59 protein-coding genes and 2 tRNA genes (2 of these 61 cut by a window edge) are annotated in these 56,076 nt (G+C 64.1%); 38 read left to right on the plus strand and 23 right to left on the minus strand.

Translation table 11 applies throughout. The features are described from left to right. A protein-coding gene (locus MLB1_RS14450; RefSeq protein WP_180750533.1) for a TetR family transcriptional regulator crosses the window boundary here: on the minus strand, positions 1-439 show its 5' portion. It extends 155 nt beyond the left edge of the window; only the first 439 of its 594 coding nucleotides appear in the window; its start codon is at positions 437-439; the stop codon falls past the left edge of the window. Between the two features lie 113 nt (positions 440-552). On the opposite strand from MLB1_RS14450, the gene MLB1_RS14455 reads away from it, so the two are divergent. Beyond that, complete coding sequence (locus MLB1_RS14455; RefSeq protein WP_180750534.1) at positions 553-786, plus strand: hypothetical protein; 234 nt, start codon at positions 553-555, stop codon at positions 784-786. 15 nt (positions 787-801) lie between these two features. On the opposite strand, the gene MLB1_RS14460 is transcribed toward MLB1_RS14455, so the two are convergent. Continuing rightward, positions 802-1,188: a hypothetical protein gene (locus MLB1_RS14460; RefSeq protein ID WP_180750535.1), complete on the minus strand. Its 387-nt coding sequence runs from the start codon at positions 1,186-1,188 to the stop codon at positions 802-804. A gap of 149 nt (positions 1,189-1,337) precedes the next feature. On the opposite strand from MLB1_RS14460, the gene MLB1_RS14465 reads away from it, so the two are divergent. From MLB1_RS14465 to MLB1_RS14490, 6 genes are all read left to right on the plus strand, one after another. Next, on the plus strand, positions 1,338-2,939 hold the full coding sequence (locus tag MLB1_RS14465; protein ID WP_180750536.1) for a GMC family oxidoreductase N-terminal domain-containing protein: 1,602 nt from the start codon (positions 1,338-1,340) through the stop codon (positions 2,937-2,939). Between the two features lie 69 nt (positions 2,940-3,008). Beyond that, a complete protein-coding gene (locus MLB1_RS14470) occupies positions 3,009-3,302 on the plus strand; it encodes a hypothetical protein (RefSeq protein ID WP_180750537.1) in 294 nt (97 codons plus the stop codon). Further along, a complete protein-coding gene (locus MLB1_RS14475; RefSeq protein WP_180750538.1) occupies positions 3,302-5,173 on the plus strand; it encodes an alpha/beta hydrolase in 1,872 nt (623 codons plus the stop codon). Before MLB1_RS14470 ends, MLB1_RS14475 begins: the two co-directional genes overlap by 1 nt. Continuing rightward, the gene (locus MLB1_RS14480) at positions 5,170-5,682 is read left to right on the plus strand and encodes a hypothetical protein (RefSeq protein ID WP_180750539.1); all 513 of its coding nucleotides are present in this window, start codon (positions 5,170-5,172) and stop codon (positions 5,680-5,682) included. Before MLB1_RS14475 ends, MLB1_RS14480 begins: the two co-directional genes overlap by 4 nt. Before the next feature lie 83 nt (positions 5,683-5,765). Next, the gene (locus MLB1_RS14485; protein WP_180750540.1) at positions 5,766-6,416 is read left to right on the plus strand and encodes a TetR/AcrR family transcriptional regulator; all 651 of its coding nucleotides are present in this window, start codon (positions 5,766-5,768) and stop codon (positions 6,414-6,416) included. Beyond that, a complete protein-coding gene (locus tag MLB1_RS14490) occupies positions 6,409-7,257 on the plus strand; it encodes a metal-dependent hydrolase (RefSeq protein WP_371750626.1) in 849 nt (282 codons plus the stop codon). The genes MLB1_RS14485 and MLB1_RS14490 overlap by 8 nt, the downstream gene beginning before the upstream one ends. Positions 7,258-7,273: 16 nt before the next feature. Here the strand turns inward: MLB1_RS14490 and MLB1_RS14495 are convergent, their stop codons facing one another. Continuing rightward, positions 7,274-7,945 carry a histidine phosphatase family protein gene (locus MLB1_RS14495; RefSeq protein WP_180750542.1) on the minus strand — a complete coding sequence of 224 codons (672 nt, stop codon included), beginning with the start codon at positions 7,943-7,945 and terminating at the stop codon, positions 7,274-7,276. 17 nt (positions 7,946-7,962) lie between these two features. Next, positions 7,963-8,646 (minus strand): SHOCT domain-containing protein, encoded by a 684-nt coding sequence (locus MLB1_RS14500; protein WP_180750543.1) that lies wholly within the window; start codon positions 8,644-8,646, stop codon positions 7,963-7,965. Between the two features lie 48 nt (positions 8,647-8,694). On the opposite strand from MLB1_RS14500, the gene MLB1_RS14505 reads away from it, so the two are divergent. Further along, on the plus strand, positions 8,695-9,930 hold the full coding sequence (locus MLB1_RS14505; protein ID WP_180750544.1) for an acyl-CoA dehydrogenase family protein: 1,236 nt from the start codon (positions 8,695-8,697) through the stop codon (positions 9,928-9,930). Here MLB1_RS14505 and MLB1_RS14510 read toward each other — a convergent pair. The 4 genes from MLB1_RS14510 to MLB1_RS14525 form a co-directional block, all read right to left on the minus strand. After that, positions 9,920-11,221: a threonine/serine exporter family protein gene (locus tag MLB1_RS14510; protein ID WP_180750545.1), complete on the minus strand. Its 1,302-nt coding sequence runs from the start codon at positions 11,219-11,221 to the stop codon at positions 9,920-9,922. The genes MLB1_RS14505 and MLB1_RS14510 overlap by 11 nt on opposite strands. Positions 11,222-11,241: 20 nt before the next feature. After that, entirely contained in the window at positions 11,242-11,610 is a 369-nt protein-coding gene (locus tag MLB1_RS14515) for a lipopolysaccharide assembly protein LapA domain-containing protein (protein WP_180750546.1), read from the minus strand. A gap of 102 nt (positions 11,611-11,712) precedes the next feature. Further along, positions 11,713-12,795, minus strand: a complete 1,083-nt coding sequence (locus MLB1_RS14520; protein WP_180750547.1) for a dihydrodipicolinate reductase — start codon at positions 12,793-12,795, stop codon at positions 11,713-11,715. Beyond that, positions 12,792-13,574, minus strand: a complete 783-nt coding sequence (locus MLB1_RS14525; protein ID WP_180750548.1) for an SDR family oxidoreductase — start codon at positions 13,572-13,574, stop codon at positions 12,792-12,794. Before MLB1_RS14525 ends, MLB1_RS14520 begins: the two co-directional genes overlap by 4 nt. A gap of 59 nt (positions 13,575-13,633) precedes the next feature. Between MLB1_RS14525 and MLB1_RS14530 the strand changes: the two genes are divergently transcribed. From MLB1_RS14530 to MLB1_RS14550, 5 genes are all read left to right on the plus strand, one after another. After that, complete coding sequence (locus MLB1_RS14530; protein ID WP_371750627.1) at positions 13,634-14,284, plus strand: helix-turn-helix domain-containing protein; 651 nt, start codon at positions 13,634-13,636, stop codon at positions 14,282-14,284. A 63-nt stretch (positions 14,285-14,347) separates the two neighbouring features. Next, positions 14,348-15,280: an ABC transporter substrate-binding protein gene (locus tag MLB1_RS14535; protein WP_180750549.1), complete on the plus strand. Its 933-nt coding sequence runs from the start codon at positions 14,348-14,350 to the stop codon at positions 15,278-15,280. 4 nt (positions 15,281-15,284) lie between these two features. Further along, entirely contained in the window at positions 15,285-16,391 is a 1,107-nt protein-coding gene (locus tag MLB1_RS14540) for an ABC transporter ATP-binding protein (protein WP_180750550.1), read from the plus strand. 1 nt (position 16,392) lies between these two features. Then, positions 16,393-17,046, plus strand: a complete 654-nt coding sequence (locus tag MLB1_RS14545; protein ID WP_180750551.1) for an ABC transporter permease — start codon at positions 16,393-16,395, stop codon at positions 17,044-17,046. Next, on the plus strand, positions 17,043-17,801 hold the full coding sequence (locus tag MLB1_RS14550; RefSeq protein WP_255485953.1) for an ABC transporter permease subunit: 759 nt from the start codon (positions 17,043-17,045) through the stop codon (positions 17,799-17,801). Before MLB1_RS14545 ends, MLB1_RS14550 begins: the two co-directional genes overlap by 4 nt. Here the strand turns inward: MLB1_RS14550 and MLB1_RS14555 are convergent. Then, a complete protein-coding gene (locus MLB1_RS14555; RefSeq protein ID WP_180750552.1) occupies positions 17,733-18,395 on the minus strand; it encodes a helix-turn-helix domain-containing protein in 663 nt (220 codons plus the stop codon). The genes MLB1_RS14550 and MLB1_RS14555 overlap by 69 nt on opposite strands. Positions 18,396-18,489: 94 nt before the next feature. Here MLB1_RS14555 and MLB1_RS14560 point away from each other — a divergent pair, with 94 nt between their 5' ends. Together MLB1_RS14560 and MLB1_RS14565 are read left to right on the plus strand one after the other, a co-directional pair. Beyond that, on the plus strand, positions 18,490-19,299 hold the full coding sequence (locus MLB1_RS14560; RefSeq protein ID WP_180750553.1) for a class I SAM-dependent methyltransferase: 810 nt from the start codon (positions 18,490-18,492) through the stop codon (positions 19,297-19,299). A 46-nt stretch (positions 19,300-19,345) separates the two neighbouring features. Continuing rightward, complete coding sequence (locus tag MLB1_RS14565) at positions 19,346-19,936, plus strand: putative glycolipid-binding domain-containing protein (protein ID WP_180750554.1); 591 nt, start codon at positions 19,346-19,348, stop codon at positions 19,934-19,936. Here the strand turns inward: MLB1_RS14565 and MLB1_RS14570 are convergent. After that, positions 19,933-20,892: a prephenate dehydrogenase gene (locus MLB1_RS14570; RefSeq protein WP_180750555.1), complete on the minus strand. Its 960-nt coding sequence runs from the start codon at positions 20,890-20,892 to the stop codon at positions 19,933-19,935. The two genes, MLB1_RS14565 and MLB1_RS14570, sit on opposite strands and share 4 nt — an antisense overlap. 104 nt (positions 20,893-20,996) lie before the next feature. Between MLB1_RS14570 and MLB1_RS14575 the strand changes: the two genes are divergently transcribed. Together MLB1_RS14575 and MLB1_RS14580 are read left to right on the plus strand one after the other, a co-directional pair. Beyond that, complete coding sequence (locus MLB1_RS14575; protein ID WP_180750556.1) at positions 20,997-21,527, plus strand: tRNA adenosine deaminase-associated protein; 531 nt, start codon at positions 20,997-20,999, stop codon at positions 21,525-21,527. Continuing rightward, positions 21,524-21,982: a nucleoside deaminase gene (locus tag MLB1_RS14580; protein ID WP_180750557.1), complete on the plus strand. Its 459-nt coding sequence runs from the start codon at positions 21,524-21,526 to the stop codon at positions 21,980-21,982. The genes MLB1_RS14575 and MLB1_RS14580 overlap by 4 nt, the downstream gene beginning before the upstream one ends. Before the next feature lie 69 nt (positions 21,983-22,051). On the opposite strand, the gene MLB1_RS14585 is transcribed toward MLB1_RS14580, so the two are convergent. Together MLB1_RS14585 and MLB1_RS14590 are read right to left on the minus strand one after the other, a co-directional pair. Beyond that, positions 22,052-22,420: a hypothetical protein gene (locus MLB1_RS14585; protein ID WP_180750558.1), complete on the minus strand. Its 369-nt coding sequence runs from the start codon at positions 22,418-22,420 to the stop codon at positions 22,052-22,054. 1 nt (position 22,421) lies between these two features. Further along, positions 22,422-22,715 (minus strand): hypothetical protein, encoded by a 294-nt coding sequence (locus MLB1_RS14590; protein ID WP_180750559.1) that lies wholly within the window; start codon positions 22,713-22,715, stop codon positions 22,422-22,424. 202 nt (positions 22,716-22,917) lie between these two features. Between MLB1_RS14590 and MLB1_RS14595 the strand changes: the two genes are divergently transcribed. From MLB1_RS14595 to MLB1_RS24275, 3 genes are all read left to right on the plus strand, one after another. After that, positions 22,918-23,008, plus strand: a tRNA-Ser gene (locus MLB1_RS14595). Positions 23,009-23,165: 157 nt separating this feature from the next. Continuing rightward, the gene (locus MLB1_RS14600) at positions 23,166-23,534 is read left to right on the plus strand and encodes a DUF4345 domain-containing protein (RefSeq protein ID WP_180750560.1); all 369 of its coding nucleotides are present in this window, start codon (positions 23,166-23,168) and stop codon (positions 23,532-23,534) included. Between the two features lie 11 nt (positions 23,535-23,545). Beyond that, positions 23,546-24,310, plus strand: a complete 765-nt coding sequence (locus tag MLB1_RS24275; protein WP_180750561.1) for an AraC family transcriptional regulator — start codon at positions 23,546-23,548, stop codon at positions 24,308-24,310. Between the two features lie 3 nt (positions 24,311-24,313). Here the strand turns inward: MLB1_RS24275 and MLB1_RS14610 are convergent, their stop codons facing one another. After that, complete coding sequence (locus MLB1_RS14610) at positions 24,314-24,739, minus strand: SRPBCC domain-containing protein (protein ID WP_255485954.1); 426 nt, start codon at positions 24,737-24,739, stop codon at positions 24,314-24,316. A 47-nt stretch (positions 24,740-24,786) separates the two neighbouring features. After that, complete coding sequence (locus MLB1_RS14615; RefSeq protein WP_180750562.1) at positions 24,787-25,338, minus strand: DUF4334 domain-containing protein; 552 nt, start codon at positions 25,336-25,338, stop codon at positions 24,787-24,789. A 52-nt stretch (positions 25,339-25,390) separates the two neighbouring features. Here MLB1_RS14615 and tgt point away from each other — a divergent pair, with 52 nt between their 5' ends. Continuing rightward, on the plus strand, positions 25,391-26,611 hold the full coding sequence (gene tgt, locus MLB1_RS14620; RefSeq protein WP_180750563.1) for a tRNA guanosine(34) transglycosylase Tgt: 1,221 nt from the start codon (positions 25,391-25,393) through the stop codon (positions 26,609-26,611). Positions 26,612-26,657: 46 nt separating this feature from the next. Further along, positions 26,658-27,887 (plus strand): cytochrome P450, encoded by a 1,230-nt coding sequence (locus tag MLB1_RS14625; protein ID WP_180750564.1) that lies wholly within the window; start codon positions 26,658-26,660, stop codon positions 27,885-27,887. Here the strand turns inward: MLB1_RS14625 and MLB1_RS14630 are convergent, their stop codons facing one another. The 4 genes from MLB1_RS14630 to MLB1_RS14645 form a co-directional block, all read right to left on the minus strand. Beyond that, positions 27,888-28,643 (minus strand): amino acid ABC transporter ATP-binding protein, encoded by a 756-nt coding sequence (locus MLB1_RS14630; RefSeq protein ID WP_305803601.1) that lies wholly within the window; start codon positions 28,641-28,643, stop codon positions 27,888-27,890. Next, positions 28,640-30,061, minus strand: a complete 1,422-nt coding sequence (locus tag MLB1_RS14635) for an ABC transporter substrate-binding protein/permease (RefSeq protein ID WP_180750832.1) — start codon at positions 30,059-30,061, stop codon at positions 28,640-28,642. The genes MLB1_RS14630 and MLB1_RS14635 overlap by 4 nt, the downstream gene beginning before the upstream one ends. Positions 30,062-30,161: 100 nt before the next feature. Continuing rightward, a complete protein-coding gene (gene gluQRS / locus MLB1_RS14640; protein ID WP_180750565.1) occupies positions 30,162-31,037 on the minus strand; it encodes a tRNA glutamyl-Q(34) synthetase GluQRS in 876 nt (291 codons plus the stop codon). Further along, positions 31,034-32,098, minus strand: a complete 1,065-nt coding sequence (locus MLB1_RS14645; protein ID WP_180750566.1) for an ATP-dependent DNA ligase — start codon at positions 32,096-32,098, stop codon at positions 31,034-31,036. The genes gluQRS and MLB1_RS14645 overlap by 4 nt, the downstream gene beginning before the upstream one ends. A 40-nt stretch (positions 32,099-32,138) precedes the next feature. Here MLB1_RS14645 and MLB1_RS14650 point away from each other — a divergent pair, with 40 nt between their 5' ends. Genes MLB1_RS14650 through MLB1_RS14660 form a run of 3 tightly spaced genes read left to right on the plus strand, consistent with a single transcriptional unit; the run spans position 32,139 to position 34,971 of the window. After that, the gene (locus MLB1_RS14650) at positions 32,139-33,200 is read left to right on the plus strand and encodes a DNA polymerase domain-containing protein (protein WP_180750567.1); all 1,062 of its coding nucleotides are present in this window, start codon (positions 32,139-32,141) and stop codon (positions 33,198-33,200) included. Continuing rightward, entirely contained in the window at positions 33,200-34,471 is a 1,272-nt protein-coding gene (locus MLB1_RS14655; RefSeq protein WP_180750568.1) for a glycosyltransferase 87 family protein, read from the plus strand. Before MLB1_RS14650 ends, MLB1_RS14655 begins: the two co-directional genes overlap by 1 nt. Continuing rightward, the gene (locus MLB1_RS14660) at positions 34,468-34,971 is read left to right on the plus strand and encodes a hypothetical protein (RefSeq protein WP_180750569.1); all 504 of its coding nucleotides are present in this window, start codon (positions 34,468-34,470) and stop codon (positions 34,969-34,971) included. The genes MLB1_RS14655 and MLB1_RS14660 overlap by 4 nt, the downstream gene beginning before the upstream one ends. Here MLB1_RS14660 and MLB1_RS14665 read toward each other — a convergent pair. The 4 genes from MLB1_RS14665 to MLB1_RS14680 all read right to left on the minus strand — a co-directional run bounded on the left by MLB1_RS14665 (position 34,968) and on the right by MLB1_RS14680 (position 37,631). Next, complete coding sequence (locus MLB1_RS14665) at positions 34,968-35,642, minus strand: hypothetical protein (RefSeq protein WP_180750570.1); 675 nt, start codon at positions 35,640-35,642, stop codon at positions 34,968-34,970. The two genes, MLB1_RS14660 and MLB1_RS14665, sit on opposite strands and share 4 nt — an antisense overlap. Before the next feature lie 24 nt (positions 35,643-35,666). After that, positions 35,667-35,755 (minus strand) — tRNA-Ser (locus MLB1_RS14670). Positions 35,756-35,842: 87 nt separating this feature from the next. Further along, complete coding sequence (locus MLB1_RS14675) at positions 35,843-36,421, minus strand: hypothetical protein (protein ID WP_255485955.1); 579 nt, start codon at positions 36,419-36,421, stop codon at positions 35,843-35,845. Between the two features lie 52 nt (positions 36,422-36,473). Then, complete coding sequence (locus MLB1_RS14680; protein WP_180750571.1) at positions 36,474-37,631, minus strand: MFS transporter; 1,158 nt, start codon at positions 37,629-37,631, stop codon at positions 36,474-36,476. Between the two features lie 139 nt (positions 37,632-37,770). Here MLB1_RS14680 and MLB1_RS14685 point away from each other — a divergent pair, with 139 nt between their 5' ends. The 8 genes from MLB1_RS14685 (at position 37,771) to MLB1_RS14720 (ending at position 48,973) form a co-directional block, all read left to right on the plus strand. Next, positions 37,771-39,162, plus strand: coding sequence for an alpha/beta hydrolase (locus MLB1_RS14685; RefSeq protein WP_371750628.1), 1,392 nt, complete (start codon positions 37,771-37,773; stop codon positions 39,160-39,162). Between the two features lie 79 nt (positions 39,163-39,241). After that, on the plus strand, positions 39,242-40,216 hold the full coding sequence (locus tag MLB1_RS14690) for an NADPH:quinone reductase (protein WP_180750836.1): 975 nt from the start codon (positions 39,242-39,244) through the stop codon (positions 40,214-40,216). Between the two features lie 124 nt (positions 40,217-40,340). Then, positions 40,341-40,871, plus strand: coding sequence for an SRPBCC family protein (locus MLB1_RS14695; protein ID WP_180750572.1), 531 nt, complete (start codon positions 40,341-40,343; stop codon positions 40,869-40,871). Next, a complete protein-coding gene (locus MLB1_RS14700) occupies positions 40,868-42,433 on the plus strand; it encodes an AMP-binding protein (RefSeq protein WP_180750573.1) in 1,566 nt (521 codons plus the stop codon). The genes MLB1_RS14695 and MLB1_RS14700 overlap by 4 nt, the downstream gene beginning before the upstream one ends. A 34-nt stretch (positions 42,434-42,467) precedes the next feature. Further along, the gene (locus MLB1_RS14705) at positions 42,468-43,673 is read left to right on the plus strand and encodes an FAD-dependent monooxygenase (protein WP_180750574.1); all 1,206 of its coding nucleotides are present in this window, start codon (positions 42,468-42,470) and stop codon (positions 43,671-43,673) included. After that, positions 43,674-45,614, plus strand: a complete 1,941-nt coding sequence (locus tag MLB1_RS14710; protein ID WP_180750575.1) for an FAD/NAD(P)-binding protein — start codon at positions 43,674-43,676, stop codon at positions 45,612-45,614. Between the two features lie 8 nt (positions 45,615-45,622). Beyond that, entirely contained in the window at positions 45,623-46,993 is a 1,371-nt protein-coding gene (locus MLB1_RS14715; RefSeq protein WP_219603169.1) for a lyase family protein, read from the plus strand. A gap of 252 nt (positions 46,994-47,245) precedes the next feature. Next, a complete protein-coding gene (locus MLB1_RS14720; protein WP_180750837.1) occupies positions 47,246-48,973 on the plus strand; it encodes a helix-turn-helix domain-containing protein in 1,728 nt (575 codons plus the stop codon). Here MLB1_RS14720 and MLB1_RS14725 read toward each other — a convergent pair. Next, entirely contained in the window at positions 48,869-50,143 is a 1,275-nt protein-coding gene (locus tag MLB1_RS14725; RefSeq protein WP_180750577.1) for a transposase, read from the minus strand. The two genes, MLB1_RS14720 and MLB1_RS14725, sit on opposite strands and share 105 nt — an antisense overlap. A 314-nt stretch (positions 50,144-50,457) precedes the next feature. Here MLB1_RS14725 and MLB1_RS14730 point away from each other — a divergent pair, with 314 nt between their 5' ends. The 5 genes in view from MLB1_RS14730 to MLB1_RS14750 are tightly spaced (at most 16 nt apart) and all read left to right on the plus strand, a layout consistent with a single transcriptional unit that may run on beyond the window. Further along, positions 50,458-52,083 carry a carboxylesterase family protein gene (locus MLB1_RS14730; RefSeq protein ID WP_180750578.1) on the plus strand — a complete coding sequence of 542 codons (1,626 nt, stop codon included), beginning with the start codon at positions 50,458-50,460 and terminating at the stop codon, positions 52,081-52,083. A gap of 16 nt (positions 52,084-52,099) precedes the next feature. Next, positions 52,100-53,287: a 3-deoxy-7-phosphoheptulonate synthase gene (locus tag MLB1_RS14735; protein WP_180750579.1), complete on the plus strand. Its 1,188-nt coding sequence runs from the start codon at positions 52,100-52,102 to the stop codon at positions 53,285-53,287. Beyond that, positions 53,281-54,039, plus strand: coding sequence for an SDR family NAD(P)-dependent oxidoreductase (locus MLB1_RS14740; protein ID WP_180750580.1), 759 nt, complete (start codon positions 53,281-53,283; stop codon positions 54,037-54,039). The genes MLB1_RS14735 and MLB1_RS14740 overlap by 7 nt, the downstream gene beginning before the upstream one ends. Positions 54,040-54,042: 3 nt before the next feature. Further along, entirely contained in the window at positions 54,043-54,678 is a 636-nt protein-coding gene (locus tag MLB1_RS14745; protein WP_180750581.1) for an isochorismatase family protein, read from the plus strand. After that, positions 54,675-56,076: the 5' portion of an anthranilate synthase family protein gene (locus tag MLB1_RS14750; protein WP_180750582.1), read on the plus strand. 455 nt of this gene lie beyond the right edge of the window; the window shows 1,402 of its 1,857 coding nt (coding positions 1-1,402); its start codon is at positions 54,675-54,677; its stop codon lies off the right edge, out of view. Before MLB1_RS14745 ends, MLB1_RS14750 begins: the two co-directional genes overlap by 4 nt.

Below are 56,076 nucleotides of genomic sequence, written 5' to 3' on the forward strand. Positions count from 1 at the left end.
GATCTAGGCCGGTGCGCCGACTGACCTCGGCAAGCACCAGAGTGCCCACATCGTCGGATCGGGCTGCGTCGTGTGCGGCCAAGCCCGGATTCTGCGCAGACAGCCGGGTGACCGCGACGGCGGTACTGAAGGCCTCGGAGGTCGCCAGGTCCAGCATCACCGCCTCCAAAGAATCCACCACGTGCTCCTCGGTGGGGCGCTGACGTAGCACCCCGACTGCGTTGTCCTCGATATCCCGCAACGAGAACAAGACGGCGTCTTCCTTGCTGGTGAAGTAGTTACGAAAGGTGCGTGATGTGACGCGCACCGCGTTGGCGATGTCATCGACGGTGACCGCCGCCAGGTCCCCGCGTTCCAGCGCCAGCTCGAGGGCGGCGCGACTCAACGCCAGTTTGGTTTCGGACTTCTTCTGTTCACGCAGGCCGTGGGTCGGTGGCATGTGGTCATGCTAACAAACATTCCAAACTAGGAAACTTTTCCATTTGTGGAAACGTTTAGCCGGTAGATCCGGTCGCCACCCTGAGGCCGGGAGTGTGAAGAAGAGGCACTGACATGCGGAAACTACTGGCAGCCCTGGGCATTGCCGCCGCCTTGGCGGCCGGGAGCATCACGTTGGCCGGCCCCGCCGCCGCGGCCCCGTGCGGCAACGTCGTGGTGTGGGGCAATGGCGGCGGCATTTGTGAGTCCGATTTCGCGCCCGATGGCAGCTTCAACCGATGTGACACCGTGTATGTGCTCGGCATCGGCGGGACGAACTGCTATCGGGTGTACCCACCCGCACCGTGAGTAGCACCACCGGGTTCACCAGATTCCGTGCAGGCGACCCCAATTCGCGATGTACGGTGCCGCAACATATGTGCCGATGGTGAATGGAACGCCGATCCAGACCCATGCGGGCCGCCGTGAGAACGCCGTCACCCAGCCGATCGGTATCAGCGCGGTCACCGACGAGGCGACGAACGCGATGACGGGGAGCGCGATCGCCCAGTGCTGGCCTTCGGCGGAGCAGATGTAGTCCGCGTCGTTCCCGTGACAACCGTCGCTCGCCATGGTCGCCGCGAAGAACCACATGAAGCTGACGGCCGCCGCCGCGGTGAGCAGCAGCCCAACCACGAGGGCGTACAAGCCGAAGTGCACACCCCAGCTGTCAGATGGAAGTTTCGATCCCGCCCCGCCGGCAGCTGCCATGGCGACCAGTGTTGCAGCTCCGGGGAGTTCGCGATCGTTGCTCGTTCCTCCGGGCGAGGTGGGGACATGATCGCGCCCAGACTTCATACCTGGGACGTCCCGTACCAGAACCTTCCCCACATGATGTCAAGTCCGCTAGCGTCGCCACCATGGTTGAGGTTCCTTCTACTGACATCGCGGCTGACTACGTCATCGTGGGCGCGGGATCGTCGGGTGCTCCACTCGCGGCTCGGCTCTCCGAACGGACCAACGACCAGGTACTGGTCCTGGAAGCGGGTCCCAAGGACAAGGACATGGGAATCCACATTCCCGCCGCATTCTCGAAGTTGTTCCGTAGCGATGTCGACTGGGACTACCTGACCGAGCCGCAACCTCAGCTGGACAACCGCCAAATCTATTGGCCGCGAGGGAAAACGCTGGGCGGTTCGTCGTCCATCAACGCCATGATGTGGGTCCGTGGGTTCGCGGCCGACTATGACGACTGGGCCGCTGTTGCCGGCGACCAATGGTCATTTGCGAATATCGCCCCTTATTTCAAGCGTATCGAGGCGGTGGAGGGTGCCACCGAAAGCGACGAGGGCACCGACGGTGCGCTAAAGATCTCTAAACAGCGCAGCCCCCGCTCCAGCACCGCGGCGTGGCTGGAGGCTGTCAAAGAAGCCGGATTTGATGTCGAGCGGGCCAATACTCCTGAACCCAAGGGGTTCTCGGAAACCATGGTGTGTCAGAACGGCGGTCGTCGGTGGAGTACCGCGGACGGTTACCTCAAACCCGGCCTGCGACGTCGGAACCTGAACGTGGTCACCGACGCCCAGGTGCGCCGGGTGTTGTTCGACGGAACGCGGGCGGTGGGTGTCGAGTATGTGCGCGACGGCATCACACATACCGTGCACGCCCGACGTGAGGTGATTCTGAGCGGCGGCGCCATTAACTCTCCTCAGCTGCTGATGCTTTCGGGGATCGGAGACGCCAAGCGGCTTGCTGAACTGGGGATCCCGCTCGTGCACGATGCCCCGCAGGTCGGCCAAAATCTGCTGGATCATCTGTGCTGCCCGGTGGGTTATGAGGTCGAGGCCGACTCGCTGTACAGCGCGGAGAAACCGCTGCAGCTCGCCAACTACTTCCTGCGCCATCGCGGCATGCTCACCTCGAATGTCGGTGAGGCGTACGGGTTTATCCGTAGCCGTGCCGATCTCGCGCTACCCGATCTGGAGTTGATCTTCGCGCCCGCGCCGTTCTTCGATGAGGGCCTGGGGGAGGCCGTCGAGCACGCCATCGTGATGGGACCCATCCTGCTCAAGCCGGAAAGCAGTGGCGAGATCACCCTCACCTCGCCCGACCCGTTGGCCAAGCCGCGCATCGATCCGCGTTACCTGAGCGACCCGGCCGGGCAGGACCGCGCCGCCATGATGTTCGGGCTGCGTACCACCGCGCGCATTGCCGAGACGCCATCGATGCGGGCGGTGCTGGGCAGGATTCTGCGACCGAGGAATCCCAGCGACGATCTGGAGGAGACACTCGTCGCCGCGCTGGAGAACAACTCACACACCCTGTATCACCCCGTCGGGACCTGCCGAATGGGGACAGATGAGGCCAGCGTGGTGACACCGAACCTCACCGTTCGCGGTGTACAGGGACTGCGAGTGGTCGATGCCTCGGTGATACCGAGTCTCATTCGCGGCCATACCCACGCGCCGTCGGTGTTGCTCGGTGAGAAGGCCGCCGATCTGGTGCTGTCTCCACAGGGCTGACACACGTACTCGTCGTGACGCATGGTGCCGGATAGACTCGCTAGTGGTGGGAGTTAGCGGAGGGGACTTATGACTGACGAGTTCGGTGTCCGGACCGAGGAGCTTGCGGCCATCTCCAAGACATGGCTGGGCGAGACGTTGCACATCAACGACGTGTCGTGGTCGTCATTCGAGGACGCCTCAGGCGCCGGAAGTGAAGTGTTAGCCGCGATCAGAGATGTCCAGTCGCCGGGAATCAAGGCGATGTCGTCGATTGCCCGCAGGTTCTCGGATATGTCGGGACTCATCAACACCTTCGCCGCAAACGTGACGGCGCAGGATGAGAAGAGCGCCGTGTCCTTCGATGCGTTGAAGCCGCGCTGATGCGTCCGACGATCAGCCAGCTGCGTGGCTGGAACCTGGATGCGCTCACCAAGGCGGGTGAGACGGCACGTGATAACGCGCGGACGCTGGACAGGTCGCTGGACTCCTGTGACCGTGTGTTCAACGACGCATCGGGCTGGTACGGCAAGACCCACGACGCGGCGAAGGCCAAGGTCGACCAGGAGCTGGATCACGGTCGTGAGGTCCGGAATGTTCTGAACCGGCTGTCCGATGACGCCGAGGATGCGGGACGAACGCTCAAGCACGCCAAGGAGTACACGCTTCAGGACGTGGACGCCGCCGTCGCGGAAGGTTTCACGGTCACCGACACCGGCGAGGTCAGTCATCCGGACGCCGAGAAGGCGCAGGCCGCCGCCGATCACCAGCGCAGGATTCAATCGGGGCTCGACGAGCTCGCTCGTCTGGACGAGATGTACGGCAGGCGACTACGAGAGGCCGTCAACGACCTGGAGAGTATGCGCGACGGACAGCAGGATGTGACGTTGCCGACGGGGGAGAAGGTCGATCCCGACGCGCTCGTTGACCGAGTGTCGCGGATGAATGCCGATGAACGTGCGGCCTTCATGTCGACGCTGAGTCCGGAGACTGTGCACGCCATGGTGATTGCCAACCCAGAGGTGATGGGCAACAGCGACGGAATTCCGTTCGATACCAGTATCGCGGCGAACGAGATCAATATCCGCAACGCGCTCAATGACGAGTTGCAGAAGCAGCCACCTGATCAGGCGCGGGTGGATCAGCTGAACAACATGCTCAAACCGATGGAAGACCCCCTGGTGACGAGGCCCGCCGATGCCGGTCCCAGCGATTACCTCGTGGACCGGAAGTACGTCAAGTTCTCCGCGGAGGGCAACGGCCGCATGATCGAGATGATCGGCGACATCAAGCCGGGGGTCAGAGGTGTCGGCGTGATCGTTCCCGGTACCAATACCAACCTGAACGGGAGCGGCTCGAACCATGAGTCGGCGGTCAAGCTGGCGAAGGAGAGCGGATCGCCGATCTTCCTATACCTGGGTGGCGATTTCCCGCAGGGGCTCGACAAGGCGGCCGATCCCTCGTATGCGGCGGCGATGGCACCCAAGCTGGTCGACTTCGGCCACGAGGTGGACCGCGCTGTGGGCCAGAATGCCCCGGGGACACCGGTCACCTATGTGGGTCATTCATACGGGGGAGCCATTGTGGGGACCGCCGAGCAGATGGGTTTGCGTGCCGACCGCATCCTGCATGCGTCCTCGGCGGGCACTGGAATCCTGCCGGGTGGATACACAGATCCGAACCCGAATGTGCAGCGCTATTCGATGACGGCGCCCGGTGACCCGATCGCCCTCGTGCAGTCACTGCCGCGAGATATGCGGATTTCGGATATCCCCGGCGTGGATGACATTCCGGGTATTCCGCACAATGTCGAGGGCCGAATCGGCAATCCGCTGGGTGGTCTGCCCTCGGCGACGGATCCGGACAGGATTCCCGGCGTGACTCGGCTGGATACCGGCTACTACGGGGAGTTCGGCAAGCACCCGAACCAAGTAATCGTCGGACCCGATGGGCACGGAAGCTATTGGGATGACCCCAATTCAGACGCTTTCCACAACATCGCGGCGGTCATCGGCGGCGGCGAGGCGACGGCCTATGTGGAACGGGGCATCAAAACGAACTACGTCGACGTGAACGTTGGCGACGACGGAAACTTCAGGGCAGAGGCATGGGATCAGGGGCGAGCAGCGGCCGGACCAAAGGTGCCCGAGCTCCCGTGGGACGACCAGGGCACCGTCGACCGGCGCCAGCATCCATGGGATAACCCGAGGGTGACAGATCACCCAGAGCGTGGTCAAAGGGTTCAGGTGAAATGAGGTCTCTGGCAACGGTTGTGGCGCTGCTGACTTTGGCGGTCGGAACCGCGTGTGCGGGCCCGGGCACACGCACGACGGAAATGACAAGTGAGGACACGATGCAACCCATCACGCTGACGGTCACCGAAGCCGCACGCATCACCGCCGGTTATGTTTCCCTCGTTTCCGGACAGGAAGCGGACCCGAGCCCTGACCGTGCTGAGAAGGTCGGTTGCCAGACAAACAAGGAATCACTGATGAGCGAGGGACCGCCGTGGAAGGTGCGCAGGCAGTGGTGGGTGGACAATCCGCCACAGGAGCTCATCGCCGCGGCCTTGGGTCGGTTGGATTCGCTTGCAGCACAGGGGTTTGATCGTCAGGTCTGGGCGCGACCGGACCCGGAACCGGCGAACACCAAGACGTACCACGACGCGCGTGGATACGTAGTCGGCGCGCGGGCCTACACCACCGCTGGTGGACGGGATCTCTTCGAGGTCACCGCGATGTCCCCCTGCGCGAACGACGGTTAGCGCTAGACCATCAGGTCTCGCATTTTGACGGGCATTTGACAGGCAGGCTTGCCTGCCTGTGAAAACGGGGCTACCGTGACGCCGTGACCGCAAGCAGAACTCGAAGGCACTCCGATGAGAGGGTTCGCATCCCGCGTGCGGAGCGGGCAGAGGCCATGAGGTTGCGGCTACTGGAGGCGACCTTGTGGTGCATCGTCGACAAGGGCTATGCAGCCACCTCCACCAATGACGTCGTTCGACGGGCCAAGGTGTCCCGTGGCGCACTTGCCCATCACTTCCCGACCAAGGCGGCGCTCGTGAACGCCGCGGCCGGGCACCTGGTGGCCAAACGCGCCCTCGAATTCGAGTCGCAGATGGCTCGGCTCGAGCCAGAGCAACGCACTCCGGCGGCGGCACTCGACATCTTGTGGTCCTTCTACGAGCAGCCCGAATGCCGGGCCCTGATGGAACTGTCAATCGCCGCCCGCCATGACTCCGAGCTGCGCTCCTTGATGAAGTCCTGGGACGACAAGTACATCGAGGTACTGCGGATATCGGCCGCCGAGGTCTTCCCCGACGTGGTCGCTCAACCATTCGGTGATGTGGTGCTGCGCAGCATCACCGCGCTTTATGACGGGCTCAGTCTCTACGACCTGGTCCAGGAAGGCCCTCGTCAGAAGGTTGCCGAGGTGCGTGCGTTGTTGATCGCAACAGTGACCCAGGTGTACCGAATGAAAGGAAATGCTCATGACTGAAACCACGACGCTTCCCATCCGCGCGCGCCGCATCCACTTCAACTATCCCGACGGCGGCCTGCGAAGGCATTACGTCCAGGACGACCTGGTGATGAGCCACGTCATCGCATATCTGTCCTCCACCTTCCCCGAGGGTGAGGACTTCTTCGTCCGGTCGGTGCGCCACTACGCCGACGAGGTGACGGACCCTGTGCTCAAGGACCAGGTCAAGGGCTTCATCGGGCAGGAAGTGACACACAGCCGCGAGCATGTCGCGCTCAATGAACGGCTGCAGCAGATGGGCTATCCGACAAGATGGAACGACCGATTCACCGGAAGGGCGCTGCGGTGGGACGAGCGTAGATTCTCCCCGCTTACGTGCCTTGCCATGACAGCAGCGCTGGAGCACTTCACCGCCGTCTTCGCGGAATCGCTGCTCGGTGACGAGGATGCGCAGGCGTTGTTGGGGTCCACGGAGGTGCGAAAGATGTTGTTATGGCACGCCTATGAGGAATCCGAACACCGTGCCGTCGCCTTCGACGTGTACCGCACCGTCGGCGGCACTGAACGACGCCGTATTTGGACCATGCGAATGGTGACGCTCACCTTCTTCGGCAGCATCGCGGCCTTCACCACGCTGTCTCTGCTGCGGGACCCGGCTACCTACAACCCGGTTCGGCTGCTACGTAGCCTGTGGAATCTGCGCCGTTCGCCGTTCCTGAAACGCTCTGTCCGCCAGCGATTCCAGCAGTACAACACAGTAGGGTTCCATCCCGACGACGTTGACAATACGGCCCTGCTGAATCAGTGGCGGCCCGAGTTATTCGGTGAGACAGGACAACTCGCCAACAACCTGGCCTAACGGCTGGGCTCACGCGCTATCGGTAGGTCACCAGATCTCGATTACCGCCATCTCCGATCAGATGGGTGTGATCGTTAGAGGAGAGCAGGCTCAATCCACGCTTGCCGTTGACCACCGAAGTGATCGACGAGTTGATGACAACACGTTGGGCGGTAAGCCAATTGGAAACGGTTCCGCCCCACAGATCCGCGACGATCATCCCGATCACCCCCGCGGACGTGGCCACCACGGTGTCACCGCTCAATGCCGCGATATCGGCCATCGCTGCGAGCACGCGCTGTTGAAACCGCGTGTAGCTCTCGGCGTACTCACCGGATGAATCGGTGCTCGCCCACTGCGCCAGACCGTCCTCCAGAACGGCCTGAGTATCGCCCTTGGCCAGGCTCTTGACCGTGTTGACCGACGCCAGGCGTCGTATCCGCGAGTTGCCGACAATCTCCTTGTAGTCGTACTCGTCCCACCGGTCGTCCTGTCGCGGCTCGCTTCCCAGCGCCACCGCGATGGCGTCGCCGGTCTGCCGCTGTCGCTTCATCCCGCCGTGCAGGATTCGGGTGCCGCCCAGACCGCGGCGGGCGAGCTCGGCCGCGACGGTATCGGCCTGCCGCTGTCCGATGCTGGTCAGCGGGCTATCGGGACTGCTCGAGTAGTTGGCAGCTTGACCGTGCCGGACCAGATAGATGACGCCCATGAGAGGCATCGTATCGACTAGCCGCCACCCAGCACGCGGCGCTTCTCGGCCTCGAACTCAGTCTCTGTGAGCGCACCGGAATCTCTCAGGGCGGCAAGCGATTTAAGTTGCTCGAGGCGTATACCGCTGTCGGACGGTTCGTAGGATGCGATGGGTTGAGGGCCCGCCGGAGACGACGGATGGGTAGTGCGCGACCGCGTCAGCACATAGGCGATCCAACCGATTATCGCCACGCCCAGCAGTCCGGCAAAAAGCCAGGTGAGGGCCCAATATGGGCTGCCGTGGCCGAATGCGAGTCGAGGATTGACGAACCCGTTGATCTCACCCTCTACCTGCACGTCGTACGTACCGGCGGCGGGGATCTGTGCGACCCATACCCGCCTGCGGGCATCGCCGTTCACCGTTGTCGAGCTCCCGATACTCTCGCGCACCTGCGGCTCCGCCACTCCGGCCGGCGGAAAGATCGACATGCCCAGCTGGGGGATGAGCAGTCCGTTGTCACCCGAGACCCAGGAGTGGAAGCTGACGGTCACCTCGCCGGCGGGCAGTTCCAGCTGGGTGGTACCCGGGATCTTCACCTCGCCATAGGCGTCGAACTTGTCGAATACAAAGACGTTGAGGATGAGTGTGGCGATGATGCCGATAACCCCGCCGACCGTCAGCGTCGTAAGTGCCCGTACGGAGGCCAGGCGCATGCTCATGTGCCGAAGTCTGTCATGTGGGGTGACTGCGCCTCTAGCATCGGACGGATGGACTTCGCCCCGTCTGACCGCGCTGCCGAACTGACCACCGCCGTCCGGGAGTTCATCGATCGGGAGGTCATGCCGGTGGAGCGCGCCGTGCTGGCTCACCACGACGAACTGCTGGGCGCCCGCGCGGGTACGACGGCCGAGCTGTGGGCGGTGCCGCCAGAGTTGGACGCGTTGAAGACGAAGGCTCGGTCCGCTGGGTTGTGGAATCTATTCCTGCCCGACCCCGAGCTTGGTGGCGGACTGTCCAACTCCGAGTACGCGCCACTGGCCGAGCAGATGGGCCGATCACTGTTCGCACCTACCGTATTCAACTGCAACGCACCGGATTCCGGGAACATGGAGGTACTGCACCGATATGGCAGCCAGGAACAGAAGGAGATGTGGCTAGAACCCCTGCTGGAGGGCGATATCCGTTCGGCGTTCTGTATGACCGAACCCGATGTCGCGTCCTCCGATGCCACGAATATGGCGGCCACCGCCGTCGTCGAGGGCGACGAGGTGGTCATCAACGGACGTAAATGGTGGAGCACCGGTGTGGGTCATCCCGACTGCAAGGTGATCATCTTCATGGGGCTCACCGACCCCACTGCGCATAGGTACGCGCGCCACTCGATGGTCCTTGTCCCGATGGACACCCCCGGCGTCACCGTCGAACGGATGCTGCCCACGATGGGGTTCTACGACGAGCCTGGCGGGCACGGTGTGGTGTCCTTCGACAATGTGCGGCTCTCTGCGGATGCGTTCATCGCGGGACCGGGTAAGGGATTTGAGATCGCCCAGGGGCGGTTGGGGCCCGGCCGGGTGCACCATGCCATGCGCTTGATCGGCCTTGCCGAGGTGGCGCTGGAGCATGCGTGCCGACGGGGGTTGGACCGCACCGCATTCGGAAAACCTTTGGTGAACCTCGGCGGAAACCGTGAACGCATCGCCGACGCCCGCATTGCCATCAACCAGACCCGGCTGTTGGTGCTGCATGCCGCCTGGTTGTTGGACACCGTGGGCATCATGGGGGCGCTGTCGCCAGTGTCCGAGATCAAGGTGGCCGCACCGAACATGGCGCAGCAGGTCATCGACATGGCGATCCAGATCCATGGCGGCGGAGGTCTTTCCAATGATTTCCCATTGGCGGCGGCTTGGGTCAACGCCCGCGCACTGCGCCTGGCCGACGGCCCCGACGAGGTGCACCGTGGGGTAGTGGCCCGGATCGAGCTTGCGAAACACGCTATCGAGTGACGGCGAGCGCGTAGCGCATACCGCGGTGCAGGCTCGCCCCCACCAGCAGTCCCAGCGCGATCGAGAAGATCGCCATGCAGGTATCGAGCAGCGCGGCGAGGTTGGCGTGGCCGGTGGCGGCGACCTCGCTGACGTTGACGAAGCTCAGCGCACCGGGCACCAAACACCAGAACGCCGCGAGCAGCAACACGATTGCCGAAGGGGCGCCCTTGAATCGCGCCGCGAAAAGGGCAAAGGGAACGACGGCGACCGCCCCGACGAAACCCGTCATCGCCGGTGCCAGGAACAGACCGCCGAGCCGCTGTCCCAGCATCGCGACGCCGATCGCCAGAATCAGCCAGATCAGCGATCCGCGCGGTGCGGACTTGTAGAGGTAGAACCCCACCGCGATCACCGGCACGGCCAGCGCGATCGTCCAGCTGCCCAGCGGTGGTCCCAGTAACGAGGGCTCCAGTGGTCCAGCCACTTTCACGCCGATCACCACACCAAATGCCAACAGCATCAGTTGTGCGATGCCGTACACGATGCGGGTCGACCCGGCCATCAGCTGGGTGCTGGTCAGCTCCAACGCCCCGATGGTGAGGGTCACCCCGGGAAGCACGGCAATCAGGGCCGGCGCGACGACGCGCGCCAGACCCTCGCTGGGCACGTTCGCGACGATGAACGTGCTGAGCACCGTCACTACGAAGGCGGCCACGGCGGGCATGGTCGCGGCCAGGGTGGGCATGGGATTTGTCGCCAACATGAGCATGCCGACGATCAAGCCCAGCACCAGGTAGGCGGGTAGCGCCGAGGAGGTCGGCGCAAGGGCCAGCCCGAAACCGAGGGTCAGGATGGTGTGTCCGATCACGGTGATGATTGCCCCGAAACGTGGCTTGAGGCATCGGATCTCGTAGATCCGTGCGATCGCCTCCGCTGGCGCGATGGCCCCGACGGCGGCCATATCGGCGATGGTGTCGATATGACCGGCCTGATCCAGCTGCGCTGTACTGCGGGTGGATTCCTCCACTTCCAGCTGTCCGGTGACACCGTCGATCTGGATGATCAGCACAGTCGGCAAGACGACGGCGCGCAGCTCCTTGTCGGTGTATTGCGGTGCGATGTCGTGCAACTTGGCCAGCACCAGGTTGGTGGGCTGGCCGACTTCGAGCATTGCGATGCCGAGCATCCGCAGCATCGTGACAACTTCGGCGTCGTCGAAATGCTTCGCGTCAGCCAGCGGTACGGGCTTGTCCTTAAGAGTCTTCCGGACAAGCGCCAGCGCGCGCCCGCGCCTGGTCAGCGCCGTCATGCGCCGACTGTAGCCCGGTCTTAGGCCTTGAGGTTCTTCTTCGCCGCGCGCCGCAGCTGGATGATTCGCACCCCACCGACCAGGGCGGTGAGCGCTGCACCGGTGATGGCCGCGAACAACACCGTGATGCCCAGAGGCATCTGGATCTCCCACGAGAGGAAGTGGGTGGTCGTGTCCGTCAGATTCTGCAGAATGAACACCAGCAGCAGAATCAGGATCAACAGGCCAAGGATGACGCCGGTCCAGGTCGCCGCCGCGCGGGTCCGCTTGACCGCGTCTTCCTTTTTGGCGGGCTTCGTGGCGGGCAGCGGTGGCTGCTCCCCGACGGGGATGTCGATCGATGTGTCGGCAACCGGAGAGTCCGGAGTCGTACCGGGGTCACTGGTCATCTGTCCATCATTTGCTACGCGAGCGGGTATTGCAAGCGTGAATGTCGACTTTTGGCGTGAAAGTACGAGCGAAAGTCGCCAAAAGTCGACACTCGACGCTGGTCAGGTCCGGATAGTGCCCAGTCCGGGGATTACGGGCAAATCGAGTGGTGTCAGGAATCCCGGCTTAGCGCCGATCACCGCTGGTATCGCGTTGATGGCGCGCATCCCGGTAGCCAGGCAGCCGCCGATGGCGCCGTCGCCGGTGCGCTCGTCACGGAACACGGTCTCTTGGGTGATGTTCGGGCTGCCTTTGATCTCGATGCGGTAGGCGTCGTTGTCCACCGACTGCGCCCGCGGCCAGTGCGGCGCGGTGTCGTTGGTGATCCGGTTGACATGCTCGATGACGATCTTGGGCTCTCCGCCTACCCAACCGCGGATCTCGAAACGCACGGCGGCGCAATGTCCCGCCGTGATCGTTCCGGTATTGGGCTCCGCGCCGTAGGCGATCTCGGTTGGGGTGGCCCACTTTTCGTAGACGGTGTCGATCTTGTCGAGTTTGACCCCGACGGCGTCGGCGATCATCGGAATGGTGTGTCCCCACGCCAGGATCAGCACCTCGGGGATCTCCAGCACCGCCTGTTGGTCCATGGGTGCGCCCAGTCCCATCGGGGTGCTGAAATCGCCGTTGTAGTACTGGTAGTCCAGGAGCTCTTGCACTAGAACCGAATCCACCCGACCGCCCACACCGAGCAGGGTCATCGGGAACAGATCGTTGGCAAAGCCAGGGTCGATACCGGTAGTGAAACATGAGGTCTGGCCGTCCTCACAGGCCTGCGTGATATCCACCAACATCTCGGGCGGGCAGACCTGCGGGTACACCCAGGGTGTCATGGCGGTGGAGACCACATTGTGTCCGCTGCGCAGCGCCCGGGACATGTTGTCGATGTTCTCCAGGGCGTACTGCGCCGTCGGTCCGAAGTACGCGACGGTGCCTTCGGTGCCCAGCGCGGCGTCGATATCGGTGGTCGCCGCCAGCCCGATCGGGTGACTGCCCACGAGGGTCCCGACGTCCACACCCTCCTTGGCCGGATCGTGTACCAGGACGGCGGCCAGCTCGAATACCGGGTGGTCCAGCAGCTCGCGGATCACCAGCTTGCCGACTACGCCTGTGCCCCAAAGGATGACGGGATACTTGTCGCTCATGAGAAGAACTCTCCTGCGTTGACGAATAGGGTCTGCCCGGTCACCATCCGGGCGCGGTCCGAGGCGAAGAACACCACCGCGTCGGCGACGTCCTCATCGGCGGGCATTTCGCCCAGCGGGAACTTGGCCGTCAGCTCCGACAGCACTTCCGCTTGGGTGATACCGCGCTGCTGCGCGACCAAGCCGATGTACAGCTGGATCGGTGGTCCGTACATCCACGTCGGTACCACCATGTTGAGGCGAATTTTGTGCGGGCCCAGCTCCTTCGCGAGCTGGTACATCGCGTTCTGTAACGCTCCCTTGGATGTCGCATACGCGGCCTGGGGCAGCTGCGGATGAAAGGCCGACTGCGAACCGATGAAGACCACCGATCCGCCGTTCTTCTTCAGCTCCGGCACGGCTGCCTGCACGAGTTGAAGCGTGCCGACGACGTTCGTGTTGAGCATCGCCTGCCACTGCGCCAGATCCGCACCCTCGATGCCGCCGAAGACGTCTTCCTTGGCCGCAACGTTCACCAGTACGTCCACCCCACCGAATCGCTCGCAGGCGGTGTCGATCAGACCTTGGCATGCTTGCGCGTCGTTGATATCGGTGACCGCCCAGGCGACGGTGGCCACGGTGTCGTCGAGTTCTTTCGCGAGGTTTGCAAGGTTTTCCCGGGTGCGGGCGCCGAGCACCACATTGGCGCCGTCTTGGTGCGCCTTGAGCGCGACCTCGCGTCCTAATCCGGTGCCCACGCCGGATATCACCACGGTCTTTCCGGAAAGAAGTCCTGTCATCGGCTGCCCTTCTGCATGTGACCCACGCCTCAACGTTACACAGTGTTACGATATTTGCAATGGCTACCGACGAGTTACCAGTGGGCAGCGACCCGATGTCGCCGGCGGTGCGGCTCCGAGGCCGCAGGCGTAGCTCCGATATCGACACCAAGGCGCTCGCTGCCGCGCGCGAGCTCCTGGTCGAACAGGGGTGGGAGGCCACCACCATGGTTGCGATTGCCGAGCGGGCTGGTGTCGGCAAGCCTGCTCTGTATCGCCGGTGGCCGTCGCGCGCACACCTGGTCTTCGAGGCCGTGTTCGGTTGGACGGCCCCTACTCAGGAGATGAGCGCGGCCGCGGGAGTCGGCGACTGGGTGCGTCAATCCTGCTCGTACACAGCGGAACTCTTCGAGCGACCGGATGTCATCGCGGCCGCCCCCGCACTCCTCGGCCAGATGCGCACCGATCCCGAATTGGGGCAGGCTATGTGGGCGAGCTTCGGTGAGACAGGTGCCGAACTGCTCTCACAGGTGATGCGTGTACAGCATCCCGAGATCGGCCAGCAGGAGGCGCATGACCGGGCCAACGCCACCATGTTGATGATCATCGGAGCCAATGTCCTCGCACGCCAGCTGCTTCCCGACGAGCAGGCGGAGACGGTTCTCAAATATTTGCCATCGCTCCTGGCGGCGCCGAGCGAGAACCCCGAAACAGATGCCTCGGACGGTTAGCCACCGGAATCTTCCCGACGGTAAAACCGGGCAGGGTAGCCACTCCCCGGTTACTGTCGGAGGATGCGCAGGGCCGCACGACTCCTCGCCGCCGTCATGGCCGCGATCGTCTTCAGCGGTTGTGGTAGCGCCAATCCCCTGGGCGGAGGACCGCTTTCGGGTGACCTCAATACGTTGATCGTCGGCTCGGCGGACTTCCCTGAGTCGAAAACCGTGGCCGAGCTCTACGCCCAGATATTGCAGACCAACGGCTTTCAGGTCACCAGGCAGTTGGGTATCGGCAGCCGCGAGACGTACATCCCGGCGGTCAAGGATCATTCGATCGACCTGATCGGCGATTACACCGGAAATCTGCTGCGCTACTTCGACCCGGACGCGACCGCCACCAAGCCCGATGACGTTGAGCTGGCGCTGCTACGCAAGCTGGACGGGGATCTCGACATCCTGACCCCTTCTCCGGCATCGGATGCCGACACGTTGTGTGTCACCAGGGCCACCGCGGACAAATGGAATCTGCGCTCGCTCGCGGACCTTGCGGCGCACTCGGGGGAAGTGAAGGTCGGCGCGCCCTCGGAGTTCCTGCACCGCAGCGTGGGTCTGGCCGGGCTCAAGGCCAATTACGGACTGGATATCCCGGAGTCCCGTTTCGTGGCCATCAGTGACGGCGGCGGACCTGCCACAGTGAAAGCGTTGTTGGACGGAACCATTACTGCAGCCAACATCTTCAGCACCTCACCGGCGATCGCCGAACATGACCTGGTGGTGTTGGAGGATCCCAAGTTCACCTTTCCGGCGGGCAATCTGGTGCCGTTGGTCAACGCGCAGAAGAAGTCCGAGAAGTTGAAGAAGGTACTCGACGCGCTCTCGGCGCGCTTGACCACTGATGACCTCACCAGGCTCAACGCCGCGGTTTCCGGTAACGACGGCGTTGACCCCAAGGAAGCCGCACAGAAATGGTTGGCGGACAAAGGTTTCGACAAACCGATAGGGAACTGATCGCGTGATCACCTTCGAGAACGTCACCAAGAAGTACCCCGACGGGACCACCGCGGTCGACGATCTCACCATGCATGTCGACAAGGGATCGTTCACGGTATTCGTGGGGCCCTCGGGCTGCGGCAAGACCACGTCGATGCGGATGATCAACCGGATGACCGACCTCACCTCGGGTGTCTTGACCGTCGACGGGGCCGATATCAGGACGGTCGATCCGGTCAAACTGCGGTTGGGCATTGGGTATGTGATCCAGAACGCCGGCCTCATGCCGCACCAGCGCGTCGTCGACAACGTGGCGACAGTGCCTGTGCTGCGCGGTGAATCCCGGCGCGCCGCACGCAAGGCCGCCCTCCAGGTATTGGAACGGGTGGGGCTCGATCCGAAGTTGGCCACCAGGTACCCCGCGCAGCTCTCCGGAGGTCAACAACAACGCGTCGGTGTGGCACGTGCTCTCGCAGCCGACCCGCCCATCCTCCTGATGGACGAACCATTCAGTGCCGTCGACCCGAATGTGCGCGATGACCTGCAAGCCGAGATGCAGCGCCTACAGGCCGAGCTCAACAAGACGATCGTCTTCGTCACCCACGATATCGACGAGGCCGTCAAACTCGGAGACAAGGTGGCGGTCTTCGGGCCTGGTGGGGTCTTACAGCAATACGACGATCCCGAGCGGGTGTTGTCCAATCCGGCAAGCGATTTCGTCGCCGGTTTCATCGGGCGTGATCGGGGCTACCGAAGTTTGCAGTTCCGCGGAGCGGGCGAGGTGCCGTTACACGAGATCAGGCTGATCGGCGAAGCGGATGTACCTACTGTGATCATCGCCCCGGGCGACTGGGTGCTTGTCTGTAATCCTGACGGCACACCATTCGGATGGATGGACGACTTCGGAGCGAATGTCTACCGCTCAGGGAAGTCGTTGTACGACAGCGTGATCGCGGGAGGTTCGTTGTTCGGGCCGGACGGAACTCTGCGGCAGGCCCTCGATGCCGCGTTGTCCTCACCGTCCGGGCTGGGCGTCGCCACCGACGAGGACGGGCGCGTGCGCGGCGGTGTGCGTGGTGATGACGTCCTGATGGCGCTGGATCGACAACGCCGCACCGGGAAGCGGTGAGATGCATTATCTCTTCACCCATCTCAATGACGCCTGGCTGCTGTCGCTGATCCATCTCCGGCTGTCGCTGGTGCCCATTCTCATTGGACTCGCGATCGCGGTTCCGTGTGGTGCGCTGATTCACCGGTATCGGACCGCGCGGCGGGTGACGACGGTGATCGCCAGCATCGTGTTCACCATCCCTTCACTGGCGTTGTTCGTGGCGTTACCGCTCATCATTCCCACTCGGATTCTCGACGAGGCCAATGTGATGGTGGCCCTGACGCTCTACACCACTGCGCTTCTCATTCGTGCGGTACCCGAGGCGCTCGATGCCATTGCTCCGCAGGTGCGCGACGCCGCTACCGCGGTGGGATACCGGCCGTTGGCCCGTCTCATTCGGGTCGAGCTGCCCTTATCCATACCCGTATTGGTAGCGGGATTGAGAGTCGTTGCCGTGACCAATATTTCAATGGTGTCGGTGGGCTCGGTGATCGGCATCGGCGGCCTGGGTACCTGGTTCACCGAGGGCTACCAGGCCAACAAGAGCAGTCAGATCGTCGCCGGGATCGTCGCCATCTTCTTGTTGGCCGTCGTCGTGGATTCACTCCTGGTGCTTCTCGGTCGTGCTGCCACGCCGTGGGCCAGAGCAACGAAAGCCGTTGGTGCATCATGAACTTTCTCTCCGAGGCACTCGGTTACATGTTCACCGCGTCCAACTGGACGGGCAATAGCGGTCTGGGCGTGCGGATCGGTGAGCACCTCCAGTACACCGCGATCGCCCTCCTGGCCGCGGTCGTTATCGCGGTGCCGATCGGTCTCATCATCGGTCACACCGGTCGCGGCACGTTTCTGGTGGTCAGTGCGGTGAACGCATTGCGGGCGCTCCCGACGCTCGGTGTGTTGCTGCTGGGCGTGCTGCTGTGGGGTCTGGGCCTGGTTCCGCCGACCATCGCGTTGCTGCTGTTGGGTGTGCCGCCGCTGCTGGCGGGGACATACTCCGGTATCGCGAACGTGGATCGCACGGTCGTGGAGGCGGCCCGCGCCATGGGGATGACCGAACGCCAAGTGCTGTTCGGCGTCGAGGTACCCAACGCGTTGCCGCTCATCCTGTCTGGACTGCGGACGGCGACCCTGCAGATCGTCGCGACCGCGACCGTCGCCGCCTATGCCAGCCTCGGCGGGCTCGGCCGGTACCTCATCGACGGCATCAAGGTCCGGCAGTTCCACTTGGCGTTGGTGGGCGCCATCATGGTGACCGCGCTGGCTCTGCTGCTCGATGCGATCCTGGCCTTCGCGGTGTGGTTGTCGGCTCCAGGCAGCGGGCGGCTGCGATTGGTACCGCGCGATGTCCCGGACGACTCAGGGCCGGGGGACGCCGGCGTAGAGAGGCAGGTCGAACCATGTCGGCACGCCGTGGCACAACCCTGACGGCCCACGCAGCGCCACCTCGCCGGATCGCAGCACGTCCGACCACGCGGAGTCGCCGCGCCATACCCGGGTCAGGCTCCGCAACTGTGCCGTCACACCCACATTCACGTCGAATCCGGGGTCGGCATCGCACAGATCGGCCGCCTCGGGCGTGACGACCAGCCACCAGTGCCGCTTATCGGCCGCGACGTCGCCGAAACTGAAATGCAGCACGGTGCGGCCCTCGGGGACGGCGCTGCCGATGACGTGGCGTCGCATATCCCAGAGCAGCAGCTTGGGGTCCAGATCCTCATCCCCGATCTCGCCGATCCACCGGATTCCCCACTGGCTCAACATCTCGACCACCGGCCGTAGCTCCTGGCCCGCGTCTGTGGGTATGTAGCGGTTTTCGTGGCGCTCGGCGATGCCGGCGCGCACCAGTCGGTCCAGCCTCTTGGACAGCAAGGTCGGAGACATTCGCGGCACGCCGCGCCTGATGTCGTTGAAATGCTCACTGCCGAGAAGCAATTCACGCACGATCAGCAGCGTCCAGCGTTCGTCGAGCAGCTCCATCGCCTTCGCGACGGGGCAGAATTGGTAGTACGACGCACCCATGTGTGAACGGTAGGCCTCCGAACTCGCGGTGACCAGTCCCGGTACAGATCTTGTACTAGCCGGTGGCCCTACGGTGTCGCTAGCGTCTGTGTATATGAACACTGAAACAGCCCAAAGAGTTTCGTTATGGGCGCTGGGCGACTATCCCGCGGTGGCGTCCGAGGTGATTGCGCCGTTGGGCCCGGTGCTTGTCGTAGAGTCCGGCATCGCCCCCGGAGTTCGGGTGTTGGATGTAGCGGCCGGATCCGGGAATGTGGCGATCCCCGCGGCGGGCACCGGCGCGCATGTGGTGGCCTCCGATCTCACTCCCGAACTGCTGGAGGCAGGTCGCGCGACGGCGGCGCGGGCCGGTGTGAAATTGGATTGGCAGGTAGCCGATGCGCAAGCGCTTCCTTTTGGTGACAACGACTTCGATGTCGTGGTGTCCTGCGTCGGGGTGATGTTCGCTCCGCGTCATCAGGACAGCGCCGACGAACTGGTCCGAGTCTGTCGGCCGGGGGGAACGATCGGCCTGATCAACTGGACGCCGCAGGGATTCATCGGCCAGATGTTCGCGACCATGAGGCCGTTCGCGGCCGCCCCGGCGCCCGGCGCGCAGCCGCCGCCGTTGTGGGGTGACCCGGCTCATGTACGGGAGCTCCTCGCCGACCGGGCCATCGAGGTCACGGTGAAGCGGCGGATGCTTACGGTGGACCGGTTCGCCACCGCCGAGGAGTTCCGCGACTTCTTCAAGGCCTGTTACGGGCCGACGATCGCCGTCTACGCCAGGATCGCGAAGGAGGCGAGCCGAACCGCCGAACTCGACGATGCGCTTGTGGAGCTGGCCCGTCGACACGATCGCGGTGACGGACGGCTGGTGATGGACTGGGAATACCTGCTGTACATCGCGCACAAACGGGGGTGATCCGGGCCGCGACGGGGCAATTTGCGCGGTCGCCTACGGTAGACGGGTGAGTAACCCCAGCTCGACCGACACGGCGACTGGGCCCGCGGTCCTGACCTGGCGCGCCCATGACGGGTCGCGTATGGAATCCACCCGGGTCCAACTATCGGGCCGACGCATCCGCGCACACGGCCGCTTCGTGGCCGGTGCGTCCGACGCACACCCCGCGTTCAGCGCCTCATATGACCTGGTGACCGACGAGACCGGCTCCACCAATCGGTTGTCCCTGTCCACCACGGTCGCGGAGCGGGAACGGCAGCTGTCGATTGCCCGGGACGAAGAGGGCATGTGGACCGTGCAGAACCACGAGGGTGCGAAGCGCGCCACCTTCGACGGAGCGCTGGACGTCGACGTGGTGTTCAGCCCCTTCTTCAATGCGCTTCCGATCCGGCGAACCGGCCTCTACCAGCGGGAAGGCAGCGCGGTACTGCCGGTTGTCTACGTGACGCTGCCGGATCTAGTCGTCAGCCCCGCCACCATCAGCTACCGCAACGACGGTAAGGGCATCAAGGTGGTTTCGCCGGTCGCCGACACCACCGTCATCGTCGATGACGAGGGATTCTTGCTGGAGTACCCCGGACTCGCCGTCCGGATCTAAGGCACGATCCGCAGCACGCCGCCCTGCCGGCCCGCCTCGGCCAGGTGCTCGCGCCAATCAGCGTCCGCCCGGCTGATACCGGTGATGTCGAACCGTTCGTGTGCCTCATACCGCCCTCGCGCGGCGTGGCCGGCCTCTACCAGCAGCTCTACCGAGCTCTCCGCGTTCAAGGTGTTCCACGTCGCCGCCAGCAGCGCCATTGCCTCTTCCAGGGCGGGCAGCACACCGTGCGGATTGGATTCGCACATGGCGCGCACCAGCGACGGATCGGTGGCGGCGACGCGGGTGCCGTCCCGGAACGATCCTGCGGCCAACGAGTACGCCAAGGGAACCCCGTCCGCGGTGATGGCGAGGGCCTCGGCGAGCAGATGCGGTAGGTGCGAGATGGCCGCTGCCGCCGCGTCATGCTCCTCGGAACGTGCCGGGACCACGACGGAACCGCAGTCCAGGGCAAGCCGCGTGACCTGTGCGAATACCTGCGGATCGACGCGCTCGTCGACGCTGACCACCCAGGTCGCATCGCGGAAAAGCCGTGCGTCGCCGGCACTCCAGCCGGAGTCCGTCGTCCCCGCCATGGGGTGGCCGCCGACGAATCGTTGCGCCAGGCCGTGCCGGGACACCTCTTGTTGGACAGCGGCTTTCACACTGGTGACATCGGTGAGAGGGCATTCCGGCGCTAGTTCCGCGATGCGCGTAAGGAGCGCCGACAGGGCAGGTACCGGCACCGCGAGCACGATGAGCGCCTGGGCGTTGCGAGCACGTCGGAGCGCCAGATCCAGATCGGCAGTGGCGTCAAAACCCGCCGCTCGCGCGGCGTCGACACCCTCGGCAGAACGGTTGTATCCCCAGACATGCCGGCCCGCGGCGGCGGCCGCCCGGACCAGGGAACCACCGATGAGCCCGAGGCCAAGTACGCAGATCGGGGGGTGTTGGTGGTCGTGTTCGGCGGCGTTCACCCCATCAGGTTGGCATAGGTCACCAAAGTTGTGCGATGAGCCGCACGCGCGAAGAGCCTCAGGACTGTGGTCACAACCCAGGTTGGGGCACTACCGTATTGCCCATGGACGCACAGCGCGCAAAGGCCGTAGGGCCCAATACCGAAAGCCTGGAGGGCTTCGGTGTGGCCGTCGTGCGCGAAGAAGGCCACTGGCGGGTGACATCGTTGAATGCCGCGGCGCTCACCGATTTGGCGGCAGCCGAAACCGAGCTACGTGAACTACGCAGCGCCGGTGCGGTCTTCGGACTGCTGGATGTGGACGAGGAATTCTTCATCATCATTCGTCCGGCACCCTCGGGAACACACCTCCTGATCTCCGATGCCACTGCGGCCATTGATTACGACATCGCTGTCGAGGTGCTCGACAGGCTGAATGTTCCTGTCCCGGAGCTCGATTCCGATGAGCTCGACGATGTCGATCCGTGGGAGGAAGGCGAACTGGGCCTGCTCTCCGATATCGGGCTGCCTGAACCGGTGCTCAGCGTGATCCTCAGCGAGACCGACCTCTACCCCGATGAGCAGCTCGGCATGATCGCCGCCCGGATGGGCTTCGCCGACGAACTCGGAGCGGTGCTCGACAAGCTGGATCGGTGACGTTCCTAGACGATGAGGCGCTGATTCGCGCCGCACTGGCGGCCGCCGGGGAGGCCGGTGCCGACGATGTCCCGATCGGTGCGGTGATCTACGCCGCCGACGGAACCGAATTGGCTCGGGCTGCTAATGCGCGTGAACGCCTTGGTGATCCGACGGCGCATGCGGAAATTCTGGCGCTACGGCAGGCCGCCGCGAAACATGGCGACGGCTGGCGGTTGGAGGGTGCGACGCTGGCGGTGACCGTCGAGCCGTGCACCATGTGCGCCGGGGCATTGGTGCTGGCTCGGGTCGGCCGGGTGGTGTTCGGGGCGTGGGAGCCCAAGACAGGGGCAGTGGGATCGCTGTGGGATGTGGTGCGGGACCGTCGGCAAGCGCATCGCCCGGAGGTGCGCGGTGGCGTGCTGGCGCAGGAATGCGCGGCGCTGCTCGAGGAATTCTTCGCCACCAAGCGGTAGGTGGCCCGCCCGGTGCGCGCTGGGTCGGGGGGTCGCGGCGCGCACCGGACGGGCCGGTTCGGGGAGGGTTTAGTGGCCCCAGTTGTTGCCAGGTCCGTGGTCGGGTCCACGATCAGGACCGCGGTCGGGCCCACGGTCTGGTCCGCGATCAGGGCCACGGTCGGGCCCACGGTTGTCACCCGGGCCGGGGCCGTTGTCGCGCCAGCGGCCGTCGTCACCGCGCCAATCACCGGGGCGATCGCGGTCGAGGATCCCGTCCGCGTGGCATTCGCCCCAGTTCATGTTGAAGCCCCAGATCGGGTCCCAGAACTCGCCGGGACACCAGTGGTAGGTGGGGGCCGGAAGCTCCGGGGCCGGGGCGGCATTGGCGGTCGCTGCGAGGCCTAAACCGCCGGCAGCGATGGCCGCGGAAGCGGCAATTCCTAGAAGAAGTTTCATGTCAGGGTCTCCAATTTCTGTCGTGCCAATCTCGGTCTTGGTCATGCCAATCGCGGTGATCGTCGCCGCGCCAGTCGCGGTCATGGCGATCTCCGTCGCGGTCGCGATGCCAGTCGTCGTGGCAATCGCCTCCTTCCCAGTTGAAACCCCAGATCGGGTTCCAGAACTCGCCCGGGCACCAGTGATAGCTAGGGGCGGGAATGGCCGGTGCCGGGGCCGCATTCGCGGTCGTTGCTAAGCCAAGTCCGCCTGCCGCGATGGCCGCGGCTGCTGCGATTCCAACGAGAACTTTCACAACCACGATGGAAGGCCATCTAGCTGGGAACCGTGGCCCCGATTTCGTACAAGCAGCTGGGAATCACCTGCCAGCCATGCGGATCCGTGCATGTGAGTGGTCCGTTGCTAACGCTGGAGTGGCTTACGCCGATAACCAATGCTCGCCTGCGCGGTTGGGCGCGATTCGGGTATTCCGGGGTGCGGCCTGTAGTCTCTTCGGCGGTGGCGTGTCCGAGCGGCCTAAGGAGCACGCCTCGAAAGCGTGTGACGGGTAACCCCCGTCCGAGGGTTCAAATCCCTCCGCCACCGCCAAAACTCCCTAAGCGTTTACGCAGGTGGGAGTGCTCATGTCCTGGGACGCCCGCGGCGTAGCCCAGATTGCCACCCACCTGTAGCAGGTTTTCGGAAGCGTCCGGCCCGCACTGCGGTCACGATGATGCCGATCCGAAAATCGAGCGAGGGAGTGGCAGTGCGGGATGTGGCATTGATTCTTGTCGGCGTATTCATGCTGGGTATGGGGGTGTACGCGCTGGCCATGCCCGCGGCACTCGTCCGGCCGTTCGGTATTGCCATCGAGAGCGCGGTCAGCCGCTCGGAGATCCGGGCTGTGTACGGCGGGTTTGGACTGGCCATGGCGGGTCTGCTGTTCTGGACGGCCACCGGGGATGACCAGCTTCGCAATGGTGCGGCACTGACCGTCGGCGTGGCTCTTGGTGGAATGGCGGCGGGCAGGCTGCTTTCCCGGATCCTGGACGAGGGCACATCCTTCTATCCGATCTGGTTCTACTTCTTGGTCGAGGTTGCTGCGGCCGCCCTTGTCATTGGCGTCGTCGTGTGATGATGAGGTTCGTGACGATCGAGGATGTGGAGTCCTCCCACCGTCAGGTGTGGTTGTGGCCCGGGTACGCCGCGTATTTTGGTCCGTCATTTCACTTGGACACCCATTCGACTCCGGTGCACTGTTTTGCCCTTGGTGTCGATGCACCGTTCACCGTCGAGATCCCGGGTGGCGCTTCGGCATTGGCGCGCAGTGCGCTCATCCCGGCACGTACCGTGCATCGAATCCGTTCCGGGCCGGGGCGAATGCTGTTCTACTATCTCGATCCCAGCTCGACTCGCGTTGGCAGTGTGGATGCCGCGATGGCCGGACGTTCGGAACCCATCGCCACCGGCCACCGTGGCGAGGTCGTGCTATGCGACTATCTGTCGGGTGCGGGCCCCGTCGATCCCGCCGAACTGCGGCGAATCATTGTGGGGGACAACGATGCCGAAAGTATTGACCCGCGGATCCGGCTGACCATGGATCGTATGCTGGCCGCTCCCGCGGAGTCGATGTCCGCGGCCGATACGGCTGCCGAGCTGGGTCTGTCCACGTCGCGTTTTCTGCATTTGTTCACCGGTAATGCCGGGACGAGTTTTCGCCGCTACCGATTGTGGACGAGATTGTTGTATGTAGGCACGGCGGTCTCGCGAGGTGACGACTTCACCACCGCGGCCGTCGATGCGGGCTTCGCGTCGCCGAGCCATTTCAGTGACACCTTTCGGGTCATGTTCGGGCTGACCGCCTCGTCCGTTCTGTCGCAGAACAGTGAGATCACCACCCTCAGCGCGTAATGCCTAGTGCCGGGTGTGCAGCCTTTCGTTGAGCAGGTGCAGGGATCGTGCGGTGCTATCCGTCACGATGCGTAGCAGCACCCTCTCTGATTGATCGTGGATATCGACCCCATCGAGATGTGTGGTGAGAACAGTCGTGCCGCCGTCCGTGGCAGCGAGACCGTGGCTGATGGTCCACCGGGCGGGATCGCCCTCGCGCACCGCGCCCACGAATTCGACCGCGAGCAGCCTTCCTGGGTCCGCGGCGACCACGGTGCAGTCGCCGGTGCCGAGTAGGCGGGTGCCCATGATGGCCGGATGGGTGATGCGGTACTGACAACCGACTTCCGGACGGAACCCGTTGGTCTGCAGCGACCACAGATCGGGATCGACCATGACCTGCCAGATCAGCGTGGGTGTGTAGGCAAAAGACCGCTCGAACAAGATCATTTCGGCGCCCTCACCCGAGCAGCCTAGACGCGGGCGAACTGCAACCCTCAGTCCCGCCGGAGTGTGAAGAAGTACGGCTGGTCCATATCGCGCAGATCCATGATGCCCAGCAGGGTGGCGTCGTCGACCTTCCGGAAGTGGTCGATAATCGCCTTGTGGTCGTAGACCATGGCCGCGCTGACGATGCCGCGGTACTCGATATTGCGCAGCCGCGCGCGGTGCTTATTGGTTCTGATCAGCGGTTTGAGTGCGGAAAGCGCGGTCGGGGACGTCCGCTTGACCATCGGGGACTCGGTCAGTCCGCTGATCCGGCCCGCCAGGCCCATCGGGGCCAGCATTGGGTCGACGGCGAAGATATCGCCGCCGCCATCGCTGAACAGCAGTGGATGCACATGGTTCAGGTCGTCGAACTGCTTGCCGTACCAGCCCGAGACAGTGAGAATCCCGTCCATCGAATGCCCGGTCGGCACCTCGCCCCCATGCCAGCGTTGGCCGATCAGATCCTCTGCCCGCACGGGCTCCAGGTTGTCGAAGAAGGCCAAGGCCTCCTGGGTGGTCGTGCCATGCTCCAGCGCGAGAAGATCCGACGTCGATGTCATGACCCGAGCCTACGACCGATGGTCACGACGCGCCCAGGCAAAATGTCCTCTGATGACCGACTCCTATTTCACAATCGACGCCACCTTGCCCGGAACCGCGGGCCGGGCTGGAGTCATCCATACCCCGCACGGTGACATCAAGACGCCGGCCTTTATCGCCGTCGGAACCAAGGCCACCGTCAAGGCGGTGTTGCCGGAAACCATGGCCGCGCTGGGTGCCCAGGCGGTCCTTGCCAACGCCTATCACCTGTACCTGCAGCCCGGTCCCGATATCGTCGACGCGGCCGGAGGACTGGGTGCGTTCATGAACTGGCCCGGCCCGACATTCACCGACAGCGGCGGGTTCCAGGTGCTCTCTCTCGGCTCGGGGGCGCGCAAGGTCATGGCGATGGATGTTGACCGGGCCCGCGCCGATGGCGTCGTCATTCCCGGGAAAGACAAGCTCGCACACGTCGACGACGAGGGTGTCACCTTCACCTCGCACCTCGACGGGTCCACACACCGGTTCACCCCTGAGGTGTCCATGCAGATCCAGCATCAGCTGGGCGCCGACATTATCTTCGCCTTCGATGAGCTCACCACCCTGATCAATACTCGCGAGTACCAAGAGGATTCGGTGCAGCGCACCCACGAGTGGGCGCAGCGCTGCCTGGATGAGCACGAGAAACTGACCCGTGAGCGCGCCGACAAGCCCTATCAGGCGTTGTTCGGCGTGGTGCAGGGTGCACAGTACGAAGACCTGCGTCGCCAGGCCGCGCGCGGCCTGGAATCCCTTGTTAACGGCGCGGATCGGGGCTTTGACGGCTATGGGATCGGTGGTGCGCTGGAGAAACAGAACCTCGGCGCCATCGTCGGCTGGGTGACATCCGAGCTGCCCGAAAACAAACCGCGCCACCTACTGGGGATCAGCGAGCCCGACGACTTGTTCGCCGCGGTGGCCGCAGGGGCGGACACATTCGATTGCGTGTCCCCGTCGCGGGTCGCGCGTAACGCCGCCGTCTATACCCGCGACGGCCGGGTGAACATCACCGGTGCGAAGTACCGCCGGGACTTCACCCCCATCGATGCCGAATGTGACTGCTACACCTGCACTCACTACACGCGGGCCTATCTGCACCACTTGTTCAAGGCCAAGGAGATGCTGGCATCCACCTTGGCCACCATCCACAACGAACGATTCACCATCGGACTGGTGGATCGCATCCGCGCCGGCATCGTCGACGGCACCTTTGACGCGCTGCGTGAGGAGACGCTGGGCCGCTACTACTGCTGAGTCCGTGCCTCAGGCGGATCTCAGCATCCGGGCGCACACTGGGCACATGCCTACTACGACCGACCCGGGCACCCTGCTACTTCAGGTGCTCGATCCGGCGAATCGCGCAGATCCGTACCCCGTGTACCGGCAGCTGTGCGAGCAGACACAGACTGGACCGGTGCAGCCGCGCACCGCCGTGAGCGTGCTGGCCACCTTCGCGGACTGCAATGCCGTGCTGCGTCACCCGCAGGCCTCCTCGGATCGGCGCAAGTCCAATCTCGTCCAGCAGCAGCTCGCCAAGTACCCGAACCTGGCGTTGGGTAAGCCCTCGTTCCTCGGGCTGGACGCCCCCGATCACACTCGGCTGCGCAAGCTCGCGTCAAAGGCATTTGCGCCCAGGGTCATCAATGCGATGGCGACTGATGTCCAGTCCCTTGTCGACGGTCTGCTGGACGATATCGCCGAGCGCGGCAGCTTCAACCTGGTCTCGGACTTCGCCTATCCGCTACCCGTGGCGGTGATCTGCCGGATGTTGGGCGTGCCGCTGGAAGACGAGCCCGAATTCGGCCGCGCCTCAGCACTTCTCGGGCAGTCTTTGGACCCGGTCTTCGCGCTCACCGGGCAGGCCGCCGAGAACATGGACGAGCGCATCAAAGCAAGCCGCTGGATGTGGGACTACTTCATCGATCTCATCGCGGCCCGTCGGCGCAACCTCGGTGACGATCTGCTGTCCGCGCTGATTCAGGTGGAGGAAGCCGGTGATCAGCTCACCGAAGACGAGATCATCTCCACCTGCACCCTGCTGCTCATCGCCGGGCACGAGACCACTGTCAACCTGATGGCCAACGCGTCGTTGGCCATGTTGCGTGCGCCCAAGCAGTGGAAATTGTTGGGACAGAACGCCGATCGTGCGCCACTGGTCATCGAGGAAACACTGCGTTATGACCCACCTGTGCATATGGTGGCCCGTGTTGCCGATGGAGACATGACCATTCGCGACTTCACGTTGCCCAGCGGCGAGTGGATGTTGCTGATGCTCGCTGCCGCGCAACGTGATCCGGAGGTCGGCCCCGACCTCGACGTCTTCAACCCGGATCGTGCCGAGATCAAGCACCTGGCCTTTGGGCATGGGCCGCACTTCTGCCTGGGCGCGCCGCTCGCGCGACTGGAGGCCAAGCTGGCGCTGAGCTCGATCACGGCGCGGTTCCCCGAGGCGTGCCTGACCGGTGAGCCCACCTACAAACCGAATGTCACGCTGCGCGGGCTCGCCGACCTGCCGGTGAGTATCGGATAGCTACAGCGGTTCGAGGATGCGATGCAGGAACTGTTTCGTGCGTTCCTGCCGGGGCGCACCGATCACTTCGCTCGGCGGACCCTTCTCCAGCACTACACCGCCGTCGGTGAAGAGCACCTGGTCGGCCACCTGCTGGGCGAACCGGATCTCGTGCGTCACGATCACCATGGTCCAGCCTTGGGTGGCCAGGTCCTTGATCACCGCCAGTACCTCGCCGACTAGCTCCGGGTCGAGCGCGGAGGTTGGCTCGTCGAACAACATCAGTTTGGGTTTGATTGCCAGCGCCCGCGCAATGCCGACCCGCTGCTGTTGCCCGCCGGAAAGTTGGTAGGGGTACTGGTCCTGTTTGCCGTCTAACCCGACGCTTCTCAGCAGCTCCAGGGCATCGGCTCGCGCTTCATCGACCGGGCGTCGTTGCACAATCACCGGACCCTCGATGACGTTCTGCAGCACTGTCTTATGAGGAAAGAGATTGTGCCCCTGGAACACCATGCCACTCTGGGCGCGGAACCGATAGAACTCAGCCTCGGGTATATCGACCGAAAAGTCCACCCGCACATCACCGATGGTGATTTCGCCGGCGTCCGGGCGTTCCAGCGCGTTCAGTGAGCGCAGCACCGTGGTCTTTCCCGAGCCCGACGGCCCGATGATGACCGTCACTGAACCAGTGGGCACCTCAAAGGAGACGCCCTTGAGAACCTGGTTGCTGCCAAAGGATTTGGTCACACCAGCGACGGTTACCAGAGTGTCGGTCATTTGGCCACATACCTTTCCAGCCGCTTCTCCAGTCTGTTCTGTCCCGCCGACAATGCCAGGCAGACAATCCAGTAGTACGCCGCCGCAGTTCCATACATCGCGAAGAACTTGAAGGTCGGTGCGGCCACAATCTGCGCTGTCCGGAACAGTTCGGTCACCAAAATCGTCGAGGCCAAGGACGTGTCCTTCACCAGGGAAATCAATGTGTTGGACAGCGGCGGTACCGCGACCCGGCTGGCCTGCGGCAAGATGATGCGCCGCAATGTGGTCGGATATTTCATACCGATGGTCTGTGCTGCCTCCCATTGGCCCTTGGGGATACTGGCGATGGCCGATCGGATCACCTCTGCCGCATAGCCGCCCACGTTGAGGCTGAACGCGATCACCGCTGCCGGGAACGCGTCGATTTTGATCCCCGCCTCGGGTAGCGCGAAGAAGATCAGGAATAGCTGCACCAGCAGTGGGGTGCCGCGGATGATCGAGATGTAGCACCGGGCGGCCCCGGACAGCACACGGTTCGGCGATAGTCGTGCCAGTGCCACACCGAGTGCTATCACGAGTCCGATCACGAAGCTGATCGCTGCCAGCGGAATCGTGATGGTGATGGTGGCCTTGGCCAGCGGCCAAAGGTTGTCCAGGATCAGCCGCGTGGTCGATGGCGCGGGAGCGCTGCCACTGGCGTTGGTCTTCAGATACTTTTCGGAGATCTTGGCCAGCGTGCCGTCGGCGCCCAGCTCGTCGAGGGCGCGGTTGAGTTCTGGCAGTAGTCCACTGCCCTTGCGCGCCGCAAATGTCTGCTCGCTGCGCTGCCCGGTCTTGGCCGCGATCTTGACCGAGGTGTTTTCCTTGCTCGCCAGGTAGGCATAGACAGCGATGCTGTCGTTGATGGTTGCGTCGATACGGCCCTGGTCGAGCAGTGTGATGGCCGGTGTAAAGCCATCCACCGCTTCTACTTTGGCCCCGGCTTGCCGGGCCACTGCGGCCCAGTTGCTGGTCATCGATTGGGCGGCAGTCTTACCGGACAGATCCTTCAATGAGGTGATGGAATCATCAGTGGCGCGGGTGACGATGACGCCCTCGCCAACCGCGTAGGGCTTGGACAGGTCGTAGATGGCTTGGCGTTCGGGGGATGCGGTGACCTGATTGGCAACCACATCGATCCGGCCTGCCTCCAACGCGGGAAAGAGCGAATCCCATGGCATCTCAACGAATTCAATGTGAATTCCGAGTTTGTCGCCCACCGCCCGCGCCACGTCGACGTCGTAGCCGGAAAGGGTGCCGCCGGCTTTTCCGTCGTGGAAACTGAACGGCGCGTATGTCCCTTCGGTGCCGACGCGCAACACCCGCGTCGAGGAATTCCGGTCCGATCCTCCCTCCGCACCTTGACCGCACGCCAATGTAACCAGGGCAATAAGCATGCCCAGTACCAACGCCACTCGTTTACGGCGCAACAGTTATCCCCTCGAAGGCAGTGGGCGGCAGGCTAACATGTCGGGTGGCTGTACCGGCCGCTTCGGATCAATCCGAGTAAATCCATGGCTCGCGGGGCAGCCGCAGTGCATCGAATTGCCGCATCAGATCGGCAGCGTCGGCGGCCCGGTATCCCAGGGATTCGCAGATTAACCGGAATGCGCGGTCCGCACCCAGGTCGGCGATGGTCACGGCACCATCGCGTTTGGCCAGCCGCACACGTGCCGTGTTGAGCGCCAGCGGGACATGGGCATACGTCGGCACCGGATAACCCAGCAGTTCCGCCAGATAAGCCTGCCGGGGCGCGGAAGTCAGCAGATCGTCGCCGCGGACCACCTGGTCGATGCCCTGTGCGTTGTCGTCGATCACCACCGCGACGTTGTAGGCGACCACGCCATCGCCGCGGCGCACGACGAAATCATCGACCAGGGCTGTGTATTCACCACGCAGCACGTCAACCACGGTGCGCGGAGAGTTCTCGGTGCGCAGCCGCAATGCGGGCGGACGTTCGGCGCGGCCTAACCGGAACCGTGCGCGCTCCGTCTCCGACAGGTCGCGGCAGGTGCCCGGATAGGCGCCGGGCGGGGAGTGTGGCGCCGTCGGTGCCTGGGCGATATCTTTTCTGCTGCAATAGCATTCGTATATCGTGCCGCGAGACTCCAGCGATGAGATCACTTCGTCGTAGGCAGTGGTCCGAGCGGACTGCCACACCACGGGTTCATCCCACTCGAGCCCGATCGCGGCGAGGTCGGCCAGCTGGCGTGCTGCCACCGAGGTGCTGGTGCGCGTATCCAGATCCTCCACGCGCATGAGGAACCTCCGCCCGGTCGACCGCGCGAGCAGCCACGCCAACAGGGCCGTGCGCAGATTCCCTATGTGCAGGTCACCCGACGGGCTCGGCGCAAATCGCCCGGCACCCGTCACACCAGACCCGGCACAATATCGTTGAGGTTGAAGGTGATTGGTCGTTCGAGCTGTTCGTAGGTGCAGGAACGCGGATCGCGGTCCGGGCGCCAGCGGTTGAATTGCGCGGTGTGACGGAAGCGCACGCCTTCCATGTGGTCGTAGCGGACTTCCACCACCCGCTCGGGGCGCAGCGCAACGAAGGACAGGTCCTTACCGGAATTCCAACGCGAACCCGCGTTCTTCTGTGGTGTGCGTTCACCGGCTTCGTGGGCCGCCCAGTTCCAGGGGTGATCCTCGAGGGGGGTGACGAGCGGTTGCAGTTCCTGGAACAGGCGCTTGCGCTCGGCCATCGGGAACGCGCCGATCACACCGACCGAAGCCAGCGCCCCGTCGTCCTGATACAGACCCAGCAGCAATGATCCGATGGCGTCGTCACCGGACTTGTGGACCCGATACCCCGCCACCACGCAGTCGGCGGTCCGTTCGGGTTTGATCTTGAACATCACGCGCTTGTCGGGCTGATAGGCGATAGCCAAGGGTTTTGCGATGAGCCCGTCGGTACCGGCACCCTCGAACTCCTCGAACCAGCGTTGCGCGAGGGTCTGGTCGGTGGTCGCGGGCGTGAGATGAATCGACGTGCCGGCGGGGGACAGGGCCTCGGTCAGTGCGGCCCGCCGCTCGCTGAATGGCCGTGCGGTGTAATCCTCGTCGCCGAGTGCGAGCAGGTCGAAGGCGATGAACGAGGCGGGTGTCTGCTCCGCCAGCAGCCGCACCCGTGAATCCGCGGGGTGAATCCGCTGTTGGAGGGCCTCGAAATCCAGTCCGTCCTCGGTAGCGATCACGATCTCCCCGTCGATAACGCACCGCTCGGGTAACTCAGCCAGCGCGGCGATAACCAGCTCGGGGAAGTATCGGGTCAGCGGTTTCTCGTTACGACTGCCCAGTTCCACCTCGTCGCCGTCACGAAAGACGATCGACCTGAACCCATCCCATTTGGGCTCGTAGGACGCGTCAGCGGGGATGGCTGCCACCGGCTTGGCGAGCATGGGGGACACAGGTGGCATGACGGGGAGGTCCATTGGCCCATTCTGACGGGCGGGCTCTGACAGACTGACTGCAATGCCTACACCCGCCGAGGAATTAGATGTAGACGGCGTCGCCGTCCGCCTGAGCAACCCCGACAGGATCTACTTTCCGCAGCTTGGTGCCGATGGCGGCACCAAACGCCACCTCGCCGAGTACTACCGCACGGTGGCTGTGGGTCTTCGCGCAAGCGGCTCATCCGCGGCTGCCGGACCCATGATGAACGCGCTGCGGGACCGGCCCACGCACCTGCAACGATTCCCCGACGGCATCGATGGCGAGGAGATCTACCAAAAGCGGCTGCCCAAGCACTATCCCGATTACTTGGACACCTGCGAGGTGACTTTCCCGTCCGGCCGCACCGCCGAGGTCCTGCGGGTCACCGCACCCGCCGCGATCGTGTGGGCCGCGCAGATGGGCACGGTCACGCTGCATCCCTGGCAGGTGCGGTACCCCGACCTGGAACACCCCGACGAGCTGCGTATCGATTTGGACCCGCAGCCGGGGACCGGTTTCGATGAGGCCAAGTCGGTGGCACTCGATGTGCTGCGCCCGCTGCTCGACGAACTGGGGTTCGTCGCCTACCCGAAAACCTCGGGGGGCCGCGGTATCCACATCTATCTGCGTATCGAGACTCGCTGGGATTTCATCGAGGTACGCAGGGCCGGTATCGCGCTGGCCCGCGAGGTGGAACGCCGCGCGCCGAAACAGGTGACCACGTCGTGGTGGAAGGAAGAACGCGGCGAGCGCATCTTCATCGACTTCAACCAGAATGCGCGTGACCGCACTATGGCATCGGCCTACTCGGTGCGACGCACACCCATCGCGACGGTTTCCACGCCGTTGACGTGGGACGAGCTCGTCGACGCCGAACCCGATGACTTCACCATCGCGACCGTGCCCGAGCTGCTCCGGAAGCGTCCAGATCCTATGGCGGAGATGGACGGTGCACCGCAATCGATCGAGCCGCTTCTTGAGCTGGTAGCGCGGGATGAGGCGAACGGACTGGGCGATATGCCCTATCCGCCCAACTACCCGAAGATGCCGGGAGAACCGAAACGCGTTCAGCCATCCCGGGATACCGATAGGAAGCAGTAGTGACAGTCCGCAGTATGTCGTCGCGGACGGCGAGTGTGTTCTTGGCGGTGGGTATCGTCGCGGTTCTGGTTCAGCATTGGCTGGTACCGCTGGATGCCCCGAATAGCTTCGGATTGTTCAGCAATGGTGGCGATCTGATGACCTACCGATTCGGTGGTCTGCGGATTCTGCACCGCGAGCTGTTGTATGCCACGGAGATTCCGGACGCGGGGTGGTTCACCTACACGCCGTTCGCCGCGTTACTGTTCGCCCCGCTGGGGTTCGTATCGCTGGGAACAGCGAAGGTGCTCTGGTTCGTGATGAACATGGGGGCGCTGTTCGCCATCATCTGGCGGTGCTGGCGGGTTCTCGGATATGCGGCCGATAGCCGCCTGGCCGTCGCATGCGCTGGAATGACCTTGTTGGCCTTGGATATTCAGCCTGTCCATGGAACGCTGTGGCAGGGGCAGGTCAATCTCGTGCTGGCCGCGCTGATCATTTGGGATCTCACCCGCCCCGATGGCGCCCGGTGGCGTGGTTGGTCGGTGGGCGTCGCATCGGGCGTCAAGCTCACCGCCATCATCTTCCTTCCCTACCTATTGGTTTCCCGTCAGTGGCGGGCCGCGGTGGCTTCGATAGCAACGGCCATCGGTACCGTGGCACTGGGATGGATTGTGCTGCCCTCGGATTCGTCCGACTACTGGTTGAGTGCCGTCCGTACCACCGATCACATAGGGTCGCTGGATCATCCGGGCAACGCGTCAATTGGTGGAGCATTATCGAATCTCTATGCGCCGCAACCCATGCCGACATGGCTGTGGGTTCTGCTCGCGGGTGTGGCCGCGCTGCTGGGAATGGCGGCCGCGTGGCGCGCTCACCGCGCGGGTCGGGAGCTGCTGGCGGTCGCCGTCGTCGGCATGGTCGGCTGCGTGGTCTCCCCGTTGGCGTGGGGCCATCACTGGGTGTGGACGGTGCCACTCATGGTGCTGTTGGTCAACCAGATTCTGACGACTCGCGGTGTGCACCGGTGGCAGTGGGCCGCGGTGACGGCCGTGATCGGCGTGGTGGTGTTCATGTGGCAATACGTGCTGCTCTACATCCGGGCAATGCGGATAGACCCCAATTTTCAGTCCTACATCACCGGTTGGGATGCCGTCATCGCGCATATGTCCAAGGCCGAGCGGGCCTTCGACTGTGCAGCCTTGCCGTTGCTGTTCCTTGTGGTGGCGATATGGGTACTCACGACGAAATCTCTGATACCCGAATCGGATACCGGTACCGTGCAGGAATGAAACGTTGGGCGGCGACCTGTGCCGTCGCGCTTTTCGCGGTCGGTGGCTGCTCGTCATGGGACCAAGCTGAGTCCACCCCAACGTCGTACATGCCGCAAAAGACCGGAGTGTCACCGATCCGCTATGACTCCGAGCCGCTGGAGCAGCGTTTCCCGAAGTTACCGAAACCGGTGACCGGTGAATGGGTGCAGGGATTTTTCAGCGACTCGCCCCTGCCCGGGCCAAACACCACGTATTGGATGGACGCGATCATCGAAATGCCGCCCCAGCAGTTGGCTGCGTACGTGGCGCCCTTCCGCTCGGGCATGGTGCTTGCGATCAGACCGCGTCTGTGGAAAACGCTCGACTCCGGTGTGCCGTCCGCGCAATTCGAACGCAGCGACGAGCTCGACCGGATGCTGTCCACCAATACCGAGAAGGGTGGTTGGGCGGTCAAGGCCTTTGTGCCCAAGGACGGGTCGGTACTGGTCCTGTCTACGCAGGGGAAGGACCCGGCCTAGGACTTGCGGGTGCGACGGTTCCGTAGGCCGCGCGACGGTTCCTCGGTCTCGACAGTCTCTTCGGTGGAGTCGTCGGCAGTCTGTGCTGCCTCTGTCTCGCCGGGTTCCTCGGCTGCGATCTCGTCGGCCGGTGTCTCGTCTGCTTCGGTCTCGTCTGTCTCGGTCTGGTCGCTAAGCTCCACGACCTTGGTGGCCTTCTTCTTGACCGGGCGGGGCTTGCGTTCCTTCTCGGGGAGCTCGGCCACCAACGCCAGGTGGTACGCCGCGAAAGCCAGGAGTCCGATCGCCGCGGCGGCGCCGTACACCCCGAACTCCCAAACGCCGAACCGGTCCAAGTCCAGCCAGATCTCGGCCACCGCCGTGCCGACGATCAGGGCGCCCGCCAGGAAATGGCCGCTGAACGAGGCTGCGCGCAGCGTGAGCGCCAGCTGAGGCGTCGCGAACTCGGGTTGTCTGGTCCGCCGCCAGGAGATGAGGGCCGGGATACCCGCAGCCGCGAGCAGCGTGCCCGTGACGATTCTTAATCCCGTACCCAGCGTGTGGCTGGTGGCGCCGTCCAGTTCGGGCCAGCGGGGCAGCACGAAGAGGAAAAAGAGCAGTCCCGCGATCAAGGAGAGAGCGGCATGGCTGCTGGTCAGAACGATGGTCGCCGTCCGGCGTCCGGCAGCCATTGCCCTCCTTGATGCGGTCTTGCGTGGCGGAGGATAGGGGATTTGAACCCCTGAGGGCTATTAACCCAACCCGCGTTCCAGGCGAGCGCCATAGGCCACTAGGCGAATCCTCCGTCGGTCATGGTAGCGGACTGTCCTGAGTGCTGATCGCCACCACTGCCTTGACCGGCCCCGATGCACGTCGTAGGCCTGCACGGCTATCAGCCGCGGGGCGGATACGGGTACGGGTACTGCGGAGGCCCGGGGTACTGCGGCGGCTGTCTGCGGCGTGACGCGGTGACTACCAAGACGATGAGTCCGGCAGCGGCGAGACTTACGCCGACGATCGGGCCCGCGATGGTCACCGACTTGGCGGCGGTGCTGGCCCGAGGGCCGACGCCGTAGTACATATCCGGTGAGCCCGCGCAGCTGATGGTGTAGTCGCCGGCGTCCTGCGCGGTGACCACGTAGAGGGCGCTCCATTGGTTGATGGACAGGCTGCCGCTGTATCGGCTGATCGCCGCATCTCGATTTTCGTCATCGCGAGCGACGCATCGTGTGCGTCCGGCCACCGATACACCGCTCTTGACATCGGCGATATAGATGATCTGTGAGGTACCCGCCTCGAAAGGCACTGTGGCTGAACCATTCCCCTCGAATTGGGAGGTCGGTCCCTGCATCATCGCGATCATCCCCGTGATGAACAGCGCAATACCGCCGATCACACCGACGGCGATCAATGCGGCGCCGATGCCGTACCAGTAGCCAGGAAGAGGCCGTCGCGGTGTCGGCATGCTCATGCGGGGGAGCTTACGAGGTATTCGATGGGGGGTGGATGGATTAGCCAGTCGACTATCCGGAGTCCGCAGTTGCGTCGACCGGCACCGTCACACGTCGTGAGCTCGCTGCCAGCACCGCTCCGCCGATCAGCGCGGTGACCAACGCGCCCAGCAGCGGCCGGAATCCGAGTGCGTGCGCCAGGTACGGCGCCGAGCTCGCGCCGAGAAAGACCGTGAACCCGTAGAGGGCGGTACCGGCACCGCGGCGGGGAGCCGCGCGGTCGCCGAACATAGTGACCATCGCCGTCGAGGCGATGGCTATACCGGCGACGAAGATATTGCTACCGATCACGATGACCGGAATCGATCCGGCGCCCACGGCTTCAACCGCCAGCCCTACCGCGGCCAGCACGTATCCCACCAACGCCCCGGTTTCGGTGCCGACCCTGCCCACCCACGACCCCACGAACGGTGCCACGAGCATTCCGGGGATACCCGCCAGCCGAATGGTCGTCACCGTGGATTCCGGGAGCTGCAGTACATCCACCAGCTGAACAGCCAAGCTTGTATACATCGCGACGAAGGACAGCATCAGTACGAAGACGGCTGCCAGCGGTACCGCGATATCCCGACGGGTGAGCAGCCGGGCCTGCGCCACAAAGCCGCTCACGATCCGTGAACCTGGATTGCCGGAACGCTCATCACGCATCACGGGCGCCAGCAGTGCGGCATTGAGTGCGAGCCCCGCGGCGCTGATCCAGAACAGCCACTGCCACCCCCACGCACGGGTGACGACGGAGGCCATCACCTGCCCGAGAACACCAGCCATCAGATACGCAGTGGATACCGCGCCAATTGCGGTGGTCGCCGTCCGACGGGGCAGTGCCTCGCCAAGATGACTGAGTGCGGACGGCGAGAACGCGCCACCGGCGAAACCCTGCAGCACACGAAGCACCCCGAAGAGAGCGGGTGTTGTGGCGAAGGGCACCAAGAAGGTCAAGACGGCCATGACAGACACCCCGGCGATCAGCACACGTCGGCGGCCGAAGCGGTCGGTGACGGGTCCGAACAGCAGGAAACCCGCGGCGTAACCAAAGAGCGCTGCCGAGAGCGCGGGTGTCATGTTCTGTCCGCCGTAGGAAGCCGAGACGGCATCGTGGATCGGAATCCACACGTACAGCTGCATGGTGACCTGGAGGGCGCACAACACCACCAGAGCAACCCGCACCATTGCTGCACTATCGGCAGGACGTAGGTTCCGCGGCAAGTAGCGGCAGCGTTGTCCGTCACGTTCGGGGGCGGTATTGGGCTGAAATACGCCGATTCCCAGCGATTCTCCAGAATGGAGGGAACGTTCTTTCAGGAATGGCGTGGAGAATCGGGGCGTGCCGTCGTCGGGGACATCGGTTCTGGCAGAGCTGCCGGCCTACGCGCGGAACAACCCGCTCTACGCGGGCCCGTCGCTCATCCACGGTTGGCTTCCAGTGGTCATTCAAGTTGTGGCGGCCCTGGTTCTGGTCGCAGGCGTCTATCGCAGACCGCAAAACTGGCTTCGGGTCTGGCTGCCCAGTGCCGCGATGTGCGGTGTGGGTGTCGGATCGCTCGCGTACTGGTACGTCAGCTCGCAGGGAATGGCAGACAATCCGCCTCCGCTCATGCTGTGGGTTTGGATTGGTTTTGCCGCAGGGGCTCTAGTCGTCCTTGTCGCCGGTTGGGCAAGGACACGATGGACGCGTCGGAGCGCGATGGCATTGGCTGTTCCGCTGTGCTTGATCGCCGCCGCGACCGTGCTCAATCAGTGGATCGACTACTACGACACCGCACGTCTGGCGTGGGCGTCGGTGACCGCCGGGCCGCTGCCCGACCAGGTAGACCTGGCGACCGCACAGGATCTGAGGGGTAAGGGCGCCAGGGCTACGGGAGCGGTGGTGCCCGTGCAGATCCCTACGGACATCTCGGGATTTCACCACCGCACCGAGTACGTCTACCTGCCGCCTGTGTGGTTCGCACGGCCGGACCCACCGAAACTGCCGGTCGTTGTCATGATTTCTGGCGCATGGTCAACACCAGCAGATTGGTTGCGGCAAGGCAACGCGGCCGCCGCCATGGACCGCTTCGCGCAGTCTCATGACGGAGTCACTCCCGTGCTGGTGTTCGTCGATACCGGAGGCACCTTCAATAACGACACCGAATGTGTGAACGGGCCGCGCGGTAACGTGGCCACCCATATCACCAAAGAGGTTGTTCCATATGTGAATTCGGAGTTCATGACGAGCTCACGCCCCGATAACTGGGGGGTCGTTGGTTGGTCGATGGGTGGAACGTGTGCGGCTGACCTGACCATCACTCACCCGGAGCTCTTCCATGCCTTCGTTGACATGGCCGGCGACCTCACTCCCAATGCGGGCACCAAGGATCAGACGGTAGAGCGGCTTTTCGGTGGCGACGCAAGTCAATGGGCGCTGTTCGACACGCTGACCGCAATACCCGGCCATGAGCGGTATCGGGATGTTGCGGGCTGGCTGGACGTGTCGACGACCGCGAAGATCAGAGCCGGTCAGGAGCAGCTCACTGGTCCGATCGCCGCTCGGCGACTATGTGAGGCGGCGCTGCCTGCCGGGATCGAGTGTGTGGTGGTGACCCGCACGGGCAACCACGACTGGGCATATGCGCAGGAGGCCTTCACGCAGGCATTCCCATGGATCGCAGGCAGGCTGGGTACCCCGGGAGTGATACGTACGCCGTTGCCGGCGGCGACGTGAATTGCAATCTGTAGCAGCGTAATCCGTCACCTCCTCATGTCACATTGTGACGTTCCCGCACATGGCCCAAGATGTGCGTATGCGCGCCGCCTACATAGAGCAGCGGGGACCCGCCGAGAACATCCGGTACGGCACGCTTCCCGAACCCGTCACCGCGCCGGGCGAGGTGCTCGTCCGGGTCGACGCGGTGGCGGTCAACCCGGTGGACACCTTCGTGCGCTCGGGCTCGTATCCCACTGCGATTCCGCTGCCGTTCGTGGTCGGACGTGACCTGGTGGGGACGGTCGTGGACGGAGCAGCGGGGTTCCGCCCGGGTGCGCGCGTCTGGTGCACCAGTCTCGGCTACGACGGAAGACAAGGCGCTACAGCGGAATTCGCTGCTGTCCCCGCGGAACGGCTGTACGAACTGCCGGCGGATGTGGACCCGGTGATAGCTGTCGCGGTGGCGCACCCCGCCTCTACCGCCTATTTGGCGACCGTCGAGTACGGCGAGACCGGAGCCGAGGATACGGTGCTGATCGTGGGCGCCGCCGGGAACGTGGGGTCGGCCGCCATCGCGTTGGCCGCCCGGTCCGGCGCGACGGTGATCGCGGTGGCGTCGCGGCGAAGCCTGGACAGGTGTAGGGAGCTCGGTGCCCACGAGGTGTACGACTACACGTCGGATTGGGTTCCACGGGTGGGCGAGACACACAGCGCCGGTATCGACGTCTATCTGGACACCTCGGGCGTCAACGACATCACCGCTGCGGTGGAACTGCTCGCGCCACACGGCCGGATCGTCCTGTTGTCGGGGGACGGAACCGCGGACACTCAGCGGCCGGTGCCGCTTGGCCCGTTGTACCGCAAGAGCGGATCCATCCGCGGGTTTGTCATGTCCAGGGCCTCCACCCGCCAGCTCGCCGACGCGGCCCGTCGCACCGCAGTATTGCTCGCCGATGGTGAACTGGCAACGAATACCATTGAAATGATGCAGTTTTCGGATACTGCCCGAGCACATCGGCGCATCGAGACCGAGCCTATGGGTGGCACCCGACTGGTGCTGCTTCCCGCCTGATTACTGGCCGCAACCTGGCGTTTACGCCTCGTCGACGCACCGACTTGACGGACCCGAAAATCGACTTGACGGACCTTCTCCGGAATCGTCGCTGCGCCCAATGGCCGGTGCCAGCCTTTGATGCGTGAGCCTCTTCGAAATCGAAACCAGCGCCTTCTCCACCGCATCCCCCGACGAGCTGTACGCATTGGTCAGTGACCTCCCCGAGAGTGGTCGTTGGAGTCCAGAATGCATTGGTGGACAATGGATATCCGGCGAACCCGGCCAGGTTGGCGCGGTCTTCCGCGGCAACAACAATCGTGCGTCCGACGTTGTGGCCTGGGCCCCGGTGGTGCGCGGAGGCTGGCAGACCGAGAGCGAGATCGTGGCTGCCGAAGCACCGAAACAGTTCAGCTGGTCCATTCTGAACCGTTCCGGAGAGCGGCAGGAGAGCATCTGGAGCTACTTCGTCGACCCCGCCGAGGGCGGCTCGACCCTGCGGCATCACTACCGCATGGGCAAGCCCACCGAGGGCATCACCGAAATCATGTCGCACCTCGACGAAGAGGGGAAGGCGCGTTTCGTCCGTGAATGGGGCGACAAGCTCCGCGCCGATATGCAGGCCACCGTGGACGCGATTGCGCGTATCACCCTAGAAGCTGGAGTACCCCAATGATTTTGCAGCGCCTAGGAAACCGCGGGATCAAACTCGGCACGCTCTTCGAGCGCGCCGCACGTAAGCACCCTTCCAACACGCTGACGCTTGACCATCGGCCCTCGCTGGCTCCGCAGCTGGAAGGCACGGCGACCATCGCCCAGGTGGCTGCAGCGGTGGACGATATCGCCCGGCGGCTGCGGGCCGCCGGTGTCGAGCCGGGGGACAAACTGGTCATCCACAAGTCCGATGGCTTTGATATCACGCTCGCTGCCTGTGCCGCCGCCCGCGTTGGTGCAGTTCCAGTTCTGTTGTCCCCCAAGCTGGACGGACAGACAGTGGCAACACTCATCGAGCGGGTCGGCAACCCGACCTTGCTGACTGATGCCGCCAAACTCGACGGCGACCTGGCCGGACAGCCCATCGCCGACCTCACCTCCCGCATCTTGCTCGCCGAAGGCCAGCACGCACAGGCCGTGACGCTATCGGATCTGACTCCCGCGGCCCCCGCCCCTGCCGTCATCCCCAGCCCGCACGACCCGGCACTCATCACCCACACGTCAGGTACCACCGGGGTGCCAAAGCTTGCGGTGCACACCAACTTCACCTTCGAGGCACGGTATCGGCCACAGGCGGCCGTCGCCGCGCTGGTACGCCGCCGCGAACCCGTCGTCATCCATGTGTCCTTCGTGCATTCGCGCCTGGTGACGGCGCTGGCGATCGCGATCCTGCGCGGGTTCCCCGTGGTGGTTCTTGTGGACGACGAGCCCGAGCACGCCGCAGAAATCCTCCTGCGCGTCAAACCGGGAATCCTTGAGGCCCATCCGAACACGTTCATCAACTGGGAAGCACTGGCCGATGACCCTCGGCGCCCCCTGGCCTCGGTGAAGTACTTCAGCAGCACCTTCGACGCCATCCACCCGCGTACCGTGCACACCCTGCTCGCAGCTTCACAACGCCGCCGACCGCTTTTCGGCCAGCTCTACGGTCAGAGTGAGGTAGGACCCATCGTGGCGCGTGGCTTCAGCCGTCTCCGGTCTGCTGATTCCGACGGTCGTTGCGTCGGCTACCCGTTCCCGGGTATGACGGATGTCCGAATCGTATCCCGCAATGGACAGCGGCCGTCACAGGAGAACCCCGGCTACATCGAGGTGCGCACCGATGGTCGGATTCGTACCTACCTGGGGGAGCAGGAACGTTACGACAAGCAGCTCGACGATGGCTGGTGGCGGATGGGAGATGTCGGCTATCGCACGCGCTGGGGTTGCATTCATCTACTCGACCGCGAGGTTGATCTCATCGACGGCTTCGGCAGCACCCTGGCCGCCGAGGATCGCCTGTTCTTGGCAGTGGGCGAGCTCACCGAGGTGATCATCGTCGCCGGCCCGGGAGGTCTCGCGCAGCCCGTCGTGTGCACGAAAAACGATGTGCCGCTGAATCTGAATGCCTGGGATGCTGCGGCAGCACAGCTGCCGCCGATGGCCGCGCCGTTACAGTTGCGCCTCGATGAGCTGCCGCAGACGGCCACCACAAAGATCAAGAGGCTGGAACTGTCGGCGCGCATAGGTGCGGGGGCTTTGTGATGAGCGGCTTACACCAAGAGAATCGAGGCCGGTGATGTCACGGCTCATCGTCGTCGGCGGCGGTATCGGCGGACTTGCCATCGCATTGAGTGCCGCCTCATCGGGAAACGATGTCGTCGTGCTGGAGCGGGCACGTGAGTTCGTCGAGATCGGCGCGGGTATCCAGCTTGCCCCCAATGGATTACACGCTCTCAACCTGCTCGGTGTGGGGGACAAGATCGATGCCATCGGAGTTCAGGTGGATTCGCTGCGTTTGTTCGACGCCACCGCGGACCGATTGATCAACACCATGAGTCTGGGAGTGGATTACCAGCAGCGGTTCGACAGTCCCTACCTGGTGGTGCATCGTGCTGAGCTGCATCGCATCCTGGTCGAAGCGTGCGCCTCGGATGACCGCATCGGACTCCGCAGCCGTAGTGAGGTATTCGGATACCAACAGGATCCAAGCGGTGTGCGGGCGGTGCTTGCCGACGGCACCAGCGTGGAAGCCGACGGCCTCGTCGGGGCCGACGGCATCAACTCGATAATTCGACGGACCCTACTTGCTGACGGTGAACCGCGGGTCGCCGGGATCACGGTGTATCGCACCACAGTGCCCATCGACCAGGTCGACGCGAGCCTGCAATCCAATTCGGTCACCTGGTGGACCGGTCCTGGCTGCCATCTTGTGACGTACCCCATTGCTGGTGGGGCGCTGCTGAATCTGGCGGCGAGCCGCACCGACGGTGTCACACAGGCGTTCTCGGGAGTGTCGGTGAGTAGGGCGCGGGTGCTCTGCGAGTTGGCACCGTTGCGCGGGACGGCCCGCAGTCTGCTTGAGCTGGGCGAGAACTGGAGGTCGTGGGCGCTTGTCGATCGCGATCCGGTGCGGCAGTGGTCCGATGGTCGCGTCGTACTACTGGGCGACGCGGCGCACCCCATGCTGCACTACGCGGCACAGGGTGCCAGCCAGGCACTCGAAGATGCTGTGGTCCTCGGCGCGGTCATCGGTGCCGATCCCGACCGCATCCCCGGCAGGTTCAGCAGATATGTCGCGGGGCGGCGGGACCGTACCGCCGATGTGACTCTGGCTGCCCGCGACAGCATCCGCATCTGGCACTCGGCCGGGGACGCGGCCGTCGAACGGAACGAGAAGTTGGGCGCGATGAGCGATGCCGATCTGCACGAGGCGTTGGCCTGGATGCACGGAGACAACGATTTCGGGCTGGCCTCGGTGACGTCGGCCGCGGGGGTGCGGTAGATGTCTGACCATCAGGTTTGCATTATCGGTGCGGGACCACGCGGCCTGGCGGTGCTGGAGCGGCTCTGCGCCAACGAACGCCATGCACCCAGCGCGGAGCGAATCGTCGTGCATGTCGTGGATCCCTACTCCCCGGGCGCCGGATCGGTATGGCGCACGGATCAGTCGTGGCACCTGTTGATGAACACCGTCGCATCGCAGATCACCGTGTTCACCGACGACAGCGTGGCCATCGAAGGGCCAATAGAACCGGGGCCGACACTCTACGAGTGGGCGCAAAGCCTTGCCTTGCTGGGCGATCCATCTCGCAGCGGAGAGAAGGCCATCGCCGAGGCACGCGCACTGCAATCCAACTCATACCCGACGCGTGCACTCTATGGGCATTACCTCAGCGACAGTTTCGCGCGCGTGGTCGGGTGGGCGCCCGATCATATGACTGTTCACGTCCACCGCTCTCGTGCGGTGGCGTTGGCGGACACTCATGGTGATATCGATGGGCCGCAGGGAGTTCGGCTGGAGAACGGAACCCGATTACATGATCTCAACGCCGTCATTCTCGCCATCGGGCATGTGCCCGCAGGTCTGCGTCCCGGCGAGGCGCGTGCAGCCTCCCTTGCCCGTATCCACGGACTGACGTACGTCACGCCCGCGAACCCCGCCGATATCGACCTGTCCGCCATCAAACCGGGTGAGCCCGTGGCCGTTCGGGGGTTGGGTCTGAACTTCTTCGATTACATGGCCTTGCTGACGGCGGGGCGCGGCGGAAGATTCCTCCGGGATAGCGGGGAAGAAGGCGCGCGCCTGGTGTACCACCCCTCGGGGCAGGAGCCCGTTCTGTACGCGAGTTCACGGCGTGGCATCCCCTACCACGCACGCGGTGAGAACCAGAAGGGATCCTCGGGTCGCTACTTCCCGCGGTTGCTCACGGCAGAGCACATCGCTCAGCTCCGGGAGGACCTGGGCGGTCTGCTGCGGTTCCGCCGCGACCTCTGGCCGCTCATCGCGCGCGAGGTGGAATGCGTTTATTACGAACGACATTTGACACAGCGCGGGATGCCGGTGGAGGAGTTCGCCGCGCGGTACCTCAACGCCGACGAGGGCGACCTGCCAACGGTACTATCGGATCACCAGCTGCTGGACATCCTGTGGGAATGGGACGATCTGGACCGTCCGTGGGGCGATCGCGAGTTCAGCGACCCCGCCGATTTCACCGCATGGATGCTCGAGCATCTCCGCGCCGATGTGGTCATGGCGCGCGAGGGCAATGTCGACGGTCCGGTGAAGGCCGCGCTGGACGTGTTGCGGGACCTGCGCAATGAGATCCGACTTGCGGTGGACCACGGTGGGCTGGACGGGAAGTCGTACCGGGACGAGCTGGAGGGCTGGTACACGCCGTTGAACGCCTTTCTGTCCATCGGCCCGCCGGCCCAGCGGATCGAGGAGATCATCGCCCTGGTAGAGGCCGGGGTTATGCATTTGGTGGGTCCGCGGATGCAGGTGCGTTTCGACACCCATGAGCCGGCCGTTGTCGTGGAGTCGCCACTCGTCCCGGGATCGGCCATCAGGACGCGCAGCCTCATCGAGGCGCGATTGCATGAACCCGATCTGCGCCGCAGCAGCGACCCACTGCTGATCTTCCTGCAGGAGACCGGTCAATGCCGACCGTATGAGATTCGTACCGACGATCACAATGCCTATCAAACAAAGGGATTGGCCGTCACGGAGCGCCCGTACCGGTTGATCGGCGCCGACGGGAGAGTTCATCCACGCCGGTTCGCCTACGGGGTGCCCACCGAATCCGTGCATTGGGTCACCGCGGCGGGAATCAGGCCGGGGGTTGATTCGGTGACGCTGGGCGATGCCGATGCTATCGCTCGTGCCGCATTGGCGAGTGCACCGCGACCGGCCGCGGATGTGGGTGATCGCGGGGTGTTGTTGTGACCGGTTTCCTGGAGACCGGACTGCTCTCACCGGTCAGTGCCGGCACCGTCGCCGAGGCAGAACTGACCGATGCCGCCTGGCTGCAGGCGATGCTCGACGCCGAGGTCGCGTTGGCGGCCGCGCAGGCGGATATCGGCGTCCTACCCAGGGCCGCGGCGGATGTCATCGCCAAGGCCGCGGCCGCACACGATATCGACATCCGCACAGTGGCGTTGTCTGCGCGGGAGACCGCTAACCCCGTCGTCGGCCTGATCAAGGAACTGACCCGAGTTGTAAGTGAGATCGATTCGAGTGCTGCCGATTACGTGCATCGCGGGTCCACCAGCCAAGACATTCTCGATACCGGGGCGATGATGCTGTCCAAACGGGTGTTGGGGCTCATCGCCACTGATCTGGGTGCGGTGGCCGATGCTCTCGCCGGCCTTGCCGTCGAGCATCGGGGCACCGTCATGGCTGCCCGCACCCTGGCCGTGCAGGCGGTTCCGACGACGTTCGGGCTCAAGGCATCCGGCTGGCGGGAGCTAATTCTGGAGGCGCGCGCACGAGTGCTTACGGTGGCCGGCGCGCTGCCGATATCGCTCGGCGGTGCTGCGGGCACCCTTGCCGGATACCTCGAATACGCCGGCCCGGCTGGCGCTGACCCCGGGGTGTTTGTCGAGGAGCTGAGCGCGGCGTTCGCCCGGAGAACGGGGTTGGTGGCTTCCAGGTTGCCCTGGCACGCCTTGCGTGCCCCGATAGCGGATATCGGCAGCACCACGGCCTTTGTGTCGGGAGCTCTCGGCAAGCTCGCCGTCGATGTTCTCACGTTGAGCCGCACCGAGATCGGCGAGGTGACCGAACCGGCCCCGCCGGGTCGAGGCGTGTCCTCGGCCATGCCACACAAGCGAAATCCGGTGCTGGCAACGATGATTCGTTCGGCCGCCCTACAGGTTCCGGCGCTGAGTACCATTCTGACGCAATCGTTGCTCAGTGAGGACGAGCGGTCGGCGGGCGGTTGGCACGCGGAGTGGTTGGCATTACGGGAATGTCTACGGCTCACCGGTGGTGCGGCAGAGACGGCTGTCGATCTCAGCCGTGGCCTGCAGGTGCACGCGGAACGCATGTCCGGCAACCTTGCGTTGCTCGGTGGACAGCCCTCGGCCGAACGGCTTGCGGCGGCGCTTACCCCGCAGTTGGGCAGGGGGCCTGCGAAGGCCGTCGTTACGGCCGTCGTCGACGACGCCGTCGCACGCGGTGTGAGTTTGCGCGAGGCTAGTCGGTCCCGGCCGGAGATCATCGCATGGTTGAGCGAGACTGATATCAATGAACTGTTGGACCCCGCCACCTATGTGGGAGCCGCAGGTCAGCTCGTTGAGGCGGCCATCACGCACCGCATCTGAGGAGGTCACCTGCGCAAACTTTCGCTCATGTTGAATCTTTGCGAACTGTTCGCGCGTAAGAGTCTTGACGCTGCTGTACCCCACCCATACCGTTGCCACGCATATACAGCAGACGGGTAGTTGGGATTGACTGACATACAGGTGAATGGGGCGCGCGAAGGGGCTCCTAGTGCAGGCCAATCAGCGCTATCTGTGCTGCGGTTACTTGCATCCGGAACGGCTCCCGACGTATTCGAGGCCCGGCTCAAGGAGATGGCCCGCGAGTCCTCGCCGCCATGGCGCGCCGCGGATCTGCATCGTGCGCGCGGATATGCCGAACGTATCTACGGCCTTATCGAAGGACAGAATCAGCGGGAGGCCCGGCTGTCCAGCCTCGTGGGGGTCGGTATCGAACTACTCGGGGGCCACGATATCGACGAGGCGTCGACGACCCTCGTCAAACGTGCGCGGATCATGCTCGACGCCGACTTCTCGTTCATCTCCGTACGCGATGGTGACGGGCCGGATGTGCGGCACCACGTTCGGTATGTCGACGGACCCACCACCGCGATCAACCACGGTCTGTACTTCCCGATCGGCGACGATATCGGCTTGGTAAGTCAGTATCGCCCTGGGCAAGGCCCGGTGTGGACCACGGATTACCCATCCGATACCAGATTTACGCGGGCGAGCGATGGCGATGCCGCCATGCGTTCGGAGGGTGTGCACAGTCTGATGACGATGCCGATGGAGCATGAGGGACGGCACTTCGGAAACTTGTACGTCGGTTCGCGCACGGTCCGTAGCTTTACCGCCGCCGAGCGGTCACTGTTCGCGAGCCTGTGCTCGTTCGCGGGTATCGCCCTGGCGCGCGCCGGCGAATTCTCCAGCAATACAGCACGAATCAAGGAGCTGGAGCGACGCCTAGAGCTGCGGACCATCCTTCTCGATACTGGTGCCGGCCCCGGTGGTATGGACAGCTTCGTCCTCACGGCGGGGGAGCAGCTGGGTGTTGCGATGCGTGTGACGGGCCATGACGGAGCGGAGATCGCTTCGTACAAATGGGAACCAGAGCCGAGTGACGTCCTAGTCACCGCACTGACGGTCGGGGACGAATTCCACGGTGAGCTGTCCGTCGCCAGCCTGGACGACGGACCAGTCTCTGTGTACCCGCTGCAGATTCAGGATCTCGCCACCACCGCCGCGGTGGTGATGTGCGGTGACAATCGGATGTCGCTGTCGGTGGCCCAGCTGCGCAACGACTTGCTGCACGACGTGCTGGACTACCGCCAGCGTGACAGTCGGCTGGTCCAGATTTACGCCCGCCGTTTGGCTTTGGACCTCAACCAGCCACATGTCGTCGTCATCGTCAGGCCAGAACGCGGTGGATTGGATCGTGCGTCGTTGTGGTCTGCCTCATTCGCCTCGCGAGTGGGTGGGCTGCGAGCCACGCAGGATGAAGTGGTGGTGCTGCTCATTCCGGGATCGGATCCGGGGCAGGCCGCCCAGGCGGTATGGGATGAAACGACCGCGCACCTACGCATGCCGGTGACGGTGTCCTCCGCTGGACCGTCGGATCGCGTCGAGTCCATCGAGGAGACGTACCAGGATGCGATGCGTTGCCTGGATGCGATGAGTGCGCTGGGGGCCCTCGGAACAGCAGCTGCCGCAAATGAACTCGGCTTCCTGGGGGTGCTGCTGTCGCGCCATCAGGATGTGGAGGGCTTCGTCAGATCCATGGTCGGACCCGTGATCGACTATGACGCGGAACGAGATACCGATCTGCTCCAGACACTCGACGTGTACTTCACCGTCGGCGCGAGTCCCACTCGTGCCGCGAAGATCTTGCACACCCACCCCAATACCGTGGTGCGTCGCCTCGATCGGGTGAATGAACTACTTGGTAGTGGGTGGCAGGATGCCGAGCGGCTCCTGGACACGCAGCTCGCCATCAAGCTGTGGAAAGTGCGCGGCTCGCTGCTCACCCGCCAGACCGGGTGACACGAGGCAGCCCACCGTCGCGGCGATCGACACGAGGGTGGCGTGTCGGTGCCATCCGGTGAACGAGCGTCCCGCGAAGTCCTGCATACCCATGCGGTTTGCCAGGTGCAGGTATCCCTGTTGCACGTGATCGGCCAGCGCCACCTGGTGCGCCTGAGACGAGGTAGAGAATTCGGGATCGTTGGTCAACCAAAGTTCGGTGCGCGCACGCGGATGGTCCAGGGGAGTCATGCCGACGAGCGTCAACGGCGTGCGTGAGCGCGCCGCAGAGGGGTCGGCCAGCTGAACCTTGGCCACGCTGATCAGATGACGACGCCCCTGGTAGACGTACTGCTCGGTGCGTCGTGATCCCTTAGTGGCCTGCACAATCTGTGCGGCAGGCAGGACGCGCCCAAGGTGGCCGGCGAATGCCGGGTCGACGACCTGCAGTTGCAGGTCGCTGGGCACACGTGTGGTGGTGACCTGATGAGCCAGTGTTCCGAAGACCTGTGCCAGGTCAGCGCCATTGGCGCCGAGCAGGTCGAAGATCACCGGTGCCTTCGAAGGACGGGCCACCCGGGCGAATTCCTGGAACGAGGAGAGCGCGCATCCGCTCACCGACTCCAGCGGGTAGTCATCGGGGATGGACGTCTTGGTCTTCTTCGCCGCGGATTCCAACCAGGGCTGCGATAGGTGCAACCGCCAGCTCACCGGCACCGCGAAACCGTCTGCCGCGAGCCAGACACTGAGGGCCAGTTGTCCGTTAACCGCACGCCCTGCGCGGGGGCAGTAGCGTCGGTCCACGCCCACGGAGTGCACGCCTGCCTTGGGGATCAGCATCGGGGTCACCACCCACGCGGCTGCGTGGTACGCGCTGGTGAGGTAGGCGGTGAGGTCCCGGCGCACCGCCCACCAGTCCCAGGTGGAGCTGTTCACGAAGTGATGCAGGTTCTGCTCACTCACTTCTTTACCCATCGAGGCCGCCATGTTCCGGGCGGACTTTCGGCCGCGCACGTTCAGCAGGCCGGTGACGTAGTCCTCGCCCTTGGCACGCTGATCGCAGCGCGGCAGTGATCGCAGCACGTCGGGGCAAACCTGCGCGGCCACGGAGGCCATGGCGTCTACGGAACTGACGCGGGGACGCGTATCGAACAGTTCGGTCGCGGCCTGTGCCTTGGTCGCAGATGTCATGTCTCTCGCACCTCAATGAGTTAGCGGATGTTCGATGTCGACCCCAAGGATGGGCGAGACTCGCGCATTGGGCTAGGTATTGGCACCACACAAGTGACGGACTATGCGTGTGCCCCGCTACACCAATCGTGGTGGCTCAATGCAAGATGTCCGATGGGTGAACAACGCTGTGACCTGCCCATCGTTGTGCGCAGCCTGAGTGTGTAGGTGGCGCAATGGGGTGCCCAGGGTGCCAACTTGACGGATTGTCTCCGAACTGACGAACTGAATTCGCGATTGTTTGGCGTGCGAGGCCGTATCCCGAAGATAGAGAGGTGATCACCCGGCGAGTGTTGCTAGGAACAACCGTGGCATTGGCTGGCTCGGCGGTACTCGCCGGCTGCGGATCACCGGCCCGCGCGGCTGACCCGCAAGTGACCGTTACCGGGGGCGCGATCCGCGGGGAAGCCGCCGGAAAGGTGCATGTGTTCCGCGGCATCCCCTATGCGCAGCCGCCGACCGGGGAGAATCGATTCCGGTCCCCGCGCCCGGTGGCTCCGTGGCGAGACACATTGAACACCAACAAATTTGGATCTGAATTCATTCAGCCAGCCGGTGGCGACCCGGTGCGCCAGGAGGACGCGTTGTATGCCAACGTGTGGACGCCGTCGATCGACGGCGCAGCGTTGCTGCCCGTGATCGTCTATATCCACGGCGGCGGCTGGGCTCGCGGAGCGGGCAGTCTTCCCGTCTACGACGGCGCCGCGCTCGCAGAGCGTGCCGGTGCCGTTGTGGTCAACTTCAACTACCGGCTCGGCGCCTTTGGCTTCTGTGGTCATCCCGCTCTCGAGGACCCCGACACCGGTCTGCACACCAACTGGGGTCTGCAGGACCAAATCGCCCTATTGCGCTGGGTTAGCGACAATGCCAAGGCGTTTGGCGGCGACCCGGGGAACATCACGCTCATCGGGACCTCGGCCGGCGGAGCCAGCACCTGGCAGTTGTCCGTGCATCCGCAGACGCGGCCGCTGTTGCGCCGGATAGTCAGCATCAGCCCGGCACATGTCTGGAGCCCGTATCTGAGCTTGACGCCAGATGACGCCACCGATGTGTTCGATGCCCTGGCCGTAGCCCAGGGGGTGCCGGTGAAGAATCTGAAAGACGTACCGGCGGACCGGATACGTGACTGGTGGGTCGCACAGTTCGCCCTGCCGAGGTCGCAGCGCGTGGTCAAAAGCGGACGCCAGTATCGCGGGCCGGTCCTCGATCCGGTGCTGCTTCCGGCCTTCGACGTCAATCAACCGATGCCCGACATCCCGGCCATCTCCATCTACACCAGTACGGAGGGATCGTTCTTCACCGGTCCCAAGGCGCCCGACCCGCAACCGCAGCCCACGGATGCCGCCTCACTCCGGGCATCCTTCCGTGACATCCTCGAACAGGGGGCGTCATCCCTATCCGAGGTAACGGTCACTGATGCCGTGGCCGCGTATACGGATTCGGCGAAACAAGACGGCCGGTCGACAGATCCCTTGTCGCTATGGACCGAACTGTGGGGCGACGCTTTGATTCGTTACGACGTCCTCGCGTTCACGCGCCGCGCAGCAGTTGAGCGGCGTGCACCGCTCTATCTGATGGAGTACGCGCACCCGGTGCGGCCACCGTACTTCGGTGTGCCACATGAGTCGACGTCACCTTTCCTCTTCGGCACCTACGCGCATCCGACCAACGTGGCCAAGTTCGGCGACGGGCCGAAGGAGCGCGAAACCTCGGCGGCATTCATGGACCTAGTGGCCGAGTTCGCCCACGGCCGAGCACCGGGCAGCCCGCGACTACCCCGGTGGGATCCTGTCGGGCCCGATCTGCGGCAGCTGGTCTTGCGTGACGGCGCCGGAACCATAACCACTCCTACTAAGGCCAGACAACTGGACGTTTTCGACGCAGTCCAGTGGGGCAAGTGAATCAGATGTCAAACGAATGGAGTTCACCGAAATGACAGCGTCCGCTTCCACTCTCCTGCTCGACACTAGAAATGCTGTGCAACAGCCGAACTGGGAGAACGACGTCCACTTGGAACGTGTGCGCTCCGAACTCAGCGAGCTCCCGGCGCTCATCGGCGCCGACGAGATTCGGACACTACGCACGCTGTTGAGCACGGTCGCGCAGGCCCGGGCCACCATCATCCAGGCGGGCGATTGCGCGGAGGATCCGCAGGAGTCGACGGACGTCCACGTCGCCCGCAAGGTGGCGCTGCTCAACGTGCTGGCCGGGACCATGCGGATGAAGACCCATCGACCGGTGCTTCGCGTTGGACGCATCGGCGGCCAGTACGCCAAGCCAAGGTCCAAGCCCACCGAGATGGTCGACGGTGTTGAATTACCCTCTTTTCGTGGCCATCTCGTGAACGGGCCGCAGCCGCATCCGGTACACCGGCGCGCCAACCCGGATCGGATGCTCGCCGGCTACTGGGCGGCGAACCGGGTGATGGGACACCTCGGCTGGCGAGTGCCCTCGTCACTGTCGGTGATCGAACCACCGGTATGGACATCGCACGAGGCATTGTTGCTCGACTACGAGGTGCCACAGCTGCGCCGTGATGGTGAGGGCCGCATGGTGTTGACCTCCACGCATTGGCCATGGATCGGAGACCGCACCCGTCAGCTGGACGGCCCGCATGTCGATTTGTTCTCTCGTATCGCCAATCCGGTTGCCTGCAAGGTGGGCCCGTCGATGACCAGTGATGAACTGCTGGCCCTCTGCGACAAGCTCGATCCCGAACATGAGAGTGGTCGGCTGACGCTGATCGCTCGGCAGGGCGCATCGAAGGTGCGCTCGGCTCTGCCCGAATTGGTGGCGGCAGTGCGAGATTCCGGACATCCGGTGATCTGGCTGTGCGACCCGCTGCACGCCAATACCGTGTCCACGGACTCGGGGTACAAGACGCGCCACGTCCAGACGGCCATCGACGAGGTGCGCGGATTCCGTGAGGTGCTCGCCGAGGCGGGGGTGCATGCCGGCGGCTTGCACCTGGAGACGACCCCCGATGATGTAACCGAATGCGTTTTCGATGACTCGCTGAACCACGAAGTGGGCCAGCGGTACTCCACGCTGTGCGATCCGCGACTCAACACCGAGCAGGCCGCCGAAGTGGTGTCGGCATGGTAGCGGTGGTCACCGGCGCGGGAGGGGGCGTCGGTTCGCGAGTGGCGATCACGCTGGCCCGACGGGACGAGCGAGTAGTCGCGGTGGATGTCGATGAGGTCGCCATCAAACAACTCATCGAGTACGCCGCCGATGAGGGCCTGGATATCATCGGGCAAGTTCTCGATATCACCGATGACACCGCGGTGGCCGTGGGGGTCGCGGATATCGAGTCCCGCATCGGACCGATCACGTCTCTGGTGAACGGCGCGGGTGTGTTGAGAACCGGTGCGGCGGTGGAGTTCTCCGATGCCGACTGGGCACTAACCTTTGGCGTCAACGTGCGTGCGCCATTCGTGCTGAGCCGCGAGGTGGCGCGACACATGATTTCGCGACGTGCAGGGTCAATCGTGACGGTCGCTTCCAATGCGGCGTTGGTGGCGCGCAAGGGTATGGCCGCCTATTCCGCGTCCAAAGCGGCCGCCGACGCCTTCACCAAGAGCCTGGGGCTGGAGCTCGCCGAGTACGGAATTCGTTGTAACGTCGTCGCCCCCGGCTCCACCGACACGCCGATGCTGCGCGCCATGCTCGGGGATTCCTCCGACTCCGGATTGGTTGCCGGAAGTCTTGGTGACTTCAAGCCTGGCATCCCTTTGGGGCGCGTGGCCCAACCGCAACACATTGCCGATGCCGTGGCCTTCCTGCTTTCCGACCAAGCCGCCCACATCACCATGCACACGCTGGTGGTCGACGGCGGCGCGACGCTAGGGGTTTGATCAATGACAACTGTTGAACGCGGTATCCCCATCATCGCCGAATATGACCTACCCACCGCTGACCTGTTGCCCGCCAACACGGCGACATGGCAGATCGACCCGGCACGGGCCGTGCTGCTCATTCACGATATGCAGCGTTACTTCCTTGCCCCGCTGCCGGTTTCGTTGCGCGCGCAGCTGGTCAGCAATGTTGCGGCTATTCGTGACCGCTGCGTGGCGGCAGATATCCCGATTGCCTACACCGCGCAGCCCGGCAGCATGACCGAGGAGCAGCGCGGCCTGCTGAAGGACTTCTGGGGCCCCGGGATGCGTGTAGACGAGGAACATCGCCAGATCGTCGATCCGATCGCACCCGAGCCGGGAGACTGGGTCTTCACAAAATGGCGGTACAGCGCCTTCCATCGTTCGGCGCTGCTTGAGCGGATGCACGCGGCAGGGCGGGATCAGCTGGTGATCTGCGGGGTGTACGCGCACGTCGGCGTGCTGATGACTGCGGTGGATGCCTTCACCCAGGACATCGAGACCTTCCTGGTCGCTGATGCGGTCGCCGACTTCGACGACGAATCACATTGGCTGGCACTGGAATATGCGGCACGTCGGTGCGCCGTGCTGACCGTCACGGACGAGGTGCTGACATGAGTGATCTGCTCGGGCGCGTGCTGACCGGCGAGACCGGACCGTTCGCATTGCTGCACCGGCCGGAATCCGGCACGCCCGATACCGTTGACGTATTCACGGGTGAGGTGAGTTCCGTCGAACGGATCGCCGACCTGCCATTGCGTGACACGCGGGTTGGGCACGACCTGCTGGCGTTGGTGCCGTACCGGCAGATCGCTGAGCGGGGGTTCGTGGCACCCGATGACGGCGCTCCGCTGTTGGCGCTTGCGATTGAGCACCAGGAGCTCGTTCCGCTGTCCGAGGTGCTGGACCGTATCCCTGAGCACCCGGTGGTGGTGGGTCACAGCGATTTCGATATCGACGACGAGGAGTACGCGCGCCTTGCATTGGGGATCATCACCGAGGAGATCGGCCAGGGCGCCGGAGCCAACTTCGTGCTCAAGCGAAATCTGCTCGTCCAGCTGCACGACTACTCGATCAACACCGCACTGACCCTGTTTCGCCGGTTGTTGGAGCGGGAGAAGGGGGCGTACTGGACGTTTTTGGTGAGCACCGGGGAGCAGGTATTCATCGGCGCCACCCCCGAACGTCATATCAGCGTGCAGGATTCGTTGGCGGTGATGAACCCGATCAGCGGGACCTATCGGTACGACGCCAACGGCCCGAACCTGGATGCGGTCATGGAGTTTCTTGCCGACACCAAAGAATCCGATGAGCTGTACATGGTGGTCGACGAAGAGCTGAAGATGATGGCTCGTATCTGCCCGGACGGCGGGCAGGTGCAGGGACCGTATCTCAAGGAAATGGCGCGGCTCGCGCATACCGAGTACCTGATTTCCGGTGTGACGAATCGAGATCCGCGCGAGGTCCTGGCTGAGACGATGTTCGCGCCTACTGTGACCGGGAGCCCGTTGGAGAATGCCTGCCGCGTTATCCAACGATACGAACCCAATGGCCGCCGATACTACAGCGGAGTCGCCGCGCTGATCAGTACGGACGACGCCGGTGTGCGGCAATTGGATTCGGCGATCCTGATCCGTACCGCTGAGATTTCCCCGGACGGAGCGCTCACGGCCGGCACCGGAGCCACCATCGTTCGGCACTCCAATCCGGCAAGTGAGGCCGCCGAAACCCGCAGCAAGGCAGCGGGGTTGCTCTCCGCGCTGACGACCCGGCGTGAACTCCGCAGCCATCCCCGTGTGACGGAGGCTCTCGCCAGCCGCAATACCGGGATCGGAGCGTTCTGGCTGGGACATGGCTCTCTCGAAACTGCCACCAGTCTCGTCGGGCGGACCGCGCTGGTCGTCGACGCGGAGGACACGTTCACCTCGATGATCGGATTGCAGCTGCGGGCCTTGGGATTAGAGGTGGAAATCCGTCGTTTCGATGATGACATCGATCCCGGGACGCATGACATCT

Origin of the sequence: Mycobacteroides sp. LB1 (genome assembly GCF_013449725.1) — a bacterium.
Taxonomy (GTDB): Bacteria; Actinomycetota; Actinomycetes; order Mycobacteriales; family Mycobacteriaceae; genus Mycobacterium.

Bases quoted from the DNA above. Each gene is read 5' to 3' on its own strand.
- MLB1_RS14455 (WP_180750534.1), top strand. From the start codon at position 553: ATGCGGAAACTACTGGCAGCCCTGGGCATTGCCGCCGCCTTGGCGGCC.
- MLB1_RS14460 (WP_180750535.1), bottom strand. From the start codon at position 1,188: ATGGCAGCTGCCGGCGGGGCGGGATCGAAACTTCCATCTGACAGCTGG.
- MLB1_RS14465 (WP_180750536.1), top strand. From the start codon at position 1,338: ATGGTTGAGGTTCCTTCTACTGACATCGCGGCTGACTACGTCATCGTG.
- MLB1_RS14470 (WP_180750537.1), top strand. From the start codon at position 3,009: ATGACTGACGAGTTCGGTGTCCGGACCGAGGAGCTTGCGGCCATCTCC.
- MLB1_RS14475 (WP_180750538.1), top strand. From the start codon at position 3,302: ATGCGTCCGACGATCAGCCAGCTGCGTGGCTGGAACCTGGATGCGCTC.
- MLB1_RS14480 (WP_180750539.1), top strand. From the start codon at position 5,170: ATGAGGTCTCTGGCAACGGTTGTGGCGCTGCTGACTTTGGCGGTCGGA.
- MLB1_RS14490 (WP_371750626.1), top strand. From the start codon at position 6,409: ATGACTGAAACCACGACGCTTCCCATCCGCGCGCGCCGCATCCACTTC.
- MLB1_RS14495 (WP_180750542.1), bottom strand. From the start codon at position 7,945: ATGGGCGTCATCTATCTGGTCCGGCACGGTCAAGCTGCCAACTACTCG.
- MLB1_RS14500 (WP_180750543.1), bottom strand. From the start codon at position 8,646: ATGAGCATGCGCCTGGCCTCCGTACGGGCACTTACGACGCTGACGGTC.
- MLB1_RS14505 (WP_180750544.1), top strand. From the start codon at position 8,695: ATGGACTTCGCCCCGTCTGACCGCGCTGCCGAACTGACCACCGCCGTC.
- MLB1_RS14510 (WP_180750545.1), bottom strand. From the start codon at position 11,221: ATGACGGCGCTGACCAGGCGCGGGCGCGCGCTGGCGCTTGTCCGGAAG.
- MLB1_RS14515 (WP_180750546.1), bottom strand. From the start codon at position 11,610: ATGACCAGTGACCCCGGTACGACTCCGGACTCTCCGGTTGCCGACACA.
- MLB1_RS14520 (WP_180750547.1), bottom strand. From the start codon at position 12,795: ATGAGCGACAAGTATCCCGTCATCCTTTGGGGCACAGGCGTAGTCGGC.
- MLB1_RS14525 (WP_180750548.1), bottom strand. From the start codon at position 13,574: ATGACAGGACTTCTTTCCGGAAAGACCGTGGTGATATCCGGCGTGGGC.
- MLB1_RS14530 (WP_371750627.1), top strand. From the start codon at position 13,634: ATGGCTACCGACGAGTTACCAGTGGGCAGCGACCCGATGTCGCCGGCG.
- MLB1_RS14535 (WP_180750549.1), top strand. From the start codon at position 14,348: ATGCGCAGGGCCGCACGACTCCTCGCCGCCGTCATGGCCGCGATCGTC.
- MLB1_RS14545 (WP_180750551.1), top strand. From the start codon at position 16,393: ATGCATTATCTCTTCACCCATCTCAATGACGCCTGGCTGCTGTCGCTG.
- MLB1_RS14550 (WP_255485953.1), top strand. From the start codon at position 17,043: ATGAACTTTCTCTCCGAGGCACTCGGTTACATGTTCACCGCGTCCAAC.
- MLB1_RS14555 (WP_180750552.1), bottom strand. From the start codon at position 18,395: ATGGGTGCGTCGTACTACCAATTCTGCCCCGTCGCGAAGGCGATGGAG.
- MLB1_RS14560 (WP_180750553.1), top strand. From the start codon at position 18,490: ATGAACACTGAAACAGCCCAAAGAGTTTCGTTATGGGCGCTGGGCGAC.
- MLB1_RS14575 (WP_180750556.1), top strand. From the start codon at position 20,997: ATGGACGCACAGCGCGCAAAGGCCGTAGGGCCCAATACCGAAAGCCTG.
- MLB1_RS14585 (WP_180750558.1), bottom strand. From the start codon at position 22,420: ATGAAACTTCTTCTAGGAATTGCCGCTTCCGCGGCCATCGCTGCCGGC.
- MLB1_RS14610 (WP_255485954.1), bottom strand. From the start codon at position 24,739: ATGATCTTGTTCGAGCGGTCTTTTGCCTACACACCCACGCTGATCTGG.
- MLB1_RS14615 (WP_180750562.1), bottom strand. From the start codon at position 25,338: ATGACATCGACGTCGGATCTTCTCGCGCTGGAGCATGGCACGACCACC.
- tgt (WP_180750563.1), top strand. From the start codon at position 25,391: ATGACCGACTCCTATTTCACAATCGACGCCACCTTGCCCGGAACCGCG.
- MLB1_RS14625 (WP_180750564.1), top strand. From the start codon at position 26,658: ATGCCTACTACGACCGACCCGGGCACCCTGCTACTTCAGGTGCTCGAT.
- MLB1_RS14630 (WP_305803601.1), bottom strand. From the start codon at position 28,643: ATGACCGACACTCTGGTAACCGTCGCTGGTGTGACCAAATCCTTTGGC.
- MLB1_RS14635 (WP_180750832.1), bottom strand. From the start codon at position 30,061: ATGCTTATTGCCCTGGTTACATTGGCGTGCGGTCAAGGTGCGGAGGGA.
- MLB1_RS14645 (WP_180750566.1), bottom strand. From the start codon at position 32,098: ATGGACCTCCCCGTCATGCCACCTGTGTCCCCCATGCTCGCCAAGCCG.
- MLB1_RS14650 (WP_180750567.1), top strand. From the start codon at position 32,139: ATGCCTACACCCGCCGAGGAATTAGATGTAGACGGCGTCGCCGTCCGC.
- MLB1_RS14660 (WP_180750569.1), top strand. From the start codon at position 34,468: ATGAAACGTTGGGCGGCGACCTGTGCCGTCGCGCTTTTCGCGGTCGGT.
- MLB1_RS14665 (WP_180750570.1), bottom strand. From the start codon at position 35,642: ATGGCTGCCGGACGCCGGACGGCGACCATCGTTCTGACCAGCAGCCAT.
- MLB1_RS14675 (WP_255485955.1), bottom strand. From the start codon at position 36,421: ATGAGCATGCCGACACCGCGACGGCCTCTTCCTGGCTACTGGTACGGC.
- MLB1_RS14680 (WP_180750571.1), bottom strand. From the start codon at position 37,631: ATGGTGCGGGTTGCTCTGGTGGTGTTGTGCGCCCTCCAGGTCACCATG.
- MLB1_RS14690 (WP_180750836.1), top strand. From the start codon at position 39,242: ATGCGCGCCGCCTACATAGAGCAGCGGGGACCCGCCGAGAACATCCGG.
- MLB1_RS14700 (WP_180750573.1), top strand. From the start codon at position 40,868: ATGATTTTGCAGCGCCTAGGAAACCGCGGGATCAAACTCGGCACGCTC.
- MLB1_RS14705 (WP_180750574.1), top strand. From the start codon at position 42,468: ATGTCACGGCTCATCGTCGTCGGCGGCGGTATCGGCGGACTTGCCATC.
- MLB1_RS14710 (WP_180750575.1), top strand. From the start codon at position 43,674: ATGTCTGACCATCAGGTTTGCATTATCGGTGCGGGACCACGCGGCCTG.
- MLB1_RS14720 (WP_180750837.1), top strand. From the start codon at position 47,246: ATGGCCCGCGAGTCCTCGCCGCCATGGCGCGCCGCGGATCTGCATCGT.
- MLB1_RS14725 (WP_180750577.1), bottom strand. From the start codon at position 50,143: ATGACATCTGCGACCAAGGCACAGGCCGCGACCGAACTGTTCGATACG.
- MLB1_RS14735 (WP_180750579.1), top strand. From the start codon at position 52,100: ATGGAGTTCACCGAAATGACAGCGTCCGCTTCCACTCTCCTGCTCGAC.
- MLB1_RS14740 (WP_180750580.1), top strand. From the start codon at position 53,281: ATGGTAGCGGTGGTCACCGGCGCGGGAGGGGGCGTCGGTTCGCGAGTG.
- MLB1_RS14745 (WP_180750581.1), top strand. From the start codon at position 54,043: ATGACAACTGTTGAACGCGGTATCCCCATCATCGCCGAATATGACCTA.